Below are 56,567 nucleotides of genomic sequence, written 5' to 3'. Positions count from 1 at the left end.
CGCCGCCGCCCCGTGCCGCGCAGGCCCGCGCCGGCTTGAAGGCGCGCGCCAACCAGTCCGATTACGCGGTGCTGCGCGCCGATGCCGATGGCGTCGTGACGGGCGTGGATGCCGAAGTCGGGCAGGTCGTGAGTGCCGGGCAGCCGGTGGTGCGTGTGGCCCGTACGGCCAGCAAGGAAATTGCCTTCCAGATTCCCGAGACGCGTATCGATGAGGTGCGCGCCCTTCAGCAGGCCCAGGTCGAGCTCTGGGCGGGCGGGCCGGTGCTGCAGGGGCGCGTGCGCGAGATCGCCGCCAGTGCGGATCCGGCCACCCGCGCCTTCCCCGCGCGGCTCGCGCTGGAGAATCCACCCCCCAGCCTGCGTTTTGGCATGACGGCCACAGTGCGCTTCACACGTGCCATGGCCGAGCCCGCAGTACGTGTGCCTTTGACGGCCTTGTTTCGTGACGGTCAGGCCACGGCGGTGTGGGTGTTGGGCGACGATGGCCATGTCAGACGCGTGCCGGTGCAGCTTCTGACCGTCACCGATACCGAGGCCGTGATCCGCGCCAGCCTGCCGCCTGGTGCCGAGATCGTCACGGCCGGCGTGCACGTGCTTCGCGAGGGCCAGCAGGTCAAGCGCCTGGCCGCACCGCAGCCGGCACCGCCTGCCAGTGCGGCCAGCGCCGCCATGCTGCCAGTGGGCGAGGGCGCAGCGCTCGCTGCCTCCCCACGCTGAGCGCGCCGCCGTGGCCACACACCGCTTCAATCTGTCGGCCTGGGCGCTCGCGCACCAGCCGCTCATCCGCTATCTCATCGTCGTCCTCTTGCTGGGCGGCGCCTGGGCCTATGCCAGTCTCGGCCAGGACGAGGATCCGCCCTTCACGTTCAAGGTCATGGTGGTGCGGGCGTGGTGGCCCGGCGCCACCGCGGAGCAGATGGCCGAGCAGGTGAGCGACCGCATCGAGCGCGCGTTGCAGCAGGTGCCCTATGCCGAGAAGGTCACCTCCTACACCAAGCCTGGCCAGAGTGTCACCATCCTCAACCTGGACGAGGCCGCGCCACCGCGCCTGGTCGAGGACAGTTGGTACAAGGCCCGCAAACACGTCAACGACATCGCAGGTACCTTGCCGCGTGGCGTCGTGGGGCCCATGTTCCTCGACGAGTTCGGCGACACCTATGGCGTGATCTTCGCCTTTCACGCCGATGGCTTCGGCTATGGCGAACTCAAGGACCAGGTCGAGGACGTGCGTCAGCAGTTGCTGCGGGTGGGCGACGTGGCCAAGGTGGATGTGTTCGGCGCGCAGGACGAGAAGGTCTACATCGAGCTCTCGGGCCTGCGCATGTCGCAGCTCGGGCTCACGGTGCAGGACGTGTCGGATCAGCTCAACGCACAGAATGCCTTGCAGAGCGCGGGCGCGCTCACCTTGCCGGACGAGGAGCTGCAGGTGCGTGTCACGGGCGCCATTGGTGGCGTGGACGAGCTCGCGGCCCTGCCGATCCGCGTGCCGCCGCGCACGCTGGCCGATGGCACCACCGTGGGCGGGGCCATCATCCGGCTGGGCGACGTGGCGCGGCTCTCGCGCGGCTTCGTCGATCCGCCCAGCAACAAGATGCGCTACGGCACGGTCGAGGGCGCGCGCGAAGTGATCGGCCTGGGCGTAGTGATGCGCAAGGGCGGCAACATCCGGGCGCTGGGCGAGAACCTCGCCCGTGCGCAGGAGCGCATCGTGGCCGGCCTGCCCGTGGGCATCGAGATGGTCAAGGTCGCGGATCAGCCGCTGGCGGTGGAGGCCTCGATCCACGAGTTCATCAAAGTGCTGGCCGAAGCCGTCGTGATCGTGCTGGTGGTGAGCTTCCTGAGCCTGGGGCTGCACACGCGGCCGTTGCGCGTAGACGTGCGCCCAGGTCTTGTCGTGGCGCTCACGATTCCGCTCGTGCTGGCCAGCACCTTCCTCTTCATGAAGATCTTTGGCATCAACCTGCACAAGATCTCGCTGGGGGCGCTCATCATTGCGCTCGGGCTTCTCGTGGACGACGCCATCATCGCGGTCGAGATGATGGTGCGCAAGATGGAGGAGGGGCACGATCGCATGGCGGCAGCCCTGGCCATGTACGAGACCACGGCTTTTCCCATGTTGACGGGGACGCTCATCACAGCCGTGGGCTTTCTGCCGATCGCGCTCGCCAAGTCGTCGGCGGGGGAGTACACGTTCTCGATCTTTGCCGTCACCGCGCTGGCGCTCGTGCTGTCGTGGTTTGCCGCCGTCATCTTCACGCCGTTCCTGGGCTACTGGCTGCTGCGCACCAAGCCGCACACGGCCGAGGGCAGCGCCTCGCATGAAGTGTTCGATACGCCGTTCTACCGCCGCCTGCGCGCGCTCATCGATGGCTGCCTCGCGCATCGGTGGCTGGTGATCGCGATCACCGGGCTCTGCCTGGTGGCGGGCATTGGCAGCTTTCGTTTCATCGAACAGCAGTTCTTCCCGGAATCGAATCGTCCGGAATTGATGGTCGAGCTCTGGCTGCCGGAGGGCAGCAGCTATCACGCGACAGAGGCGCAATCGCTGCGTCTGGAGTCCTGGCTCTCGGCGCAGCCAGAAGTGGCGAGCTACCTCAACTACGTCGGTATCGGCAGCCCGCGCTTCTATCTGCCGCTGGATCAGCAGTTCAATCGCAGCAACCTTGCCCAGTTCGTGGTCACGCCGCACAGCGTGGCGGACCGCAAGCGCCTGCAGGCCAAGCTCAACGCGCTCTTCGCCGAGAATTTCGCCGAGGTCCGCGGACGCGTCAGCGCCTTGAACAACGGGCCGCCCGTGGCGTATCCGGTGCAGTTCCGCGTCACCGGCGACAACCCGCGGGAGGTGCGGCGCATCGCCGATCAGGTGCGCGACGTGATGCTCGCCAATCCGAGCACGCGCGGCGTGAACGACAACTGGAACAATCAGGCCAAGTCGCTGCGGCTCACGCTCGATCAGGACAAAGCGCGGGCGCTGGGCGTGACGACCTCCAATCTGCAGCAGACGGCGCAGATGCTGCTGGCGGGGGTGCCTATCGCCACCTTGCGCGAGAACGACAAGCTCATCGACATCGTGCTGCGCCAGCCCGAGGACGAGCGCACGGCCATGACGCGGCTGGCCGAAGCGAGCATTCCGACGACGCTGGGCCGGCATGTGCCGCTCTCGCAGATCGCCACGGTGACGCTGGATTGGGAGCCGGCCATCCTGTGGCGGCACAATCGGCAGTACGCCGTCACCGTGCAATCCGAAGTGCGTGCGGGCATCCAGGGGCCCACGGTGAGCCGGCAGATCGAGCCTGAGCTCGCCAGTCTGCGTGCGTCGCTGCCTGCGGGCTACGCCATCGAAGTCGCGGGCGCGGCGGCCGAAAGCAGCAAGGCCCAGGATTCCATCGTGGCCAACATCCCGTTGATGCTCTTCATCGTCATGACGCTGCTCATGCTGCAACTGCACAGCTTCGCGCGCTCGGCCATGGTGTACCTGACGGGCCCGCTGGGCGTCATCGGCGCGGCGCTCGCGCTCCTGATCTCGGGCCAGCCCTTCGGTTTCGTGGCGCAATTGGGCGTGATCGCACTCCTGGGCATGATCATCCGCAACTCGGTGATCCTGATCGATCAGGCCGAGCGCTACCAGGCCGAGGGCATGGCTGCGTGGGATGCGATCGTGGAGGCCGCCGTGCGGCGCGCGCGCCCGATCATTCTGACAGCGGCGGCGGCCGTGCTGGCCATGATTCCGCTCACGCGCACGGGCTTCTGGGGGCCGATGGCCGTGTCCATCATGGGCGGGCTCGTCGTGGCCACCGTGCTCACGCTGCTCTTCCTGCCGGCCTTGTACGCCGCCTGGTTCCGCGTGCGGCGGCCCGACACCGCCGCGACGTGATCGCTCAGGCCTGCGCCCGGGGCCAATCCCGGGCGCGCAACGCCTTCTTGTCGATCTTGCCCAGGGCCGTCATGGGCAGTGCGTCCACCACGTGCACCGCCTTGGGCGTCGCCGTGACGCCCTTGGCTGCGCGCACGCGGGTTTGCAGTTCCTGCGCCTGCACGGTGTGACCGGGCCGCAGCACGACGATGGCGGTGACTGCCTCGCCCCAACGATCATCCGGCAAGCCCACGACCGCCGCGGCCGCCACGGCCGGGTGGGCCGCGAGGACGTCCTCGACTTCCTTCGGGTAGACGTTGAAGCCGCCGGTGATGATGAGGTCCTTCTTGCGGTCCACGATGTAGAAGAGCCCATCGGCATCCTGAGGCGCCACGTCGCCCGTGTGCAGCCAGCCATCGCGCAGCGCAGCGTCGGTCTCGGCGGGGCGGCGCCAATAGCCCGACATGACGAGCGGGCCGCGCACGCAGATCTCGCCCGCCTCACCCGGGGCCACCTCGCGGCCTGCGTCGTCGCGCAGGCTCACCTGGATGAGGGGGTAGGGGCGTCCCGCGGCGGCGAGCTGGGCGTCCGTCGCCTGCGCGTGGTCGTGACGGGATAGTGTCAGGACCGTATTAGGTGCTTCGGTCTGCCCGTAGCTCTGGATCAGCACGGGCCCGAACACATCGAGCGCCTGACGCACGCGGCTGGGGGCCATGGGGGCGGCGCTGTAGATGAGGGCCTGCAAGCGCGACCAATCCGTGCCCGCCGTGCGTGGATGATCCAGCAGCGCGTAGACCATGGTCGGCACGAGCCAGGTCACCGTGCACCGCCAGCGGATGAAGGTATCGATGAAACGCTCGGGCGAAAAGCCCTGCAGCGGCACCACGCAGCCTCCCTGGGCCAGTACGGGCAGGATCAGAGAGCCGCCGCCATGCGACATGGGTGCGGCGCACAGGTAGCGGATCTCGCGCGGCCAGTCCTTGCCGATGAGGTCCAGGACAGCATTGGTGGCGAGGGCCCGGTTCGACAGTTGCACGCCCTTGGGCCGGCCGGTGGTGCCGCCGGTGTAGGCGAGCCGGACGATCGATTCGGCATCGCCCGTGGGCACGAGCGGCTCAGGCGCGAAGCGGGCCGCGTGTTCGGCGACATCGACGAAACCGGCCGCGTGATCGTGCGCCGCCCAGTGCGTGACTTGCGGGCAGCGGGCGCGCAACGCGTCGCCCCGCTTGCGGTGGTAGGGATCCACGATGCACAGCGTCGTCTCGCTGTCCGTGAGCACAAAGGCGTGGTCGTCCAGGCTGCCCAGGGCATGCAGCGACACGGACCGCAGCCCGCGCAGGTACAGCGCTGCCACGATCACGTAGGTCTCGGGTCGATTGATCGCCAGCTGCGCCACGGTATCGCCCGGGCGCAGGCCGAGGCTGTCCAGCCATTGCGCGACGCGGCTGATGCGCTCGCCGAGCTCTGCGTACGTCCACGTGCCGAAGTCGCCTGCGAAGGCCGGTTTGTCGGCATGTTCCCGGATGGCGCGCACGAGCAGCCCGGCAGCCGTGCCGCCTGTGGTGAGGGCGCCGCTCATGGCGACACCGGGGCAGGGCTGTCTTGGGTCGAACGGCAGGGCATGGCGATGTCTCCTCAGGGATGGCTGCCGTCGCGTTTGCGGCAGACTCTGCGTCGCATTGTCAGCCATGCCGCGATCGCTGACCAGCCAGCTGGGCAAGGAGAGAAGCCTGCCCGCCACCGCGTGGTTATCGACCGGGCCAGCGGTGCGCATGCTGCGCTGCGGCGGTACACTGTCACTCCATGCCACGCCCTCTTCACGCTACCGTTTTCCCCTCGGCGCTCGCCCATAATGTGGCCACGGTGCGCCGCTGTCTTGCCCAGGCTGCCGAGCCCGGCGCCAGCCTGCCCCGGGTCTGGGCCGTGATCAAGGCCAACGCCTATGGTCACGGCATCGAACGCATGCTGCCCGGTGCGAGCTCAGCCGATGGCCTTGCCATGCTGGATCTGGAAGAAGCCGTCCGTTGCCGTGAGGCGGGATGGGCGGGCCCCGTGATGCTGCTCGAAGGCTTCTTCGAGCCCGCCGATCTGGCCGTGCTGGAACGCTATCGGCTTTGTGCCGTCGTGCATGACGCCTCGCAGCTGGACATGATCCGGTCGATCCGGCCGCGCCAGCCGCTCGACATCTACCTGAAGCTCAATACCGGCATGAATCGGCTGGGCTTCGCGCCTGGCCGCTACCGCGCGGCGTACGATGAGGCGCTCGCGCTACGCGCCCAGGGGCTTCTCGGCAGCATCGGCCACGCCACGCACTTCGCCTCGGGCGATTCGCCCGAACACGTCACGCACGTGGCCGGCATCTTCGACCGCGCCACGCTCGACATGCCGGGCGCCCGCAGTCTGTGCAATTCGGCGGCCATCTTTGGCTCCCCGGCGTTTGCCGCGCGCACGGATTGGGTACGCCCGGGCATCTGCCTGTATGGGGCCACCCCGTTCGACGACGGGGCGGTGAGCGCCCAGGCGCTGGGTCTGCGCCCGGCCATGGCGCTGCGCTCCACGCTCATTGCCGAACAACATGTGCAGGCGGGCGGCGGGGTGGGCTACGGCGCGCGCTTCGTCGCCGATCGCCGACGCGCGTGGGGATCGTGGCCTGCGGCTATGCCGATGGCTACCCTCGCCATGCGCCCACCGGCACACCCGTGGTCGTTCATGGCGTGCGCACGCGCCTCGTCGGCCGGGTGTCGATGGACATGCTGGCCGTCGATCTCCAACCCGTACCCGAGGCCCAGGTGGGCTCGCCCGTCACCCTGTGGGGGGCGGATGGCCTGTCGGTCGACGAGGTGGCTGCGGCCGCCGGCACGATCGGCTATGAACTCTTGACCGCCGTGACCGCACGCGTGCCGATGCGCGCTGCCCAGGAGTGAGCATGGCCACCAAAGCCAAGACCCGTTATGTCTGTGTCGACTGCGGCACGGCCAGCCCGAAGTGGCAGGGGCAGTGCCCCGGCTGCGGCGCCTGGAACACCCTCGAGGAAACCACGGTGCAGGCCGGGCCGGCCGCCACGCACCGGTTCGCTCCGCTGGCCGGGCGCACGCCCGTGCAGCGCCTGGCCGACATCGAGACCCGCGAGCAGCCCAGGCTCACCACGGGCGTCGCCGAATTCGATCGCGTGCTGGGCGGTGGTCTGGTGCCTGGTGCCGTCGTGCTGATCGGTGGCGATCCGGGTATCGGCAAATCCACGCTGCTGCTGCAGACGCTCGCGGCCATGTCGGTGAGCCATCGCGTGTTGTACGTCACGGGCGAGGAGTCGGGTGACCAAGTCGCGTTGCGCGCGCGCCGGCTCGAGCTTGAAACCGGCAACGTGCATCTGCTGGCCGAGATCCGGCTCGAGGCCATCCAGGCCGCCCTGAGCGAGACGCCCGAGGGCGAACGTCCCGTCGTCGCGGTGATCGATTCGATCCAGACGCTGTATTCCTCCGAGCTCACCTCCGCACCCGGCTCGGTGGCCCAGGTGCGCGAGTGCGCTGCCCAGCTCACGCGCCTGGCCAAGCAGACCGGCGTGGCCATCGTGATGATCGGCCACGTCACCAAGGAAGGCGCGCTGGCCGGTCCGCGCGTGCTCGAGCACATCGTGGATACGGTGCTGTACTTCGAAGGCGACACGCACTCGTCGTTCCGGCTGGTGCGCGCCTTCAAGAACCGTTTCGGGGCGGTCAACGAGCTGGGCGTCTTCGCCATGACCGACCGCGGCCTGCGCGGCGTGCCGAATCCGTCGGCGCTCTTCCTGTCCCAGCAGGAGAACCAGGTGCCAGGCTCGTGCGTGATGGCCACGCAGGAAGGCACACGACCGCTGCTCGTGGAGATCCAGGCGCTGGTCGACAGCACGCAGGGGTCCAATCCACGACGGCTCTCGGTGGGTCTGGAAGGCAATCGCCTGGCCATGCTGCTCGCGGTGCTGCACCGTCACGGCGGCATCGCCACGCACGACCAGGACGTCTTCGTGAATGCCGTGGGGGGCGTGCGCATCACCGAGCCCGCGGCGGATCTGCCCGTGCTGCTCGCCATCATGTCCTCGCTGCGCAATCGGGCCTTGCCCAAGGGCTTGATCGCCTTCGGCGAGATCGGACTCACCGGGGAGATCCGGCCCGCGCCACGCGGGCAGGAGCGCCTGCGCGAGGCCGCCAAGCTGGGCTTCGGCATCGCGCTGATCCCCAAGGCCAACGCGCCACGTCAGCCGATCGAGGGCCTGGAAGTCTGGGCTGTCGATCGCCTGGATGCGGCCCTGGACAAGCTGCGCGGCGTCTGACGGGCCGTCCTGAAGGAATACCAGCATGTCGTTCCCGCAGCTGATGGATCTCGCCCTCTGGCTGGCCTTGGGCGCAGGCCTGGGCGTGCTGGGCGGCTTCTTCGGCATCGGCGGTGGGCTCATCGCGATCCCGCTGTTGAGCTTTCTGGCCGGCATGTCGCAGCAGGTGGCCCAGGGCACGGCGCTCATCCTCGTGCTTCCCACCGTGCTCCTGGCCGCCTGGCGCTATCACCAGAAGAGCCGGATCGATTTCGCGCGCGTGGCCCTGATCGCCGTGTGTGCGATCGGCTTCACGTGGGTGGGGGCACAGGCAGCCCTGGGGCTGGATTCCACGTTGCTGCGCCGGGCCTTCGCCGCTTTCCTCGCGTTGACGGCGCTGCAGTATGTCTGGCAGGTCCGGCGTCGTGCCTTACCGCTGGCTGAGCGCACGCGTGTCTTCACGCAGCCGGCTGCCGCGCTGCTGGGCGTGGCAGGTGGCTTGTTGGGCGGGTTCTTCGGCGTGGGCGCGGGCATTCTGGTGGCGCCGGTGCTGACGGGAGTGTTCGGCGCCTCGCAGACCGTGGCGCAGGGGGTGGCGCTGGCCACGGTCGTGCCCACGGCGCTCGTGAGCCTCGTCAGCTACGGCGCCGCCGGTGCGATCGACTGGACGGTGGGTCTGCCCTTGGCCGCAGGTGCGCTGCTGATGGTGAGCCCCGGCGTGCGGCTGGCACACAGGCTCCCCGAGCGCCGTCTGAAGCTTGCCTTTGCGGCGCTGCTGGCCATCACCAGCGCAGGGCTCTGGCTGATCGCCTGAGCGTGAATGCAGACGCGGCAGCCGAAGCTGCCGCGCAGGGGCCCGAACGCTGACCGATCAGCGGATCGGCATGGCGTACATCAGGCCGCCGTTCTTCCACAGCGCGTTCAGGCCGCGCTCGATGCGCAGCGGGCTGCCCTTGCCGACGTTGCGCTCGAAGCTCTCGCCGTAATTGCCCACCTGCTTGATGATGTTGTAGGCCCAGGCGTCATCCAGACCCATGCTCTTGCCCGCACCGGCCGTCACGCCCAGCAGACGTTGAACGCTCGGGCTCGGGCTCTTGCGCATTTCCTCGACGTTCGCCTGCGTGATGCCCTGCTCCTCGGCTTCGATCATGGCGTAGAGCGAGTACTTGACGATGTTCAGCCACTGATCGTCGCCCTGGCGCACGAAGGGGCCCAGCGGCTCCTTGGAGATGATCTCGGGCAGGACGACGTACTTGTCCACGTCGCCCAGGCGCGAGGCGCGGATCGAGGCCAGGCCCGAGGCGTCCGTGCTGAAGACGTCGCAGCGGCCGGCCACGAAGGCGTTGACCACTTCGTCGAATTTCTCGATCACGACCGGCTTGTACGTGACCTGGTTCGCGCGCGCCCAGTCGGCCAGCGTGTTCTCGTTGGAGGTGCCCGTCTGCATGCAGATCGTCGCGCCGTCCAGTTGCTTCGCGCTTTTGACTTCCAGCGAGCGCGGTACGAGAAAGCCCTGGCCGTCATAGAAATTCACGCCCGCGCCCAGGAGGCCCAGCGCGGTCTCGCGTTGCTGCGTGATGGTGGTGTTGCGCGTGAGGACATCGATCTCGCCCGATTGCAGGGCCGTGAAGCGCTGCTGCGAATTGAGCGGCACGGTCTCGATCTTGGCGCCTTCGCCCAGCACGGCCGTCGCGATGGCCCGGCACAAGTCGATGTCCAGGCCGCGCCAGTTGCCCTGATCGTCCGGCGCCGAGAAGCCGGCGAAACCGTTCGTGGTGCCGCAGCGCAGGCTGCCGCGCTCGCGCACGGTCTCAAGCGTGGTCTTGGCTTGGACGGGCGCGGCAGCCGCGGCGGCCGTGACGAGCGCCAGGGCTGCGCCCAGACGCGTGAGGGTGGAGGAAGTGGCCATGAGAATTCCTGTGAAACGTAGAGGGGTGACCATGCTCGCGCGACAGGCCGCAGCCCGTGCGCCGGACAGCGCCGCCAAGCGCTGGTGTGGCAGTGTCCGCAGAGGGAGAACTATAGTCCACCGGGTTCGCGCGCAGAAAATTACATTTTTTCATAAGCGCGCGAGAAGGTGCGCGCGCCGCCGCCTACAATGCACAGCTTCGACAGTAGCGAAAAAGGATGCGGGTGGCCCAGGGGAACGCAGGCGCGATGCGCCGGATCGTCGGCGGGCTCATGCGCGGCGTGCGTCGCTGGCCATGGGCCAAGCGGCTCGCCGCGGGGCTGATGGCGCGCTTTCCAGGGCTGGGCTTGCGGGTCATGCGGCTCACCGCGCCCGCGCCGGCACGCCTCGCGCCTGCGGGTCCGGTAGACGTTGCCGCGCAAGCCGTCTATGTGGCGGGTGGCTTTGCCCCGCTGCTCGATGGTCAGCCCGCGCCGCATCCCGCGCCTACCCGGCAATGGCTGGTCGACGTCACGGGGCTCGTCGAGCGCGACGCCCACACCGGCATCCAGCGTGTCGTGCGCAATCTGCTGCGCGCCTTCGTGCTGCTGCGCGTGCCGGGGTGGCGCGTCGAGCCCATCTATGCCGATGCGCAAGGCTTTCGCTACGCACGCGCCTTCGCGCAGCGCGAGTGGGGCCTGCCCAACCTCGGCTTGCCCGATGCGCCGGTGCAGGCACAGGCCGGCGACGTCTTCTTCACGGCCGACGTGGCGCTGCTCTCCATCGCGCACATGCAGCCGCATCTGCAGGCCTGGCGTGCCCGCGGCATTCCCCTGCATTTTGTCGTGCACGATCTCATCCCCTTGCTGCAGCCCGAGTATTGCCTGGGCAAGCCGGATCCACGCTTTGCGCGCTGGATGCAGATCGTGGCCGACACTGCCGACGGCCTGTGGTGTGTCTCGGCCGCGGTCGCCCAGCAGACGCGCGACTGGCTGGCCGCGCGCGGTGGGGCGCAACCGCCCGTGGGGTGGTTTCATTCGGGGGTGGAATTGCCGAGGGAGGCCGCCGCCCAGGCAGATGCCAGCGCGATCACCCTGTCGGCGCGCGGGCCTGATACCACTGTGTTCCTGATGGTGGGCACCATCGAAGCCCGCAAAGGCCACCCGCAGGCCCTGGATGCCTGCGAGCGCCTGTGGGCGGCCGGCGAGGACGTGGCGCTCATTGTCCTCGGTCGCGTGGCGCCAGGGCAGGGCGCCTTGGGCGAGCGGCTGCGCCGCCACGCACAGCGCGGCCAGCGACTGTGCCTGCTGGAAGGCGCCTCGGATGCCGTGCTCGTGCAGGCCTATGCCACGGCCGATGCGCTGCTGGCGGCCTCGTACGCGGAAGGGTTCGGCCTGCCCCTCATCGAGGCCGCACAACAAGGGATCCCGATCATCGCGCGCGATCTGCCGGTGTTTCGCGAAGTGGCCGGCGAGCATGCGTACTACGTCGATGCGGACGATGCCGATGGCATGGCCGATGCGTTGCGTATCTGGATCGCCTTGTCGAAGGTCGGCAGCGCACCCACGTCGCACGACATGCCGTATCTGAGCTGGTCGCAGAGCGCCGCACGGCTCGCCCAGCAGTTCCTGCCGGCCGGTGCCGGGGAAAGGAGCTGACATGCGCGTGCTGCACGTCTTCAAGACGTACTTCCCGGACACGCATGGCGGCGTCGAGCAGGTGATCTACCAGCTGGCCGAGGGCGGGGCCCGCCACGGCATCGAATCGCATGTGTTCTCGCTCAGCCCGCGCGGTGCGGGGCGGGAGGAGCGCTACGGCCATCACACCACGCACCGGGCGCGCCAGGACGTCTACGTGGCCTCGACAGGCTTCTCCCTGTCCGCCATCCGGGATTTTCGCGCGCTCGTGCCCACCATGGACGTGGTGCATTACCACTTCCCGTGGCCGTTCATGGATCTCCTGCACCTCGCGCGGGGCACGTCGCGCCCCTCGCTCGTCACCTACCACTCGGACATCGTCAAGCAGCGTGTGCTCTTGCAGGCCTATCGTCCGCTCATGCGCCATTTCCTGGGCAGCATGGACCGGATCGTGGCCTCCTCGCCCAACTACGCCACCTCCAGCCCGGAGCTCGTGCGGCTCGCGGACAAAGTGCGGGTGATTCCCTTCGGGCTGGATCGCGCCACGTATCCGCCGGCCGATCCCGAGCGCATCGCGCATTGGCGCGCCCGGCTGGGCCCGCGCTTCTTTCTCTTCGTGGGCGGCCTGCGCTACTACAAGGGGCTCGACTATCTGCTGAGCGCCGTGCGCGGCACGGGCATCGAGCTCGCCATCTGTGGCGGTGGTGCCGCGGCAGACAGCTTGCAAGGACAGGCCGAGGGTGAGGGCAACGTGCACTTTCTCGGCGCGCTGGACGACGCCGACAAGATGGCGCTGCTCACGCTGTGCGAGGCGTTCGTGCTGCCCTCGCATCTGCGCTCGGAGGCCTTCGGGGTGTCGCTGCTCGAAGCCGCCATGCTGGGCAAGCCGCTGGTGTGCTGCGAGATCGGCACGGGAACGACCTACATCAACCGTGACGGCGAAACCGGGCTCGTGGTGCCCCCTGCAGACGTGCCGGCGCTGCGTGCCGCCTTGTTGCGGCTCTGGCACGATCCGGCGTTGGCCGCGCGGTTGGGCGCGGGTGCCCGCGCACGCTTTGACGCCGTTTTCCAGGGGGATGCGATGGTGGATGCCTACGCCGAGCTCTACCGTGAGTTGGCCCGCCGCTGAGGTTTGGGCGAGGGCCGGTGCGTGCGGGCGCACGCACCCGGTGCGCACACTACTGGGCCTTGATCCAGTACTATCGCGGTTGGCCGCTGACGGCCAGCCTCATGTTTAACCCCTCGCGAGACCGCGCCCGATTCCGTTTTGACTCATCCCGGCTTCTCCGCACTCCTCCTCATCCACGGCGACGAACATCCCGCGTACGTCGAGGAATGTCTGCAGGCGCTTGTCGCGCAAAGTTGGCAACCGGCGCGGGTCGTCGTGGTGTCGATGGGCCTGCCCCCGCCCGAGCTCGAAGCCGTGTTCTCGCAGGGGGATCCCACGTTGCCGCTCACCCGGCTCGCGGTCGATCCGCATGTCAGCGAGGGTGCGGCGCTCGCGGCAGGGTTCGACGCGTGTGAAGACGAATTCGTCGCCCACGTGGATCCCCACAGCGTAAGCCAGCCCTGGCGCTTCGAACGCCAAGTCGGCTTTCTGCAGCAGAATCTCCAGTTCCACATCTGCGGCTCGGCGCTCTGGGAAGTCGAGCCCGACACGCTGCAGACGATCACGCGGCGAGCCGTGCCAGAGACGGACGCGGCCGTGGCGGCCATGCTGCCGTATCGCAATCCGTTCAATCACCAGACGGTAGTGCTGCGCCGCGATGCGGCGCTCGCCTGCGGCGGCTACGGCGGCCTGCCATATGCCGAGGATTACTTTCTCTGGTTGCGCATGCTCGCGGGTGACGGCAAGGGCTGGAATCTGCAGGACGAACTCGTGTTGAGCCGTCGTGGCACCGGCCTGCTGCACCGGGCGCACGGCAGTCAGCACGTGCCAACCGAATACCGCCTGTACCGCGCCAAGCGCAGGCTCCATCTTCACCATGCCGTCGGCGCTGCCGCGGTCTTCGTCGTCCGTCTGGTCTCGCAGCTGCCGCCTGCGAGCTGGTTCGCGCGCGCGGGCCGCCGGCGTCGGCGCTCCCGACAGTGACCATCGCCATGCTCGACAACCTGAATCCGCCCCAGCTGGCGGCCGTCACGCTCGACCCGACCCGCCATGCCCTGGTGCTGGCAGGCGCCGGCAGCGGCAAGACCCGCGTGCTCACCACCCGGATGGCGTGGCTGATCCGCAATGGCATGACGAGCCCGCACAGCCTCCTGGCCGTCACCTTCACGAACAAGGCCGCGCGGAAATGATGACCCGCATGTCGGCCATGCTGCCCATCAATACGCGCGGCATGTGGATCGGCACCTTCCACGGGCTGTGCAACCGCATGCTGCGCGCCCACCACCGCGACGCCCACCTGCCGGCCACCTTCCAGATCCTGGACGTGGCCGACCAGCTCGCGTCGATCAAGCGTCTGCTCAAGGCCGCTGGCATCGATGATGAGAAGTACCCCCCCAAGCAGGTGCAGAACTTCATCAACGGCGCCAAGGAAGAGGGCCTGCGCGCGAACGACGTCGAAGCCCATGACGGCTTTCAGCGGCGCCTGGCCGAGATCTACGCTCTCTATCAAGATCAGTGCGATCGTGAAGGCGTGGTTGACTTCGCCGAGCTGCTGCTGCGCTCCTACGAGCTCCTGCAGCGCCACGCCCCCGTGCGCGAGCATTATCAGCGTCGCTTTCGCCATATCCTCGTCGACGAATTCCAGGACACCAACCGGCTGCAGTACCGCTGGCTCCGTCTGCTCGCAGGCGGTGGCGCGGCGGTGCTGGCCGTGGGCGACGACGACCAGTCCATCTATGCCTTTCGCGGAGCCAACGTCGGCAACATGGCGGACTTCGAGCGCGATTTTTCGCACCCGGAAGTGATCCGCCTGGAACAGAACTACCGCTCGCACGGCCACATCCTGGATGCGGCCAACGCGCTCATCGAGAACAACGAAGGGCGCATGGGCAAGAACCTCTGGACGGATCAGGGGCATGGCGAGCCGGTGCGGGTGGTCGAATCGCTGTCCGACGCGGCCGAGGCCCAATGGGTGGTGGGCGAGATCCAGGCGCTCATCGCCGATGGCAAGTCGCGCCACGAGATCGCGCTGCTCTATCGCAGCAACGCGCAGTCGCGCGTGCTCGAGCACACGCTCTTCTCAGCCAAGATTCCCTACAAGGTCTACGGCGGCCTGCGCTTTTTCGAGCGGCAGGAAGTCAAGCACGCGCTCGCGTATCTGCGGCTCATGGAGAATCCGCACGACGACACCGCGTTCAGCCGCGTGGTGAACTTCCCGGCGCGCGGCATCGGTGCGCGCACGCTGGAGAACTTGGCGGACGCGGCCCGCCAGGGCAACACCAGCCTGTACGGGGCCGTGGCCCGCGTGGCAGGCAAGGGTGGGGCCAATCTCGCGCAATTCGTTGGCATCATCGACCGCATGCGCTTTGGCACGCAGAATCTGCCCCTGCCCGAGATCGTGAGCGTCATGCTCGAAGACAGCGGGCTCACGGCGCATTACAAGCTCGAGAAGGAAGGCGCCGAGCGGCTGGAGAACCTGGACGAACTCGTCAACGCCGCCGCCGCGTTCAACGCGGACGAGCCGGTCGATCCGGAGTTGCAGGCCGACGTGCTCACGCCCCTCGCGGCGTTCCTGTCGCACGCGGCGCTGGAAGCGGGCGACAACCAGGCCAACGAAGGCCAGGACGCCGTGCAGCTCATGACGATCCATGCCTCCAAAGGTCTGGAGTTCGAGGCGGTGTTCGTCACGGGGCTGGAAGAGGGCCTCTTTCCGCACGAGAACAGCATCCTCGAGCAATCCGGCCTGGAAGAAGAGCGCCGGCTCATGTATGTGGCCATCACCCGCGCGCGCGAGCGGCTGTACCTGGGCTTCGCGCAGACGCGCATGCTGCACGGCCAGACCCGATATCCCCTGCGTTCGCGCTTCCTGGACGAGCTGCCCGCGCCTGCGCTGAAGTGGATCACGCCCAAGGTGAGCCGCGTGGACGAAGCCAGCTACGACCGGGCCTCGGCCTGGCGCGATTCGGCCTGGCCCGAGCGCACGCGCTCGGCGCCGGCCCGCCCAGCCGCCCATCAAGGCTATGCCGGCGGCAGCCAGGCCGGCATCGAAGTCGATGGGCAGGTCTTCAGCATCGGGCAAGCGGTGGAGCACGCGCGATTCGGCGAGGGTGTGATCCTGGCCCTGCAAGGCTCAGGCACCCAGGCGCAGGCGCAGATCCGCTTCGCCCAGGCGGGCACCAAGACCCTGGCGTTGGGCGTAGCCAAGCTCACGCCGCGATGATGCGATAGCCATGCAGGCAGAAGGCGGCTCGCAGAGCCGCCTTCTGCGTAGTCATGTCAACGAAGGCAGCACGGCAGGTTTGCCGTGCCCCATCACGACGTCTGGTCAGTTGGCCTGTGCCCCGGACTTCTTCACCAGATCGGCCCAGCGCGGGATCTCGCTCGCCATCAGTTCACGTAGCTCGTCGGGCGTGCTGCCCACGAGTTGCATGCCCATGGTCTGACCCAGCTGTTGCTGCACGTCGGGTTGCTTGACGATGTTGGCGATGGCCTGCGACAGGCGATCCAGTACCGGCTTGGGCGTGCCCTTGGGCGCATACACGGCCTGCCACGAGGCCATTTCGAAGTCCGGCACGCCCGCTTCCTGCAGCGTGGGCGCATCCGGTGCCAGCGCGATACGTTCGGCCGAAGTCACCGCCAGCACCTTGAGTCGGCCGGACTCGAGCAGCGGCAGCGCGGCGGTCATCTGATCGAACATGAACGTCACGGCACCTGAAGCCACGTCCAGCATGGCGGGCGGCGTGCCCTTGTACGGAATGTGCGAGAGCGGCATGTCGATGCGGTCGGCAAAGAGCTCGCCCGCCAAGTGCGTGGAGGTGCCTGCGCCTGACGAGGCAAAGGTGCGCTGCGCCGGGTTGTCCTTCAGGTAGGCGATCAGATCCTGCACTGAGTCCACCTTCAGATTGCCCGACACCAGCAGCACATTGGGCAGGTAGGCCACGAGCGAGACGGGCTCGAAATCCTTCACGGGATCGTAAGGCAGGTTGCTGTAGAGGCTCGCGTTGATGGCGTGGGTGCTGATCGTGCCGCCAAAGAGCGTGTAGCCATCGGGCGCGGCCTTGGCCACGTAGGTGGCGCCGATCGCGCCGGCCGCGCCCGGCTTGTTCTCGACGACCACGGACTGGCCGATCTCGGCGCCGATCTTCTGGGCGAGCAGGCGGCCGACGACGTCGGTCGAGCCACCCACCGTGAACGGCACGACGTAGGTGAGCGGCTTCTGCTTGGGCCACTCGGCGGCGTGTGCGGATGCGGCTGCGCCGGCCAGGCACAGGGCGACAGCAAAGGTGGGGACAAAGCGGGACAGACGGGGATGCATGGTGTCTCCTGATTGTTATGGTCTGTGCTGCAAAGGAGGGCGGCCTGAGCGGCCGCCCGAGGGGCTCAGCGCCCGCGTTCGCGCTGCCAGGCGGCGAAATCCGTGCGGGATTGTTCGTCCGTGGGCGGGTATAGGCCCAGGATGGAGCGCCCGGCCGACACCTGTTCCATCACGAAGTCCTCGAACGCCGTCATCTGCACGGCTTCGTCGGCGATGGCGTCTGCCAAGTGGGCCGGAATGACGACCACGGCTTCGGCGTCGCCCACGATCACGTCGCCCGGGAACACCGCCACGTCGCCGCAGCCGATCGGCACGTTGATGTCGATGGCCTGGTGCAGGGTGAGGTTGGTGGGCGCCGAGGGGCGCTGGTGATAGGCGGGGAAGGGCAACTGGGCGATGTCGGCCGAATCGCGAAAGCCGCCATCGGTGACGATGCCCGCAGCGCCACGCTGCATGAGGCGCGTGATGAGGATGCCGCCCGCAGAGGCCGCGCGGGCATCCTTGCGGCTGTCGATGACGAGCACCGCGCCTTCGGGGCAGGTCTCGATCGCGGCGCGCTGCGGGTGCGCGCGGTTCTCGAAGACCTGGATCGTGTTCAGATCTTCACGCGCCGGGATGTAGCGCAGCGTGAAGGCTTCGCCCACCATGGTGGGCAGGCCCGGCTGCAGGGGGTGGACGTCTTGCAGGCACTGATTGCGCAGGCCGCGCTTGAAGAGCGCGGTGCACAAGGTGGCTGTGCTCACCGTGGCAAGCTTGGCACGGGTGGCGGCAGACAGCGTCGGGGTATCGGACATGGGCGTCTCGCAGGGCATCAGTAGATGTCGGGCTCGCCCGTGGGCGCACCGAACGTGGTTTCCAGGAAATCCAGATCGCAGCCGTCGTTGGCCTGCAGGATGTGGCGGCCCACCATCCAGCCGTAACCGCGCGAGAAGCGCGGCGGCGGCGGCGTCCAGGCGGCACGGCGGCGCGCGAGTTCCTCGTCGTCCACTTCCAGGTGGATGCGGCGTGCGGGCACGTCCACGGTGATGAGATCGCCGGTGCGCACGAGCGCGAGCGGCCCGCCGACGTAGGCTTCGGGCGCGGCGTGCAGGATGCAGGCGCCGTAGCTCGTGCCGCTCATGCGCGCATCCGACAGACGCAGCATGTCGCGCACGCCTTGTCGCACGAGCTTGGTGGGGATGGGCAGCATGCCCCACTCGGGCATGCCAGGCCCGCCCAGCGGCCCCGCATTGCGCAGCACGAGGATGTGGTCGGCGGTGACGTCCAGGTCCTCGTCGTCCACGGCCGCCTTCATGCTGGCGTAGTCGTCGAACACCAGCGCGGGCCCCGTGTGTTGCAGATACTGCGGGGCGCAGGCGCTGGGCTTGATGACGCAGCCGTCCGGCGCGAGATTGCCACGCAGCACGGCTAGCGCCCCTTCGGCGTACAAGGGGTTGTCCAGCGGCCGGATGACGTCGTCGTCATGCACCTGCGCGCCGTCGAGTGTCTCGCCCAGCGTGCGTCCTGACACGGTCGCCGTGGTGAGGTCCAGGTGCGGCGCGAGGCGATTCATGAGCGCCGGCAGGCCGCCCGCGTAGTAGAAGTCCTCCATCAGGTACTTCTCGCCGCTCGGGCGGATGTTGGCGATGACGGGCGTGTGGCGGCTCGCCGCATCGAAGTCGTCGAGCGTGACCGGGCACCCCGCGCGGCGCGACATGGCCACCAGATGGATGATGGCATTGGTGGAACAGCCCACCGCCATCGCCACGCGGATCGCATTCTGGAACGAAGCCGGCGAGAGCACGCGCGCCGGCGTCAGGTCTTCCCAGACCATTTCCACGGCACGCCGGCCGCTGGCCGTCGCCATGCGGGGATGGTTGGCATCCGGTGCCGGAATCGAGGAGGCCCCGGGCAGCGTCATGCCGATCGCTTCGGCGAGCGCGGTCATGGTCGCTGCCGTGCCCATGGTCATGCACGTGCCATGGCTGCGCGCAATGCCGCCCTGCACGCCGAGCCATTGGGTCTCGGTCAGGTTCCCGGCGCGTCGCTCGTCCCAGAGTTTCCAGGCGTCCGAGCCCGAGCCCAGCACCTGGCCATTGAAGTTGCCCCGCAGCATCGGGCCTGCGGGCACGAAGATGCAGGGCAGGCCGGCGCTGATGGCACCCATGAGCAGCCCCGGCGTGGTCTTGTCGCAGCCGCCCAGCAGCACGGCGCCATCGATCGGGTGGCTGCGCAGCAGCTCCTCGGTCTCGATGGCGAGCAGGTTGCGATACAGCATGGTCGTGGGCTTGACGAGCGACTCGGACAGCGACATCGCCGGCAGCTCGACGGGAAAGCCGCCTGCCTGGAGCACGCCGCGCTTGACCTCCTCGGCGCGCTGGCGAAAGTGCGCGTGACAGGAGTTCAGGTCCGACCACGTGTTGATGATGGCGATGACGGGCTTGTCGACCCAGTCTTCCGGCCCGTAACCCATCTGCATCATGCGCGAGCGATGGCCGAACGAGCGCAGATCGTCATCGGCAAACCAGCGCCGGCTGCGCAATTCCTGGGGTGATCTTGGCATCCCTTGTCTCCTCGTGATGCGGCATTGAAACACTAATATATTAGTATGTCAAAACGGCAGATCGGTACAATCGCGCCCAGTTCACCGAGCTTGTCATGCGTATTCAAGACGTCATTCCCCCGCTGCGCCTGGACCGGGCGCGGCACGCCGCACCGCAAGTCTTCGACACCTTGCGCGAACTCATCGTCGGTCTCGCGCTGCCGCCAGGCACGGTGCTGCCGCGCAACGAACTGGCCGAGCGCTTCGGGCTCAGCCAGACCCCCATTCGCGATGCGCTGATGCGACTGGAAGAAGAGGGGCTGGTCGACGTCTTCCCGCAGCACGCCACCCTGGTGAGCCGGATCAGTCTGGCGTCGGCACGCCAGGCGCACTTCCTGCGCCGCTCACTGGAGCTGGAGGTGGTGTATCTGCTGGCCAGCGCGCCCGACGCAGACCTGCTCGCACGCTTGCAGGGCCACATCGATCAACAAGCCAGGGAGCTGGCACGCGAGGACTTTTCCGCCTTCGTCGCGGCGGATCGGGCGTTTCATCACGCGATGCACGTGGCGGCCGGGGTGGAATCGCTCTGGCAACTGCAGCAGCGCACGAGCGGCCACGTGGATCGGTTGCGCCGGTTGCACGTGCCGGAAGCCGGCAAGGCCCAGCGCATCCTGAAAGATCACCAGGCCGTGCTTGCGGCCATCGCCGCAGGGGACCCGGCCGCCGCGCAGGCGCGGCTGCGCGAGCATCTGTCTGGCACGCTTGCGCAGGCCGAGGAGATCAGCCTGCGCTATCCCGACTACGTCATTCAGGACTGACCGGGGCGGGCGCCTCGGGCGAGCGATCCTGGAACACCGTGGTGTAAGTGGAGTAGAAGCTGCAGTACAGCACGGCAGCGAAAGCGAAGTTCAACGGCATCTGTACGAAGCCCGCAAACTGCGGCGACAGGCCGATGACCTGTAAGCCCATCGAGATCACTTCCAGCACGAGTAGCGCGGCGGCCCACACGAGCCCGTAGAGGACGAAGGCGCCCTTGTTGCGCCAGCAGGCGATGCCCGAGAAGAACAAGGCTTTCTTCAGCCCCATGTCATGCCAGGCGATGAGGGCCGGCGCATGCCAGAAGAGGGCGGCAATGATCAGATAGAAGATGCCGAAGAGGATAAGCGGCGCCTGCATGGCCTGCGAGAGCGCGGCGAGGCCCGCCATGCCCGCATCGGGGTCGATGCCGCGCACGACCTCGGCAATCCCGCCCATGAAGGGCAGGAACGCCAGCACGCCCGCGCCGAACACGGCCGACACGTAGACGCCGCCCGCGAGCAACAGCATGCGCATCTTGCCCGAGCGGCGCACGTCGCCCACCACGCGCCAGGGCTGCACGGTCTGGCCCACCTCGATCAGCCGGCAGGATTGCAGGGTGACCACGGTGATCGTGGGCATGACGATGATGAAGAGCACAGGGCCGACCGGCACGAGCATGCTCGCCACCAGCACGAGCAGCCCGATCATCAGCGCCCACGAGAACATCGGCACGGGTTGGCGGCGAAAGAGCGCGTAGCCATCACGCACCCACTGCACACCCGCCAGGGGTGAGAGCGACAAAGCCTGCATGCCGCCTCCTCAGTATTGGCCGGCGAGCGTGATCCCGGGCGCCTCGCGGCGCAGGCGCAGGATGCGCTCGAAGTGCGTGGGATCGTGCGGCTTGAGCGTCTCGGCTTCACGCGGGCGATAGAAGTCGTACAGGCGCGAGATCCAGAAGCGCAGGGCCGCGGCGCGCAACATCATCGGCCAGGCGCGATGCTCGGCCTCGGTGTAGGCGCGTTCGGCACCGTAGGCCTCGAGCCAGGCCTGGGCAAGCTCAGGCACGAGCACGCCGGTCTCGCGCACGATGCACCAGTCGTTCACGGCCACGGCCACGTCGAAAAGCCACGCGTCACAGCCTGCAAAGTAGAAGTCGATGACGCCACCCATCACCGGATCTTCCGAGGTGCCGGCAAAGAGCACGTTGTCCCGGAAGAGATCACAGTGGGCGGGGCCCCGCTCCAGCTCGGCATAATCCGCGCTTTGTGCGAAGGCGATCTGCGCGGCGATCTCGTCCGTGAGCAGCGTGGCCTGGGCGTCCGTGAGGAACGGCATCACCTGCGGCGCCGTCTCCTGCCACCAGGCAAGGCCGCGCAGGTTGGGCTGCGCCATCGGGAAGTCGCGCGCCCCGAGGTGAGTGCGGGCCTGCGTGCGTGCAGCGATGCGGCAGTGCGCCGCGCCCGGCGCGGGCTCGTAGCCGCCTGCCAGACGCGAGACGATGGCCGTGGGCTTGCCGTGCAGTTCGGTGATGCGCCCGCCCGCGCGCAGCGATTGCGGCGAGGGCACCGCCACGCCCTTGGCGGCCAGGTGATGCATCAGCTCGATGTAGAACGGCAGCTGCGCCATCGAGAGTTTCTCGAACAGCGTGAGCACGTACTCGCCGCGCGTCGTGTTCAGGAAATAGTTGGTGTTCTCGATGCCCGCGGTGATGCCGCGCAGCGAGACGAACTCGCCCAGGTCATAGCGGGTGAGCAGCGCGCGTGCGTCGTCGAGGGAAACAGAAGTGAAAACGGCCATGGGGTCGGTAGGGTTACAGCGACACGAGTTGCGTGTCCTGAGCGTTCTGGGCAAAGCCGTCGTGCTGGTAGAAGTCGAAGATCGCGTCGACCACCTGCTGCGGATCGTCGATCACCTGCATCAGGTTGATGTCGTCCGGATTGATGAGGCGCGCGGTCTGCAGTTGCTCGCGGATCCAGTCGAGCAGGCCGCGCCAGTAGTCGCTGCCCACGAGGATGATCGGCATCTTGCGGCTCTTGCCGGTCTGGATGAGCGTCAAGGCCTCGAAGAGCTCGTCGAGCGTGCCGAAGCCGCCCGGCATCACCACATATGCCGACGTGAACTTCATGAACGCGACCTTGCGCGGAAAGAAGTGCCGGAAGTAGAGGCTGATGTTCTGGTACGGATTGCCGGATTGCTCGTGCGGGATCTCGATGTTCAGGCCGACGCTCGGGCTCGGGCCCGCATGCGCGCCCTTGTTGCAGGCTTCCATCAAGCCCGGGCCGCCACCGGAGATCACCGAGAAGCCGGCTTCGGACAGCAAGCGGCCAATGGTTTCGGTCTTTTCGTAATACGGCGTGCCCGGCTTGATGCGCGCGCTGCCGAAAAGGCTGACAGCCGGGCGCACCTGGGCGAGCTTTTCAGAGGCCTCGAAGAACTCTGACATAATCCCCAGCAAGTGCCACGACTCGCGGGCCTTCACGGCATTGGCCCGATCCTCGTCGACGATGTCTCTCAGGCCCGGCACGCGCAGCGTGTTCTTCGTATCGATGCGCTGCTGCCGCCCTGCGTCGCGCGGGGTATGCGCAGCCTGCGCTCCCGTTGCCGCGCCCGCGGGCTGGTCACCGCCCGAATCCGTTTGCTGAAGTGTTTCCATATGAAAAAGACCCTGTTGCTGGTGGATGGTTCCAGCTATCTGTACCGCGCCTATCACGCCATGCCTGACATGCGCAACGCGGCTGGAGAACCCACCGGTGCGCTGTACGGCGTCATCAACATGATGCGGCGGCTGGCGCAAGATCATAAGGCAGACTGGATGGCGTGCGTCTTCGATGCCCGCGGCGCCACGTTCAGAGATGAACTGTACCCTGAATACAAGGCCAACCGGGCCGCGATGCCCGACGATCTCGCCTTGCAGATCGAGCCCATCCACCGCGCGATTCGCGCCCTGGGCTGGCCCGTGCTCGTCGTGGACGGCGTCGAAGCCGACGACGTCATCGGCACGCTGTCCGTGCAGGCCACCGCGGCCGGCGCCCGTACCGTGGTGTCCACGGGCGACAAGGATCTTGCCCAGCTCGTGAACGACGACGTCACGCTCATCAACACCATGTCTGGCGACGTGATGGACGTGGCCGGCGTGAACGCCAAATTCGGCGTGCCGCCCGAGCGCATCATCGATTACCTCATGCTGGTGGGCGACACGGTCGACAACATCCCCGGCGTGGAGAAGGTGGGCCCCAAGACAGCCGCCAAGTGGCTGGGGCAGTACGGCAGCATCGAAGACGTCATCGCGCATGCCGACGAGATCAAGGGCGTGGCCGGCGCCAACCTGCGCGAAGCGATCCCGCGCTTCGGGCTTTCGCGCGAGCTCATCACCGTCAAGACCGACTGCGATCTGCGCGCCGACGTGCCGGATCTGTCGTCCCTCGCGCAAAAGCCGCAGGACAACGCCACCCTGACCGAGATCTACGAGCGCTTCGGCTTTCGCAGCTGGCTGCGCGATCTGTCCGGCGATCCGGACCGCATCCCCACGGGCGACGCGCGCGTGCGCGTGGCTGCGGCGGCGCGCGACGAGGCCGCCGGCCAGCCCGTGGCCCCGGCGGCGGCGTCCGACAGCTTCGATTACCGCACGATCTCCGATTGGGACGGCTTCGACGCCTGGATGGCCCGCGTCACCGAGGCGCCGCTCGTGGCGCTCGATACCGAGACCACGGGTGGGCTCGGGGCCATGCAGTGCCGTCTGGTCGGCATCTCCATGGCCGTGGCGCCGGGTGAGGCCGTGTACATCCCGCTCGCCCATCGCCACCCGGATCTGGACCCGGGGGCCCAGCTGCCGATGGACGAGGTGCTGGCCCGCCTGAAGCCTTGGCTCGAAGACGCGAATCGCGCCAAGCTCCTGCATCACGCCAAGTTCGACACGCATGCCTTCGCCAACAGTGGCATCGCGCTGCGCGGCGTGGCCCACGACACCATGCTCCAGGCCTACGTGCTCGAGTCCCACCGCGGCGTGTCGCTGCAGGATCTCGCGCAGCGTTGGCTGGGTCGCACGGGTGTCACCTACGAATCCCTGTGCGGCAAGGGCGCCAAGCAGATCGGCTTCGATGAGGTCGCCATCGATCAGGCCGGCCCGTATGCCTGCGAGGATGCGGACTTCACCCTGCAACTGCACCACGTGCTGCTGCCGCAGGTGGAAGCCGACGAAGGCCTGAAGGCCACCTATGCGCTGGAGATCGCCGTGTCGCCCGTGCTGGCGGTGATCGAGCGCAACGGCGTGGACATCGATCCGGCCGAGCTCGCGCGGCAGAGCCAGGCGCTCGGCCAGCAGATGCTGTCGCTGGAGCAACGCGCCTACGACATCGCGGGCCAGCCCTTCAACCTCAATTCGCCCAAGCAGCTGGGCGAGATCCTGTTCACGCGCCTGGGCATCCCGGTGGTGCGCAAGACAGCCAGCGGCGCGCCCTCCACGGACGAGGACGTGCTGACCAAGCTCGCGCAGGATTACCCGCTGCCGCAGGTGCTGCTCGAATACCGGGGCGTGGCCAAGCTCAAGTCCACCTACACGGACAAGCTGCCGCGCATGATCCACCCGGCCACCGGGCGCGTGCACACGTCGTATGCGCAGGCCGCCGTCATCACCGGCCGGCTGGCCTCCAGCGAGCCGAACCTGCAGAACATCCCCGTGCGCACGGCCGAAGGCCGGCGCGTGCGGGCGGCCTTCATCGCGGCGCCGGGCTCGCGCATCGTGTCGGCGGATTACTCGCAGATCGAGCTGCGCGTCATGGCCCACGTGGCCGATGACGCCAAGCTGCAGGCGGCGTTTGCCGAGGGCGACGACGTGCACCGGGCCACGGCGGCCGAGGTGTTCGGCGTGGCCCCGGAGGCTGTCACGAGCGACCAGCGCCGCGCGGCCAAGGCTATCAACTTCGGCCTCATGTACGGCATGAGCGCGTTCGGGCTGGCGGCCAACCTCGGCATCACGCGCGACGCCGCCCAGCTCTACATCGACCGCTACTTCGCACGCTATCCCGGCGTGGCGCAGTACATGGAAGAGACCCGGCAGCGCGCGCGGGACGATGGCTTCGTGTCCACCGTGTTCGGCCGACGCCTGTGGCTGCCGGAGATCCGGGGCGGCAGCGGTCCGCGCCGCGCCGCCGCCGAGCGTGCGGCCATCAACGCGCCCATGCAGGGCACGGCCGCCGATCTCATCAAGCTCGCCATGGTGGCCGTGCAGGATTGGCTGGAAGCCGAGCGCCTGGGGGCGCGCCAGGTCATGCAGGTCCACGATGAACTCGTGCTCGAAGTGCCCGAGGCCGAAGTCGAGTTGGTGCGCGAGCGGCTGCCGGCGCTGATGTGCGGCGTGGCGTCCCTGCGGGTGCCGCTCGTGGCCGAAACGGGCGTGGGCGCGAACTGGGGCGAGGCGCACTGAGGTTTCGCCAGGCGGACGGGCAGGCGGGGCGGCGTTGCCGCGAGCCCGCCACCACCCGTGCATAATGCATCTTTGCGTCGGCCCCGCCGCTGGGGGGTGCCGACGCCATCCCGGAGATCTGTGCATGGCCAATTCCCCCGCCGCTGGCGCCCCCGTTGCCACCACCATCCACACGAACGAGGACGGCCTGCGCGCCGGCTGGGTGAACGTGCCCGTGAGCGGCGCGGACCTGCCCGTGTACGTGGCCCAGCCGCTACAGGTGACGAGCCCGCCGCTCATCCTGGTGGTGCAGGAAATCTTCGGCGTGCACGACCACATCCAGGACGTGTGCCGCCGCCTGGCCCATGCGGGCTACATGGCGATCGCCCCGCAGTGCTACTTCCGCCAGGGCGACGCGAGCCAGTACCACGACATTCCCACGCTCTTTGCGGAGATCGTCAATCACGTGCCGGATGCGCAGGCCATGGCCGATCTGGACGCCACCGTGGCGTGGGCCGGCACGCAGGGTGCCGATCTGAAGCGCGTGGGCATCACGGGCTTCTGCTGGGGCGGACGCGTCACCTGGCTTTACAGCGCGCATAGCGACACGATCCGTGCCGGCGTGGCCTGGTATGGCCGCCTGCAAGGCGACGTCACGGCCGAGCGCCCGCGTCATCCGGTCGATGTGACCGGCGAGATGAAGGCGCCCGTGCTGGCGCTCTACGGCGGGCAGGACACCGGTATTCCCATGACGCAGGTGAGCGCCATGCAAAGCGCGCTGGCCACGGGCAGCCCGGCCGCGCAGGCGTCCGTGTTTCATGTGTACCCCGACGCGCCGCATGCCTTCCTGGCCGATTACCGCGAGAGCTACCGCGAGGCCGACGCCCGCGACGGCTGGTCGCGCATGCTGGCCTGGTTCAGCGATCACCTGCGCTAAGGCGCCGCGCGTCCTTGCCGACGCGCATCGGTTTCATCGGTCGATGCCCGCATCGACCCACCGCCACGATCCGGGCGTCGACCCGGACGGGCCATCCGCGAGGAGACGACAAGCATGTACGAGGAGTTCATCGGGACGCAGCCGGTTCGCCAATCCCATCAGTTCGACGTGGCGGCGCTGGATGCCTGGCTGACGGCAAACGTGGCGGATTACGCCGGCCCGCTGGAAGTGACGCAGTTCAAGGGCGGGCAATCGAACCCGACGTACCGCCTGGTCACGCCCGGCCGCCGCTACGTGATGCGCAGCAAGCCCGGGCCGGTGAGCAAGCTGTTGCCCTCGGCGCACGCCATCGAACGCGAATACCGCCTGATGGCCGCGTTGCACGACACCGACGTGCCCGTACCGCGCATGTATGCCTTGTGCGAGGACGAGTCCGTGATCGGGCGCGCCTTCTACATCATGGAGTGCATGGAAGGGCGCGTGCTGTGGGATCAATCCCTGCCCGGCATGACGCCTGCCGAGCGCGGTGCCATCTACGACGAGATGAACCGCGTGATCGCGGCCCTGCACCAGGTGGACTACGCCGGCGTGGGCCTGGGCGACTATGGCCGCCCGGGCAGCTACTTCGAGCGGCAAATCTCGCGCTGGAGCAAGCAATACCGGGCCTCCGAGACGCAGTCCATCCCCGAAATGGACAAGGTGATCGAATGGCTGCCGGGCAACATCCCGCCCGATGATGGCAGCACGAGCATCGTGCATGGCGACTACCGCCTGGACAACGTGATGTTCCATCCCACCGAGCCGCGCATCATCGCCGTGCTGGACTGGGAGCTCTCCACCATCGGCCATCCGCTTGCGGACTTCTGCTATCACCTCATGGCTTGGCACACGCCGGCGGACAAGTTCCGCGGCGTGGGAGGTCTGGATCTGCCCACACTCGGCATCCCGACGGCCGAGCAGTACGTGGCGCGCTACTGCGAGCGCACGGGCCGCGACGGCATTGCCAACCTGGATTTCTATCTGGCCTACAACATGTTCCGCATCGCGGGCATCCTGCAAGGGATCGCCAAGCGCGTGCAGGATGGTACGGCGTCGAGCGATCGCGCCGCGGCATCGGCGCAAGGGGCCAGGCCGATGGCGGAACTGGCGTGGGCGTATGCGCAGCGGGCGGGCGCGCGGGGGTGAGGGCAATAGGCCGGTCGTCTGAGCGCACGGCCGGCGTAGCGCCGGTCAGCGTGCACGAGGCGATTGCCTAGTTCGTGAGGGCCCAGGAATCGCAGCAGGCGACGCGGCCGCCTGCCGTCACCCCGGCGCCCGCAGCGTGCGCCACACCGACAGCAGCCCCGCGCCGACGATGCAGGCCATGCCGATGACGGCGATGCGATCCGGCGTGTCGCCCCACAGTAGAAAGCCCAGTATCGACGCAAAGATGATGATGCTGTACTGAAGCGCGGCCGAGAGCAGCGGGGCGCCGTGGCCAAAGGCGCGCGTCATGGCGAGCTGCCCGAGCAGGCCCGTGGTGCCCACGGCGATGAGCGCCGCCCAACCGCCCGGCGTCGGGTTATGCCATTCCGTGAGTGCCAGGGCGAGCGCACCCGTGAGGCACACCGCCATCGAGAAGTACAGCACGATGCGCCAGGTGGCTTCGCCCCGATGGCTCAACGAACGCACCTGCAGCTGGGCAGCCGCGCCGGACGCCCCGGCTGCCAGGCCCGCTAGCGCCGGCAGCCATTGGTCGTCACCGAGCGTGGGCCGCAACACGGCCAGCACCCCCAGGAAGCCCATGACCACGGCGATCAGCCGGATGCGATCACCGCGTGCGCCACCCCATCCCAGCATCCAGCCGGCGATGAAGAGGGGCGAGGTGTAGTTGAGCGTGACGGCGGTGGCGAGCGGCAGCAGCGACAGGGCCACGAAGCCCATCCACATCGAGGTCACGCCCGCGACGTTGCGCCAGATGTGGCCTTTCCAGGCCACCGGCCGGATCGACAGATTCGCCATGCGCGCCCAGATGAGCAGCATGACCACCGACGGAATGCCGCGCATGAGCACGATGAGCCCAAGGCTCGCGTTCATGTCGGACGCCAGTTTCACGCAGGTTCCCATCAACGAGAACATGAACGTGGCCACCAGCATCCAGAGCGCTTGCATCGCGACAGCATCGAAAAATCGGTATGCTCGACATCATAACGCGGCCGCAGGCATTCGGTTTTTTCACCCCGCCTGGCCGCGCCGATTTCGCCGCAAGGCGGCAATCCATTCGAGAGAGACAGCCATGCCAGACCATGTATTCGACGAGGCTATGCGCCTGACACGCCTGGAGGGCGGCGAGCAAGGCTCGACCTGGCAGGGCGGCACGCACCCCGCGTACTGGAACATGGTCGGGCCGTTCGGCGGCTACACCGCAGCGATTTTGATGCAGGCCTTGATGACGGACCCCGTCCGCCAGGGCACACCCGTGTCCCTGTCCGTCACGTACGCGGCGCCGATCCGCGAGGGCGCCTACACCGTGCAGACGCGATTGGTGAGCGCTACGCGCTCCACGCAGCACTGGTCCGTGCAGCTGGTGCAGGGCGAGACCGTGGCCGTCAACGCCATCGCGCTGCTCGCGCAACGCCGGCCTGTGTGGGGCACGCGAGACATCGCCATGCCGGACGTGCCGCCCGCGGCGTCACTGCCCCGGCTGGAGCTCGACCCCAAACGCCCGGCCTGGGTTCAGCGCTATGCCTTCTTCCCGCAGCGGGGCGGATTCGACGCCGTGGCGCGCGGCGAGCCCACCACGGACACCCGGACCGAACAATGGGTGCGCGACGAACCGCCGCGCCCGCTGGATTTCGCCGCGCTCGCCTCAATCTGCGATGTGTTCTTCCCACGCATCTTCCTGCACCGCGGCAGCTTCGTGCCGGCAGGCACCGTGGCCCTCACCATCCACTTCCATGCCGACGAAGCCGCACTGGCGGCCGTGGGCGAAACCCCCGTGCTGGCCGTGGCCAAGGGCGTCAACTACAGCGGCGGCTTCTTCGACCAGGAAGCGCACATCTGGGGCGCGGACGGCACGTTGCTGGCCGCGTCGCAGCAGATGGTCTGGTACAAGGAGTAGGGGTAGCGAGCGAGGCTCGCGAAAGCCGCAGCACCGGTGCGCGGCGTGTCAGCCGCGCCGCCAACGACGTCGCAGGCTGATGCCAAGGCCACAGCCTGCATAATCTCGGCGACCCTGGCCGCGCAGGGTCAAAGGGCTGCTGTCAGTTACGCCCCGAGTTCGCCGCGCACGATCGCCGCACCCGCGCTCAATGCCTGCAGCTTCCCCCGTGCCACGTGGCGGGGCAGGGGCGCCATGCCGCAGTTGGTGCACGGATACAGCTTGTCCCCATCCACGAACTTCAGCGCCTTGCGCAGCGTGTTGGCCACTTCCTCCGGCGTCTCCACCGCATGGTTGGCTACGTCGATCGCGCCCACCATCACCTTCTTGCCACGGATCAGCTCGATCAAGTCGATCGGCACATGCGAGTTGTGGCATTCCAGCGAGACGATGTCGATGTTGGAGGCCTGCAGCTTGGGGAAGGATTCCTCGTACTGGCGCCATTCGGAGCCCAGCGTCTGCTTCCAGTCGGTGTTGGCCTTGATGCCGTAGCCGTAGCAGATGTGCACGGCCGTCTCGCACTTCAGGCCCTCGATGGCACGCTCCAGCGTAGCCACGCCCCAGTCGTTCACTTCGTCGAAGAACACGTTGAAGGCCGGCTCATCGAACTGGATGATGTCTACGCCCGCGGCTTCCAGCTCGCGCGCTTCCTGATTGAGGATGGTGGCGAACTCCCAGGCGAGCTTCTCGCGGCTCTTGTAGTGCGCGTCATAGAGCGTGTCGATCATCGTCATCGGGCCGGGCAGCGCCCACTTGATCGGCTGCTTCGTCTGCGCACGCAGGAACTTGGCATCCTCCACGAACACCGGCTTCTGGCGGCTCACGGCGCTCACCACCGTGGGCACGCTCGCGTCATAGCGATCCCGGATGCGTACCGTCTCGCGCTTGTTGAAATCCACGCCATCCAGATGCTCGATGAATGTGGTGACAAAGTGCTGACGCGTCTGCTCGCCATCGCTCACGATGTCGATGCCCGCGTGCTGCTGCTCCTGCAGCGACAGGCGCAGCGCATCCTGCTTGCCTTCGCGCAGGGCGTCGTCCTGCAGCTTCCAGGGCGACCAGAGCTTTTCCGGCTCGGCGAGCCAGGAGGGTTTGGGCAGGGAGCCGGCGGTCGAGGTGGGCAATACGGTATGGACGGTCATGACGATCTTGGGTGAGGTGAATCAAATGGCGTGACGGGCAGCCCATTGCTCAAGCACGTGCTTGTAGGGCTTGATGAAGTGTTCTTCGGCGTACTTGCCTTGCTTGACCGCCAGCTGGCTGCGCTCCTCGCGGTCATACACGATCTGCGTGAGCGAGTAATCCTGATGCTTCAGGCTGGGCTGATAGACCTTGCCGGCGGCAGAGTTCGCGTTGTAGATCTCGGGCCGATAGATGCGCTGGAAGGCTTCCATGGTGGCGATGGTGCCCACCAGCTCCAGGTTCGTGTAATCGCCCAGCAGATCCCCGATGAAGTAGAACGCCAGCGGCGCGACGCTGTTGGGCGGCATGAAGTAGCGCACCCGCATGCCCATCTTCTCGAAGTACTGGTCCGTGGAAGAGAGCTCGCTCTGCTGATACTCCACGCCCAGGATCGGATGGTGATTGTCCGTGCGAAGGTAGGTCTTGCTGGTGGATGCGCTGATGCAGATCACCGGCAGCTTGCTGAACTGCTGCTGGTAGGCCGCCGACCGGATGAAGTGCTGGAACAGCCGGCCATGCAGCTCGCCGAAGTCCGCCGGCAGGCTGAAGGTGGCGGCGTCCTGATTGTGCGCCGGCAGCACCACGCTGAAGTCGTAGTCACGCACGTAGGACGAGAAGTTGTTCCCGACGATGCCGTCGATGCGCTCGCCTGTGTGCTGGTCGATGATCGTGGGCTTGAGCATCTCGATCAGCGGAAAAGCCGCGTCACTGGCACCCGCCGCCACCTGCATCTCCACCGAGATGATGTCGATCTCCACCGCATAGCGGTCACCCTTCGGGTTGTCCCAATGCGCGAGGCTGTTGAAGCGGTTGTCGATCATCCGCAGCGTCTTGCGCAGGTTCTCCTGGCGGCTCGCACCCCGGGCCAGATTGGCGAAGTTGGTCGTGATGCGCGTGCTGTCCGACGGGGCGTAGTTCTCGTCGAAGCGGATGCGCTGGATGCGGTAGGCGAAGTCTGGGGTCATGGCTGTCAGGGGTGGTGTCTTCGAGTTCTGGGAAAGTGGCTCAGATGCGTGTGGCAATGCAGTGGCTGGACCTCATGCCGCGAGCCTCGTCGTCGCGCGGACCGCTCGGCCATCGCGAGCCAACACCATGAATGGCAACGCCCGTTGCACCGCCAGGTCGGCGCGCGCGATCAGCGCCTCGTCCTGCACGCGGTAGTCCGCGAAGTCCTTGTCCGTCGCGTACACGCCGAGCGGCAGCGTCCAGGCCTGAAAGAAGCTGAAGAGCGGCCGCAGCTGATGATCGATCACCAGCGCATGACGCTCGCTGCCACCCGTCGCGGCCAGGAACACCGGCGTGTCGATCAACGCATCCTGGTGAATGAAATCGAAGAAGTGCTTGAAGAGCCCGGTATAGGCGCCGCGATACACCGGCGTCGTCACCACCAGCACGTCCGCCTGCTCCACCGCCACCAGCTCACGCTCGATCGCACCGGGCAGCTGAGTGCGCCACACAGCGCCCGCCAGCTGCGGCGCAAGCTCACCCAACTCGATCAGATGCGTCTCGCAGGGCACGGCGTCCGCGATCCGCGAGAGCAAATGCGCCGCCAGGGCCGCCGCTTTGGACGGACGTTGCATGCCGCCGGAAACGGCCACCACGCGAAGGGAAGGGGTCATGTCTGCTGCCATCAAGAGGTCTCGGACGACGCCAGATCCACACCGCCTCCGACACCGCCATCACTGGGACCGAATGCTAAAGACCGCAGTCCATGAAGTAAAATGGTCTTATCTCATTAATCCATGAGCGAGGCTCATTGATATGCTCGAGCGCATCCACCTCAGCATCGTTCAACAGGTCGAAAAGCAAGGCTCACTGACTGCTGCCGCCGGCGTACTGCACCTCACCCAGTCGGCCCTGAGCCACAGCATGAAGAAGCTCGAGCAGCAGCTTGGCACCGACATCTGGCTACGCGAAGGCCGCAGCCTGCGTCTGACGCAGGCCGGCCAATACCTCTTGGCCGTAGCCAACCGCGTGTTGCCGCAGCTCGACCTCGCCGAAGAGCGCCTGGGCCAGTTCGCCCAAGGCGAGCGCGGCGCGCTGCGCATCGGCATGGAATGCCACCCGTGCTATCAGTGGCTGCTCAAGGTTGTGTCGCCGTACTTGGCCGCCTGGCCGGATGTGGACGTGGACGTCAAACAGAAATTCCAGTTTGGTGGGATCGGGGCGCTGTTTGGCTTTGAGATCGACCTGCTGGTCACGCCCGACCCGCTGTACAAGCCGGGGCTCACGTTTGAGCCCGTGTTCGACTACGAGCAGGTGCTGGTAGTGGCGAAAGGGCATCCGCTGGCGTCAGAGGCCTACGTGAAGGCTCAACAGCTAACGAAGGAAGTGCTGATCAGCTACCCCGTGGACATTGAGCGCCTAGATATCTACAACCAGTTCCTGCTGCCGGCAGGCGTGACGCCAAGACGTCACAAGGCCATCGAAACCACCGACATCATGCTGCAGATGGTGGCTAGCGGGCGGGGCGTGGCGGCGTTGCCGCGTTGGTTGGTGGAGGAGTATGCGGCGAGGATGGACGTCGTGCCGGTGCGGCTGGGTGAGCGTGGGGTGGCCAAGCAGATTTTTCTGGGAGCGCGGGAGGCGGATACGAAGATTGATTATGTGCGGGCGTTTATTGAGTTGGCCCGGGGGTTTGACGCCGTGGGCTAGGTTTGGATGGCGAGTGGTGGTGTGGCTGGCGGCTCGGCGCCTGAACCGCGGCAGCTTCGTGTGGGCATCGTCGGCCAGCGAGACGGCGCTCGCGCTGCAGACCGATCAATGGCAGGCGCTGGTGCTTGGGCTACCCTGGCGCCACGTGGGAAGCGCGATCGCGGTCCTGTAGATCGGCGCAATCGGGGATGCCGGCAATACCGGCGCCCCCGGCGTTCTGGCACACTGCCAGGCATGAGCAGCACCGACTCCCTGAGCGATCTGGATGCGCAGCAATTGCGCACGCTGGCAGCAAGCCTGATGGGCGAGCTGGCCGCGCGTGACGCGCGATTGACGCAACTCGATGCCCGGATCGTTACCAAGGATCGCGAACTGCACGTCAAGCAAACCCACATCGATCAGCTCACGCAGGAGCTGGCGTTCTACAAGCGCTGGCGCTTTGGCCGGCGCAGCGAGCAGATGAGCGCCGAGCAGGCGAGCCTGTTCGAGGAGATGATGGACGCGGACATGGCGGCCATCGAGGTGGAGATCGAGGCGCTGCGCACACCGGCCGCACAACCGACCGTGCCGTCGCAGCCGCGTCGTCTGCGCCTGCCGCCCGAGTTGCCACGCGTGCAGATCCGCCATGAGCCTGCGAACACCGTCTGTGCATGCGGCTGCGCGCTCAAGCGCATCGGCGAGGACGTGAGCGAGAAGCTCGACTACACGCCCGGTACCTTCACTGTCGAAGAGCACATCCGGGGCAAGTGGGTGTGCCAACATTGCGAGACGATCCAGCAGGCGCCCGTACCGGCCCAGGTCATCGACAAGGGCATGCCCACGGCCGGCCTGCTCGCGCAGGTGCTGGTGGCCAAGTACGCCGATCACCTGCCGCTGTATCGGCAGGAAGGCATCTTTGCGCGGGCGGGCCTGGCGCTGCCGCGCTCGACGCTGGCCGATGCACTACGCGCAGAAATCCTCGAGCGCACCGTGCTGCATGCCGACGAGACGCCGGTACAGATGCTCAAGCCCGGCACGGGCAAGACCCACCGGGCCTATCTCTGGGCATACACGCCCACGACCTACGACACGCTGCGCGCGGTAGTCTACGACTTCACGCCCGGGCGCACCGGCGAACATGCCCGGCAGTTCCTCGCCGACTGGCGCGGCAAGCTCGTGACCGACGACTATGTTGGGTACAAAGCGAGCTTCGCAGCCGGCGTGACCGAGCTGGGCTGCATGGCGCACGCCCGACGCAAGTTCCACGAACTGCATGCCAATCACCAGAGCCAGATCGCCGGTCAGGCGCTGGAGATGATCGGTGCGTTGTACGCCATCGAGCGCGAGGCGGCCGAGCTGGACGCCGATGAACGCCGGCATCTGCGTCAGGAGCGCGCCAGGCCGGTGGCCGAGACCTTGCATCGGTGGTTGCTGGCGCAGCGTGAGCGCGTACCCGACGGCTCGGGCACGGCCCGCGCCATCGACTACAGCCTGAAACGCTGGCCCGCGCTCACGCGCTACCTCGACGATGGCAATGCACCGATCGACAACAACTGGGTCGAGAACCAGATCCGGCCGTGGGCGATGGGCCACTCGAACTGGCTGTTCGCGGGCTCGCTGCGCGCAGGCCAGCGCGCGGCTGCCATCATGAGTCTGATCCAGTCCGCGCGGCTCAACGGGCACGACCCGTACGCGTATCTGAAGGATGTGCTCACGCGGCTGCCGACACAGAGGAATCATCAGATCGGGGAACTGCTGCCGCATCGGTGGACGCCGGCGGGCTGAACATCGCCGTCAAGGTGTGATTGCCGGGCGTTTACCCTGGTGCCGTGGAAGCCGGTGATCGAGCAGCGGCTAGGTCAGCAACTTGCTGCCACTGTACGCGGCGGTGGCGTGTCATGGGAGATTGGACGACAGAAAGGCATGTCCATCATCTGACGAGCAACCTGCTTCCGACGAGCCGAAACTGCGCCCACCCACGATCTGCATTCTCCCGCAATGGCGGGAGGCCAACTTAAGCGATGCGAGGCAGCGTTAGATCAAATTTAGTCGCTGTATCGTTGGACGTTGCCTGCACATGTCCACCATGAGCTTCGGCAATTGATTTGACGATGGCCAGCCCTAGCCCTGCACCTGCGTTCTTTCGTTGGCGGGCAGGATCTACTCGGAAAAATCGATCGAATAACTTCGGCAGATCAGCCTCCGAAATTTGCTCGCCCGGATTTTCGACACTTATCGTTGTCCATCGCTCATCTTGCGCCAAAGCGACTGTAATACGCGACCCATAGGGAGTATGACGGATTGCGTTGGAAAGAAGATTGTTGAGTGCCCGCAGCAACATCTCACGATCCGCCCGTATTGGTTCGGCGGCACCCTTTGCGTAAAGTGTGATGCTGCGGTCTTCAGCTAATGCCTCGAAGTAGTCAAACAAACCTCGGATCAACTCAGCCAAGTCGATTTCGCCGAGACGGAGATTTCGAGGGTCATTTTCCGTTTGAGCTAGAAACAACATGTCGCCGATCATGCGACTCATGCGATCAAACTCCTCCAAGTTGGAGTAGAGGATTTCCCGATATTCCTCTGCACGGCGGGGTTGCCCGAGCGCCACATGGGACTGCGTAATCAGGTTGGTAACGGGTGTACGCAACTCGTGCGCAATGTCGGCGGAAAAGTGCGACAGGCGGACAAACCCTTCCTCGATTCTGGCCAACATGTCGTTGAAGGCGACCACAAGTTCAGCCAGTTCTATAGGTACGTCCAGAGGATCAAGTCTCACATCCAGCTTTGAAGAACGGATCGTGCGAATCTCCTCGTTGACCTTGCGGATTGGAAGGTGGCCCCATTGCACGGCCAGCCAAGCCACACCGAGCGCAATGCAGAGAACAAGGCAGGTCGCCCACCAGAGCATGCGCTTGAACTCTGCCAAGAAATCGAGATGAAAGCCGATGTCCATGGCGGCGACGATGCGGTAGCCAGGTGCCGCCGAATCGTCGGCAGGCAGTTGTAACGCCACACCTCGATAAGACCTCTGATTCTCTTGCCACACCGTCAAATCGTCGGCGGTGATGCGGTTGACCAATTTTTTGCCGCTGGCAAGTTTCGACAGGTCAGGACCCGGCGTGGCATAGATGGTATTGCCCGACCGATCATAGACGCCATAGGTCATCCCATGATGTCCTGCCACTGCATTGGCTAAATGCTGCCGCAACTCATCTTTGTCCATGTCATTAGCGATCTGTCGCAACGGCTCTGCCAAGGCCGTGACCACTGCGTCAAGTTCATGGGCGTCCTGTTGGGCAAAGTGGTGCTCCAAGGATCTAACGACAACCCAGTTGAACGCTAGAAATACCAAGGTCGTGGCAATGCCAACCAGGGCCGTGACCCTCAATGCAAGCGACGCGGGACGGCTTCGCCGTGGCTTATGGCGCGAGGTCATCATCAGGCGCATCGAGCGTGTATCCCATGCCACGTACAGTGTGGATGAGCTTTGGATTGAAGGCATCGTCGATCTTTGCGCGCAGACGACGGATGGCCACATCAATGACGTTGCTGTCGCTGTCGAAATTCATGTCCCATACCTGAGACGCAATCAACGAACGCGGCAGAACTTCACCCTTTCGGCGTGCCAGCAGTTCGAGCAACGCGAACTCCTTGCTGGTGAGATTGATGCGCTGACCAGCGCGCGTTGCACGTCGGCGCGGCAAGTCCAGCACCAAATCGGCAACTTGGATGCGATCAGGCTGGCTCGGAGCGCTTCCGCGTCGCAGCAGCGTCCGCACCCGCGCCAGCAATTCCGAGAACGCGAACGGCTTGACGAGATAGTCGTCTGCCCCCAGTTCCAACCCCTTGACGCGGTCATCCACGCTGCCACGTGCGGTCAGAAATAGCACAGGGACCTGTTTGCCAGCATCTCGCAGCGAACGCACGATGCGCCAGCCATCGACATCCGGCAGCATGACATCCAAGACCACCAAATCGTAGGTCTCGCTCATGGCCAAGTGGTGTCCGTCCAATCCGTTGCGCGCCAGATCCACGACGAACCCCGCCTCCATGAGACCTTGGCGGACGTAATCCGCCGTCTTGTTCTCGTCTTCAACGACCAACAGCTTCATCGCATGCCCCATGAAATCGCTGCGGCGTAAGGAATTTTGCCGCCCACGATGCCCCATTCATTTGCTTCTTAGGGGCAATGTAATAGTCGCTTCCTGCCACGAAGATGACGCGACCATTACATGAATGTAATCCAAGGGTCATTCATCCGAAAGTGGTCACTCCATAGCATGACCTCCATGCGTCGAACCGTGCCGCCCAAGACCAAAGGCGGCTCTAAAGACGACTTTCAAGTTATCTATGGAGGATTTCAGGCCATGCCGCCTCGTTCGCCCTTTGTAATCGCGCCCCCACTGGGCCTGTCTCGTCGGCGTTTTGTTCAGGGGCTGGCCGCTGGCGGCGTCCTGGCCGGGTTGTCCACCCCGGCGCTCAGGGCATTTGCCCAGCAAGGCTCCGCGACGCGCGGTGCCGCTCCTGTTCTGAAGGGCACCGAGTTCGACTTGGTGATCGCCGAATCGCCCGTGAACTTCACTGGCAAGCCGGGCGTGGCCACGACCATCAACGGCTCGCTGCCGGCGCCGACCTTGCGTTGGCGAGAGGGCGACACCGTCACAATCCGTGTGACCAACAAGCTGCGTGAAGCCACATCCATCCACTGGCACGGGATCATCCTGCCGTATCAGATGGATGGCGTACCGGGCATCAGCTTCAATGGCATCGCTCCCGGCGAGACCTTCACGTACCGCTTCAAGGTTCAGCAGAGCGGCTCCTACTGGTACCACTCGCACTCCGGCTTCCAGGAACTCACGGGCATGTACGGGGCGATCATCATCGACCCCGCTGGCGCCGAGACCATCCGCGCCGACCGTGACCACGTGCTGCTGTTCTCGGATTGGACCGACGAAGACCCGATGCGGGTGTTCACCAAGCTCAAGTCCCAAAGCGACTACTACAACTACAACCAACCTACCGTCTTCGACTTCTTCCGGGACGCCTCGCGCGACGGCATGGCCGCTGCGATCGACAAGCGCAAGATGTGGAACGAGATGCGGATGAATCCGACGGATCTCGCCGATCTGTCTGCCGCCACGCTGACCTATCTGGCCAACGGCGTCACCCCCGCCGGCAATTGGACGGCGCTGTTCCGACCGGGTGAGCGCGTGCGGCTGCGCATGGTCAACGGTGCGGGCAACACCTTCTACGACGTACGCATTCCGGGACTGAAACTCACGGTGGTGCACGTCGATGGTGTTGACGTGGAGCCGGTGACGGTCGATGAGTTCCGATTCGGTCCTGGCGAAACCGTCGATGTGATCGTCCAGCCACGGGATGACGCTTACACGATCTTCGCCCAGGCGATGGACCGGACAGGCTACGCGCGTGCCACGCTGGCCGTGCGTGAAGGTCTTCAAGCGCCCGTACCTGCCCTCGATCCGGTCGAATGGCTGACCATGAACGACATGATGGGCGGCATGATGGGGGGCATGGACCACGGCGGGTCCGGCCAGGCCATGGAGATGACCGGGATGACGGGCATGACGGGCATGACGGGCATGACCGGGATGACCGGCATGGGCTCGGGTTCGATGTCCGGGATGGATCATGGGGCGATGGCTGGCATGAACCACGGCGCCATGAACCACGGTGGCATGGCGATGGATCACAGCCAGCACGCCGCGGCTGCGGGGGGACTGGCCGTGCCCAGCACCACTGCTCGCCACGCTCGCACCGAGTACGGTGCCAGCACGGACATGCGCGTTGACATGGCGCGCACCAACCTCGATGACCCCGGCATCGGACTGCGCAACAACGGTCGGCGCGTGTTGACTCTCGCGGATCTGCATACCCCGTCGGGGCCGCTGGACAAGAGAGGCCCTGGTCGGGAGGTCGAACTGCACCTCACGGGCAACATGGAACGCTACGCATGGTCCCTGGACGGACTGGAGTTCGGAAAGTCCACGCCGGTGCATTTCAAACACGGCGAACGGCTGCGGGTCATTCTGCACAACGACACCATGATGACCCATCCCATGCACCTGCACGGCATGTGGAGCGAGCTGGAAAGCCCCGACGGTCGCTTCCTTGCGCGCCGCCACACCCTGCCGGTGCAACCGGCACAACGCATCAGTTTCCTGGTGACAGCCGACGCGCTCGGCCGCTGGGCTTGGCACTGCCACCTGATGTTCCACATGGATGCCGGCATGTTCCGCGAAGTCGTGGTGTCTTGAACCCAGCGCACAAGGAAGACCAAGAATGTCCAAAGCACTCCCCACTCGCGCACTGGCCACGACGCTTCTGGCCCTGGTAAGCGTCGCCGCCCAGGCACAAGCACAGAACGACAATGCAGCGCACGGCCATGCCGACGCTCAAACGGCCGCGCCATCCACTCAGACCGTGACTCCAGCCGCCGACCCGCACGCAGGTCACACGGCGCCGGCGAGCGGCTCCACCGCAACCCCGGCCATGGATCACGGCAACATGCAGATGCAGGGCGGGTCGGCGCCTCCTGACGCCCGCGATCCACACGGCTACTCCAATGGCCTGACATTGGGATCGGGCGACTACGCCGTACCCGGTGTGCCGCGGCTGATGCTGGCCGACGAACACACGTTCTTCTCGTTGCGCGGCGAAACCCTGGAGCGCCGCTTCACGCGCAAAGGGGAAGATTCCACGGCCTACGACCTCCAGGCGTGGTATGGGACGACCTACAACAAGGCCGTCGTGAAGGCCGAAGGCGACATCGCCAAGGGAAAGCTCGAAGAATCGCGTACCGAGCTTCTCTGGGGGCACGCCGTCGCACCGTACTGGGACACCCAGCTCGGCGTTCGAGTGGATAACGGAGAAGGCCCGAGCCGTCAATGGTTGGCTTTCGGCATCCAGGGCCTTGCCCCCTACTGGTTCGAGCTGGAGGCGACGGGCTACGTGGGAAGTGGCGGGCGTACTGCGCTGCGTGTCGAAGGAAGCTACGAACTGCTGCTGACCCAGCGACTGATTCTGGAGCCTCGTGCCGAATTGCAGTTCTATGGCAAGGACGACCCGGAACGAGGTATCGGCAAGGGCCTGGCCGAAGCGTCTGCTGGCTTGCGCCTGCGCTATGAATTCAGTCGCCAGTTCGCCCCTTACATCGGCGTGGAACGGGCGGGCAGCTTCGGACGCACAGCGGACTATGTGCGCGCCGAAGGCGGCCGCACGCAGCAGACGCGCTGGGTGGCTGGCGTGCGATTCTGGTTCTAGGACTTTCCGGGTTTGAGCAACTGATGAGAGGCAATCCATGAACATGCACAACGACAGAAACCAGGGCAAGATGCCGAGACGGCAAGCATTGATCGCTGGCTTGTTGGTGATGGCACTCGCAGGGCCAAGCCTGGCGCAGAGCCGACCGATCGCCAAGGTGTGGAAGGACCCGAGCTGCGGATGCTGCAAGGACTGGGTCTCACACCTGCAAGGCGCAGGCTTCGATGTGCAGGTTATTGACACCGGGAACACGGCAGCGCGCACGCGGCTGGGCATCCCGCAGAAGTACGGTTCGTGCCACACGGCGCAGATCGGCGGCTATGCCATCGAGGGTCATGTGCCTGCCTCGGACATTCAACGCTTGCTGCGCGAAGCCCCACAGGCCATCGGCCTCGCGGCGCCGGGCATGCCGGTCGGTTCGCCCGGCATGGATGGTCCGGCCTATGGTGGACGCAAGGACGCCTACGACGTGCTACTGATCGGGAAAAACGGTAGTAGCACGGTCTATCAGTCGCATCGCTGACCATCCATCAACCCTTCTCCGTGGAGATATGCCATGCAGCATCAGCACACACAGACCCCCAGCGATCGTCCCCGGGTCTGGCGATCGCGCTACGGCGTGGCGTTCCTCATCATCGCCGCTGTCGCCGCGTATTTCCTGCTCAAGGAGCACACGGCACATGTTGCCGGCTATCTCCCCTTCCTGCTGCTGGCGGCTTGTCCGCTGATGCACCTGTTCATGCACCGTGGTCACGGCCACGGCGAACACGATCATGCCGCACGTCAGGGTGAGGAAGGTGCCGCAGCCTCCAAGGAGCAGAAGCAATGAGTCGAGGCACTCGCACCGTGCGAGAACGCGACGCCGCGCTTGTCTCCTTGCGCGTCTGCGGCCTGCTGCGATCACCAGACACCAACGGTTAACGGCGAAGGGGCACTTGTCACTATGAATTCACCCAGCAAGTCTTCAGGACATGAGCACGCAGGCATGGCGGCGGGTGCCACAACGTCCGGCCCGCACACGCACCACCATCACGCCAGCCATGCTGGCAGTGGCGACGCGGGCGGGTCCTCAAGCCACTCGCAGCCCGATGCCGCGACGCGCGATCCGGTGTGTGGCATGACGGTCACGGCAGCGTCGGAGCACCGCTCCACGCACCTGGGGAACACGTACTTGTTTTGCAGCACCGGATGCAAGGGCAAATTCGACGCCGATCCGGCGCGATATGCGGGCGGAGGCGCGAGCACAGCCACAGGCAGCGGCCATGCCCCGCATCACCACGCCAGCACGGTGGTGCCACCGGCCCAGGCGTCAACGCCAGCCGCACCCGGAACGATCTACACCTGCCCGATGCACCCGGAGATCCGCCAGGATCATCCGGGAACCTGCCCCAAGTGCGGGATGACGCTGGAGCCTCTGCTGCCCGACCTCGACGACGACAACCCGGAGTTGCGTGACTTCTCACGTCGCTTCTGGTGGACCCTGCCGTTGACGCTCGTGGTCCTGGCGCTGGCGATGCTGGGTGAGCGGCTGCACCTGATGGACATGGCCACGCAGAGCTGGGTCGAGCTGGTGCTGTCGTTTCCGATCGTGCTGTGGGCCGGCTGGCCCTTCTTCTCCCGCGGCTGGCTGTCCGTGGTCAACCGCAGCCCGAACATGTGGACGCTGATCGGCCTGGGAACTGGTGCGGCATTCATCTATAGCGTCGTGGCGACCGTTGCGCCGGAAGTGTTTCCAGCATCCTTCATGTCCATGGGACGGGTCGGCGTGTATTTCGAGGCCGCCGCCGTCATCATCTCGCTGACACTGCTCGGCCAGGTGCTGGAACTCAAGGCCCGCTCCCAGACTTCGGCGGCCATCAAGTCGCTGCTGGGGCTGGCGCCCAAGACCGCGCGGCGCATCAATGCGGACGGCAGCGAGGAAGACGTGCCGCTCAGCCATGTGCACGTCGGCGACCTGCTGCGCATCCGACCCGGCGAGAAGGTGCCGGTGGATGGCATCGTGCACGAGGGCAGCAGCTCGATTGACGAATCCATGCTGACCGGCGAGCCGCTGCCCGTCAGCAAGCGCGTGGGCGACAAGGTCATTGGGGCCACACTCAACACCAGTGGCGCGCTGGTCATGCGTTCGGAGCGGATCGGCTCGGACACCGTTCTGTCGCAGATCGTGCAGATGGTCGCCCAGGCGCAGCGTTCCAAGGCGCCGATGCAACGCATGGCCGATGTCGTTGCCGGCTACTTCGTGATGGCCGTCGTCGCCATTGCGGTCACGACGCTCTTTGTCTGGGGATTCTTCGGGCCGCAGCCCACCTGGGTCTATGGACTCATCAATGCGGTGGCCGTCCTGATCATCGCCTGCCCGTGCGCGCTGGGTCTGGCCACGCCGATGTCGATCATGGTCGCAACGGGCCGTGGCGCCACGCAGGGGGTGCTGTTCCGCGACGCCGCAGCGATCGAGAATCTTCGCAAGGTCGATACCCTCGTCATCGACAAGACGGGAACCCTGACCGAAGGTCGGCCTGCTTTCGACCAGGTCGTCGCAGCACCCGGTTTCACGAACGACGAGGTGCTGCGTCTTGCAGCCAGCCTGGACCAGGGCAGTGAACACCCCCTGGCCGACGCCATCGTGCAGGCCGCGCGTGCCCAGGGCCTCCAACTCGTGAAGCCTCAGACCTTTGAATCGGGAACGGGCATCGGTGTGCGCGGGAAAGTTGAGCACCGGCAACTGGCGTTGGGCAATACGGTGCTGATGGAGCAGTCTGGCGTGTCGGTTGAGCCGCTCGTACCCCAGGCAGAAGCCCTGCGCGGCGAAGGGGCCAGCGTCATGTACCTGGCTGTGGACGGGCAGCTCGCGGGCTTGCTCGCCGTATCCGATCCGGTCAAGGGCAGTACCCCCGAGGCCCTGGCCGCGTTGAAGGCTGCGGGCCTGCGGGTCATCATGGCCACCGGGGACGGGCAGACCACCGCCAAAGCCGTCGGTGCACGCCTGGGCATCGACGAGGTGCATGGTGAAGTCAAGCCGGCGGACAAGCTCATGTTGATCGAGCGTTTGCAGAGAGAGGGCCGCATCGTCGCCATGGCCGGAGACGGTATCAACGACGCGCCGGCCTTGGCAAAGGCAGACGTGGGCATCGCCATGGGAACGGGAACCGACGTGGCGATGAACAGCGCGCAGGTCACGCTGGTCAAGGGCGACCTGCGTGGCATCGCTGTCGCTCGCACGCTCTCGGTGAGTACCGTGCGCAACATGAAGCAGAACCTCATGTTCGCCTTCCTCTACAACGCGCTGGGCATTCCCATCGCCGCCGGGGTTCTCTATCCCCTGACGGGCTGGCTGCTGTCGCCGCTGATCGCCGCATTGGCGATGAGCCTGAGTTCGGCGTCGGTCGTTGGCAACGCATTGCGCCTGAGAGCGAGCCGACTGTGACCGGATCTTCTGTCTGAACCTACAGGAGCCTGCTATCGCCCAGCGAACCGTCTTTTTCGTTCCAAGCCGTTGCGAAGGTGCAAGCCTTATCTCGGCATTTCGTTCTTAAACCATCCTCACACATCAAGGTAGGAATCTCCATGACCCGTTCACATTTCATCGCCAAGTTCGTCGCGCCGATCGCTGCTGGCCTGTTCGCCACCGCCGCATTCGCGCATCCTTCGCTGGTATCTTCGACGCCGGCCGATAAGTCGCAGGTTTCCGCGCCAGCCACCATCGAGCTGAAGTTCTCCGAAACGCTGGTGCCGCAGTTCTCCGCCGCGAGCCTTGTCATGACGGGCATGCCGGGTATGGCGAGCCATGGCCCGATGAAGATCAACGCCAGCGTCGCGGGTGCCGGCGACGGCAAGACCATGGTCATCACGCCGGCACAAGCGCTCCAGCCGGGCGACTATCGCGTCGAATGGCGTGCCGTCTCCTCGGACACGCATCCGATCACAGGTAACGTCACCTTCAAGGTGAAGTAAGCCCATGGCCGGGGATTGGTTGACCATCGTCCTGCGCTTGGCGCTTTATCTGGACCTGGCGGCGGCGTTTGGCGTCGCCATGTTCGGTCTCTATGCTTTGGGCAACGACGAGCGATCCTCGACGATCTCGCGCCGCTATCGCGTACTCATTGGCGCATCCGCTGCCATCGGCATTGCCCTGTCGATGTGGGGCATGACGGTCATGGCCAAGGCCATGTCCGGCGCCCAAAGCTACGCGGAATTGTCAACGCACGTTTTCGACATGCTCATTACGGGCACGCACATGGGCATCGCCTGGTGCATTCGCATCCTGGCGCTGTTGGTGTGCGTGCCCGTCGCAATGTTGAAATTGAACGCGACCGTGCGATTTGCAGTGATGGCGCTCTCCACCGGCGTGGCGCTGGCGACCCTTGCATGGGCGGGACATGGCGCCATGGATGACGGCGTGCGCGGATACATTCATCTCGCTTCGGACATCACGCACCTCTGGGCGGCCGGTGCCTGGGTAGGCGCATTGATCGCGTTCTTGGTGCTTGCGGCCAACAAACCAAATACCGGGCAAGGCTCAGTAGAGATCCTGAGCCGAACATCCAATGGTTTCGCCCGGATAGGTACGGTGATCGTGGCGGCACTCGTCGTGACTGGAGCCCTGAATTACCTGTTGATCGCTGGGCCATCGCTTGATCCGCTCTTCTCAACGCTCTATGGCCGCCTGCTCGTAGGAAAACTCCTGTTGTTCGGAGGAATGCTCGCGCTGGCGGCAGCCAATCGGTTTCGACTGAGCCCAAGTCTGGAGGCGGCATTGAGAACAGGCAACCACGCACAAGCGGTCGTCAAGCTACGGCAGAGTCTGTTCACGGAGGCGATGTTAGCCGTTCTGGTTCTGGCGAGCGTTGCGTGGCTTGGCATCCTTTCTCCCAACGGCACCTAATCCTTGACTGGCTCTAAATGACAGCACATGAATTGAATGTAATGCACGGGTAAGCGATCTGTAGATCGCGCGCTTCTACATTTAACGACGCGGCGCAAGTTGTCGTCGTTTTCACAAAGGAGTCGATCATGAAATCGCAAATTGTCATTGCCGCCCTGTTGAGCGTCCTCTCCGTGCCTGCCTTCGCCGGTCATGCAGCAGCCCTGGCAGCCAAGGAGATGGTTCCGCTGGCTGACGGGGGAACGCTGTACGTCTTCAAGGATGGAAAGATGGCACAGGAAAGTCGCTTCGGGCGCGCCGTCTATCTCAATGTCGGGGCTTCGGTGCCGACGAAGGATGGGCGCAATATTGCCATCACCAGCAATGAAGTTGCTCGCCTCAGCTCGCTGCTTGAACAGGAGCACGGCGGGTAATTCACGCGATCTGCTGATGCCTCCCAATGGCGTCAGAAAGAAGTCCCAGCGCCTGTCCGATTCGGATAGGCGCATGGCCTTCGGTGCCTACCCCGGACAGAAGATTCAATGTGTAGGTTCAAATAACACTTAATAGGAGATTGGTTTGACTCCAAAGCCCAGTGGTGTGAAAAAGTCGGGCAGGTCAACCCAGCACCTCAACCGTAAGCGCCCGGCCATCCCATCTTGAGGCCACCAAGGCCAGCCGATAGTGTCCACCACTTTTAGGTGGACACCATGACGAAGACAGAATTGGCCCCGGTGCGCGCTCGCCGCTCCTATCCCAAGGCCAAGGCACAGGTTGTCGCTGAATGCGGTGAGCCGAACGCCTCGATCGACGCGGTGGCGCTGTCACACGGCCTGAACGCCAATCTCGTGCACAAATGGCTGCGGCTTGCGAGCGCGCAGCATGAGCCGAGCACTCCAGCCTTCGTTCCGGTCCTCGCTGGCCCCTCGTCGGCAGTCGGCCAGCGCATCGAGATCCGCGTGCAGCGAGGAGAAGTACAGGCCTCGCTGCACTGGCCCGTCAGCGCGGCCGATGCCTGCGCAGCGTGGCTGCGCGAGTGGCTGCAGTGATCCCCGTCGAGGCGATCTGGCTGGCCACCGAACCGCTGGACATGCGCGCTGGCGCCGACAAGGCCTTGGCCCGCGTGATCGCGGTGTTCGGCGCGGCGCAGCCACACCACGCCTACTGCTTTGCGAACCAACGCGCGACCCGCATGAAGGTACTGGTGCATGACGGCATCGGTGTGTGGCTGGCGGCTCGGCGCCTGAACCGCGGCAGCTTCGTGTGGGCATCGTCGGCCAGCGAGACGGCGCTCGCGCTGCAGACCGATCAATGGCAGGCGCTGGTGCTTGGGCTACCCTGGCGCCACGTGGGAAGCGCGATCGCGGTCCTGTAGATCGGCGCAATCGGGGATGCCGGCAATACCGGCGCCCCCGGCGTTCTGGCACACTGCCAGGCATGAGCAGCACCGACTCCCTGAGCGATCTGGATGCGCAGCAATTGCGCACGCTGGCAGCAAGCCTGATGGGCGAGCTGGCCGCGCGTGACGCGCGATTGACGCAACTCGATGCCCGGATCGTTACCAAGGATCGCGAACTGCACGTCAAGCAAACCCACATCGATCAGCTCACGCAGGAGCTGGCGTTCTACAAGCGCTGGCGCTTTGGCCGGCGCAGCGAGCAGATGAGCGCCGAGCAGGCGAGCCTGTTCGAGGAGATGATGGACGCGGACATGGCGGCCATCGAGGTGGAGATCGAGGCGCTGCGCACACCGGCCGCACAACCGACCGTGCCGTCGCAGCCGCGTCGTCTGCGCCTGCCGCCCGAGTTGCCACGCGTGCAGATCCGCCATGAGCCTGCGAACACCGTCTGTGCATGCGGCTGCGCGCTCAAGCGCATCGGCGAGGACGTGAGCGAGAAGCTCGACTACACGCCCGGTACCTTCACTGTCGAAGAGCACATCCGGGGCAAGTGGGTGTGCCAACATTGCGAGACGATCCAGCAGGCGCCCGTACCGGCCCAGGTCATCGACAAGGGCATGCCCACGGCCGGCCTGCTCGCGCAGGTGCTGGTGGCCAAGTACGCCGATCACCTGCCGCTGTATCGGCAGGAAGGCATCTTTGCGCGGGCGGGCCTGGCGCTGCCGCGCTCGACGCTGGCCGATGCACTACGCGCAGAAATCCTCGAGCGCACCGTGCTGCATGCCGACGAGACGCCGGTACAGATGCTCAAGCCCGGCACGGGCAAGACCCACCGGGCCTATCTCTGGGCATACACGCCCACGACCTACGACACGCTGCGCGCGGTAGTCTACGACTTCACGCCCGGGCGCACCGGCGAACATGCCCGGCAGTTCCTCGCCGACTGGCGCGGCAAGCTCGTGACCGACGACTATGTTGGGTACAAAGCGAGCTTCGCAGCCGGCGTGACCGAGCTGGGCTGCATGGCGCACGCCCGACGCAAGTTCCACGAACTGCATGCCAATCACCAGAGCCAGATCGCCGGTCAGGCGCTGGAGATGATCGGTGCGTTGTACGCCATCGAGCGCGAGGCGGCCGAGCTGGACGCCGATGAACGCCGGCATCTGCGTCAGGAGCGCGCCAGGCCGGTGGCCGAGACCTTGCATCGGTGGTTGCTGGCGCAGCGTGAGCGCGTACCCGACGGCTCGGGCACGGCCCGCGCCATCGACTACAGCCTGAAACGCTGGCCCGCGCTCACGCGCTACCTCGACGATGGCAATGCACCGATCGACAACAACTGGGTCGAGAACCAGATCCGGCCGTGGGCGATGGGCCACTCGAACTGGCTGTTCGCGGGCTCGCTGCGCGCAGGCCAGCGCGCGGCTGCCATCATGAGCCTGATCCAGTCCGCGCGGCTCAACGGGCACGATCCGTATGCCTATCTGAAGGACGTGCTCACGCGGCTGCCGACGCAGAAGAACCATCAGGTCGGGGAGCTGCTGCCGCATCGGTGGACGCCGGCGGGCTGAACATCGCCGTCAAGGTGTGATTGCCGGGCGTTTACGATCACAAGACAGCAATGTTGCAATGACAAAGGCGGCAGCGCAAGCACCAGATTTCTGAAAACAAAGGGCGGCCAAAAGGCCGCCCTTGTCAATTCAAGCCACCCGCAGGCTGCTTACCCCCTCACTCCTTCGCGTAAGTAAACTTCCCCCCGCGAATCACCCCCATTACCACCGCCCGCTCATCAAACCCCTGATGATCCTGCGCCGTGATATTCAGCACCCCATTCGGCACCGTCAGCTCCTTCGTCTCCTCCAGCGCATCCCGCAGCGCCGACCGGAACTCCGGCGTCCCCGGCTGCACCTTGCCATCGCGCATGGCGCGGCGCACGGCGTCATCCAGCAGCATGTAAGCCCCCCACGCATCGCCGGCGAACTGCGTCACGCTATCCCGGCCATGCTTGGCTTCATACTGCTCCACGAACTCCATCGCCACCTTCTGCGCCGGGTGCGACTCGGGCAGTTCACGCGCCACCACCACGGGGCCGGTGGGGAAATAGGTGCCTTCCACGTCCTTGCCGCCGATCTGCAGGAACTGCGGCGAGGCGATGCCGTGGGTCTGGAAGATGCGGCCTTGGTAGCCGCGCTCCACCAGGGTCTTTTGCGGCAGCACAGCGGGGGCGCCGGAGCCGGCCACGAGCACGGCGTCGGGGCGGGCGGCGATGAGCTTGAGCACCTGGCCGGTCACGCTGGTGTCGTTGCGCTGGAAGCGCTCGTCGGCCACGACGTCGATGCCGTTGGCCTTGGCGGCGGCGGAAAATTCATTCCACCAGCTGGTGCCGTAGGCGTCCGCGAAGCCTATGAAGCCCACCGTCTTCACGTTGTTCTTGGCCATGTAGCCGGCCAGGGCGCGGGCCATGAGCGAATCGTTCTGGGGCATCTTGAACGACCACTGGCGCTTGGGCGCGTCCTGCGGCTCGACGATGCTGGCCGAGGCGGCGAGGGCGAGCATGGGCGTCTGGGCTTGCGAAGCCACCTCCTGCACGGCCAGGGCGTTGGGTGTGAGGTTGGGGCCGACGATGACGTCGACCTTGAATTCGTTGAGCATCTTGTGCGCGTTGCGCAGGCCTGCGTCACGTCCGAGCCGTCGTCCAGCAGCACGTAGTTGACCTTCTGGTCGCCCAGGGTGCGCGGCCACATCATGACGGTGTCTTTGGTGGGGATGCCGATGGCTGCGCCGGGGCCGGTGGTGCCCAGGTTGATGCCGACGGTCAGGTCGGCGTGGGCGGTGGCGCACGCGGCGAGCGTGGCGGCGCCCAGCAGGGCTTTGAGCTTGCGCATGGGGTGTCTCCAAGGGAGCGAGAAGAAAACGTCGGAGAATGTTACCGCAGCCACAGGCAGGCGCCGCGCTCATTCGCGCCGGATTGTTATCATCCCGGGTTGTCCGTTTTCCGTTGACGTGAGACTGCCATGGTCACCGTTGTGAAGTGCCCCACCTGCCGCCGGGATGTGCCCTGGCGTGAGGACAGCACCTGGCGGCCGTTCTGCTCGGAGCGCTGCAAATCCGTCGACCTGGGTGCCTGGGCATCCGACCGCTTCGTGATTCCGGGGCCGCCGGTGGACGAAGACGAACCGGCCGGCGGGGGCAGGGCTTGAAGGCGCTCTCGGCGCCCGCATCTACCGGAAAAAGTACCTTGATGTTACGCAAGACGCGGTAAAATCAAGGGTTTCGTCTGTCATTCTTGTGGGAACCTCCCATGCCTATCTACGCGTACAAGTGCGAAGCGTGTGGTCACGCGCATGACGCGCTGCAGAAAATGTCTGCGGCGCCCCTGGTCGATTGCCCGGCCTGCGGCAAGCCTGCCCTCGTCAAACAGGTGACGGCTGCCGGCTTCCAGCTCAAGGGCTCGGGCTGGTACGTCACGGATTTCCGCAATAATGGCAACAGCAGCTCGGGCGCCTCGTCGTCCGGTGCCAGCGCCACGAGCGGCAGCAGCGCGTCCAGCAGCGAAGCCGCTGCCCCGGCGGCCACGCCGGCACCCGCGCCTGCCACCCCCACGCCCTCGGCCACGTGAGCCGCACGCGGGCAGCCCCGGCGGGCCGCCCGCTCCCTTCTTCGCCATCCTTCATCTCCAGGAAGCTTTCATGCGTACGTGCTATACCGGCCAGGTATGCCGAGACCACCTCGGTCAGACCGTCACCTTGTTCGGCTGGGTGCATCGTCGTCGCGATCACGGCGGCATCATCTTCATCGATTTGCGCGACCGTGAAGGCCTGGCGCAGATCGTCTGCGATCCGGACGAGCCCGTCTCCTTCGCCGTGGCCGAGCGCCTGCGCAATGAATTCTGCGTGCGGATCACTGGCGTGGTGCGCGAGCGCCCGCAGGGCACCGTGAACGCGGATCTGAAGTCTGGCGAAGTCGAGATCCTGGCGCGCGACATCGAGATCCTGAACGCGTCGGTCACGCCGCCGTTCCAGCTCGATGACGACAACCTGTCGGAAACGACGCGCCTCACGCACCGCGTGCTGGACCTGCGTCGCCCGCAAATGCAGCGCAACCTGATGCTGCGCTACCGCGTCGCGATCGAAGTGCGCAAGCACCTGGATTCGCTCGGGTTCATCGATATCGAAACCCCGATGCTCACCAAGAGCACGCCGGAAGGTGCGCGCGATTACCTCGTGCCTTCGCGTGTGAACGCCGGTCAGTTCTTCGCGCTGCCGCAGTCGCCCCAGCTCTTCAAGCAGCTCCTGATGGTGTCCGGCTTCGACCGCTACTACCAGATCACGAAGTGCTTCCGCGACGAAGACCTGCGTGCTGACCGCCAGCCGGAATTCACGCAGATCGATTGCGAGACCTCGTTCCTGTCGGAAACCGAGATCCGCGCGATCTTCGAGGACATGATCCGTGGCGTGTTCAGCAAGGTGCAGGGCGTCGAGCTGGCCGCGGAATTCCCCGAGATGACGTGGGCCGACGCCATGCGCCGCTACGGCTCGGACAAGCCGGATCTGCGCGTGTCTCTCGAGTTCACCGACATGACCGACGTCATGAAGGACGTCGAGTTCAAGGTGTTCGCCGGTGCGGCCAACAGCGAAGGCGGTCGGGTCGTGGCGCTGCGCGTGCCGGGTGGAGCCGCGCTCTCGCGCAGCGAGATCGACGCCTACACGCAGTTCGTCGGCATCTACGGTGCCCGTGGCCTGGCGTGGATCAAGGTCAACGAAGCCGGCAAGGGCCGCGAAGGCCTGCAGGCCCCGATCGTCAAGAACCTGCACGATGCGGCCATCGCCGCGCTGCTCGAGCGCACGGGCGCCCAGAGCGGCGACATCATCTTCTTCGGGGCGGACAAGGCCAAGGTCGTCAATGACGCCATCGGCGCGCTGCGCGTGAAGATCGGTCACAGCGAATTCGGCAAGGCCAACGGCCTCTTCACCCCGGGCTGGCGCCCGCTGTGGGTGGTGGATTTCCCGATGTTCGAATACGACGAGGAAGACCAGCGCTACACCGCGGCTCACCACCCGTTCACCAGCCCCAAGGACGGCCACGAGGATCTGCTCGAGACCAACCCGGGTGCCGCGTTGGCCAAGGCCTACGACATGGTGCTCAATGGCTGGGAGATCGGCGGCGGCTCGGTGCGTATCCACCGCGAGGAAGTCCAGAGCAAGGTGTTCCGCGCCCTGAAGATCGATGCCGAGGAAGCCCGCGCCAAGTTCGGCTTCCTGCTGGACGCGCTCCAGTACGGCGCGCCCCCGCACGGTGGCATCGCCTTCGGTCTGGATCGCATCGTCACCATGATGACGGGTGCCGATTCTATCCGTGACGTGATCGCCTTCCCGAAGACGCAGCGGGCGCAATGCTTGCTGACCCAGGCTCCGTCTTCGGTGGATGAGAAGCAGTTGCGCGAACTGCACATCCGCCTGCGCCAGCCGGACGTCAAGACGGCGTCCTGACGGCAGACCGCGATACGTTGCCGGCCTCGGCCGGCAGCGTATCGCGTCGACAGGAGCTTTCCCATGTCGCGCCTGCGCGTCGTCAGCTACAACATTCACAAGGGCCGTTCTGGCCTCATGAGCCGCGTCCGGCTCAACGAGCTTCGGCTCGGGCTGTATGGCCTGGGTGCCGATCTGGTCTTCCTGCAGGAAGTGCAGGGGCGCAATGAGCGTGCGGGTGTGCTCGATGCCCAGCACGAGTCCCTCGCGGCCGCCTTGCACCTGGACATGGTGTATGGATGCAATGCCGTGCGGCGCTACACCGATCACGGCAACGCGCTGCTCTCGCGGTTTCCCATCCTCAGCCACGAAAATCTCAACGTCTCGGATCACCGTCTGGAGCAACGCGGGCTGTTGCACGCCCAGGTGCGCATCGGCGATCACATGGTGCATTGCTTCGTGGTGCACCTGGGGCTTTTCGGGGCCAGCCGTGGCCGTCAGGCCGAAGCCTTGATCCGCCGGATCGACGAGGTGGTGCGCGATGGCGAGCCTGTGCTGATCGCGGGTGATTTCAACGACTGGAACGACGACTTGTCGGCCACGCTCGTGGAGCGGCTGGGTCTGCACGAAGTGTTCGGGTCGGCGCAGCTCACCAAGGGTGGCGGGCCGCCAAAGCTGCGCGAGACGGTACGTCTGCTGCGTCAGTCCTTTGTGAGGCTGCGTGATGGGGCAGGGCCGTCGCAGCCGCTGCCGGCCTTGTCGGCGGGCAGCCTGCCCGTGACGGCACGCCCGCCGCGCACCTTCCCGTCTGCCATGCCGATGTTCCGTCTGGATCGCATCTATCAGCGTGGGTTTGCCGTGCGCCGCGCTCGCGTACTGCGCGGTATGCCCTGGACGCGGATCTCGGATCACGCGCCGCTGATGGCGGAGCTCGAACTGCCGTAGCCGCGCCTGCGCGAGCGAGGCCCTGGCTACAAGCCTGCTATACTCGCGCCCGTCATTGGGGAGTAGCTGCGTCCCGCCCCGGGACGAGCCCGTGCCAACATACTTGCCCGCCAGGGCATGGTGCCGGCGTCCGCAGCATCCGAGCCTATCGGCCGGGTACCGGAATGCAAGACCTTTGACCGCAACGCCCACCGGCCGGGGGGTGCTTGCGGTCAATGTTGTCTGCCCGGCCTGGAGATTCCCACGTTGGAAGCCCTGCTCGTCTCCACCGGCGTCGTCGCGCTGGCGGAAATCGGCGACAAGACCCAGTTGCTCGCATTCATGCTGTCGGCGCGCTATCGCAAGCCGTGGCCCATCATCGCCGGTATTTTCATCGCCACGATCGTCAATCACGGGTTTGCCGGCGTGCTCGCCGAGTGGCTCACCACGCGCTTCGATCCCACTGTGCTGGCCTGGGTGCTGGCGGCCACCTTTCTCTTGATGGCGGGCTGGGTGCTGGTGCCCGACAAGCTCGATGACACTGAGGTGAAGGCGGGCCGCCTAGGCGTGTTCGGCGCCACGGTGGTGGCGTTCTTTCTTGCGGAAATGGGGGACAAGACCCAGTTCGCGACGGTGGCCATGGTGGCCCAGTATCAGGCGTTCGGCGCGGTGGTGGTGGGCAGCACGTTGGGGATGATGCTCGCCAACGTGCCGGCCGTGATCCTGGGGGATCGGTTGTCCGGCAGGCTCCCCGTGAAGACGGTGCGCGTGGTGGCGGCTGTGATCTTCCTGGGCCTGGCGGTGGCTGCGCTGATGGCGGCGCTGCGATGAAGCCGCGTCTACCTGTGTCCTGTTGACGCTTGCCGTGACGCTACGCGCGCGCGGGCGTCAAGCTGGGCGTGCGGCGCCTGGTGCCGCAAGGCTGCCGCCAAGCCCCTTCACGTGGCCGCTTACGCCAGGCTCTCCACCAGCCGATTCACGCAGCGCTCGGCGAGCGCCTCGTCATCGGCTTCCACCATCAGTCGCAGCTTGGGCTCCGTGCCGGAGGCCCGGATCAGGGCACGGCCGCGGTTGCCGAGCTCGTCCTGCACCTCGGAGAGCGCCGCCTGCAGGCCGGCGTGCGTGCGCCAGTCGATCTCGGGATCCAGCGGCACGTTCACCAGCTTTTGCGGGTAGAGCGTGAGATCGGCCAGAAGGTCCTGCAGCGACTTGCCCGCACGGCGCATGGCCGCCAGCACCTGCAGGGCCGCGATGATGCCGTCGCCCGTGGTGTGGTTGTCCAGGCAGATGAGGTGGCCGGAGCCTTCGCCGCCCAGCAGCCAGCCCCGTTCGAGCATGGCTTCGAGCACGTAGCGATCGCCCACGGCGGCGCGCGTGAAGGGGATGCCGAGCTCGCCCATGCGGCGCTCGAAGGCGAAGTTCGTCATGAGCGTGCCGACGACGCCAGCCACCGGGCCTTGGGTCTGACGCTCGCGCACGATGGCGTAGAGCAGTTCATCGCCGTTGTAGGTGCGTCCGCTGGCATCGGCCATGACCAGGCGGTCCGCGTCGCCATCCAGCGAGATGCCCAGATCCGCCTTGTGCTCGCGCACGGCCGCCGCGATGGCTTCGGGGTGCGTGGCGCCCACGCCGTCGTTGATGTTCATGCCATTGGGCTGGCAGCCCACGGCGATCACCGTGGCGCCCAGCTCGCGGAACACGTCCGGCGCGATGTGGTACGCCGCGCCGTGCGCAGCATCCACCACCACGCGCAGGCCATTCAGATCCAGGGCGTTTGGAAAGCTGCTCTTGCAGAACTCGATGTAGCGGCCGGCGGCATCCGTGAAGCGGCGCGCGCGGCCCAGACGGGCGGAGGGCTCGCAGCCCAGCGGTTCGTCGAGCACGGCTTCGATCCGCGCCTCGATCTCGTCGGGCAGCTTCATGCCGCGCTCGGAGAAGAACTTGATGCCGTTGTCTTCGTACGGGTTGTGCGAGGCGCTGATCACGATGCCGGCGGAGAGCCGAAGCGCGCGCGTGAGATAGGCAATCGCGGGCGTGGGCATCGGGCCCGCGAGCAACGAATCCACCCCTGCGGCCGCCAGGCCGGCTTCGAGGGCCGATTCCAGCATGTAGCCGGAGATGCGTGTGTCCTTGCCGATGAGCACCATCGGACGCCCATGCAGGGCGGGCTGCTGAGCCAGCACCCGGCCGGCGGCATAGCCCAGGCGCAGGGCGAACTCGGCATTGATGACGGGGCCACCGACGTGGCCGCGGACGCCGTCCGTGCCGAAATACTTGCGTGTTGTCATAGGATCAACCTTCTTGGGATGCGGAAACCTCGCGCCAGACGGCGAGGGCGTCGACGGTGGCGGCCACGTCGTGCACGCGCAGCAGCGTGGCGCCGTGGACGACGGCAGCCAGCGCGCCTGCGAGGCTGCCGGCCAGGCGTTCGTCGACGGATCGGCCGGTGACGGCGCCGATCATGGATTTGCGGGAAAGGCCGGCAAGCACCGGGTAGCCCAGGGCAGCCAGGGCATCGAGCCGGGCAAGCAGCCGGTAATTCTGGGCCACGGTCTTGCCAAAACCCAGGCCAGGGTCGAGCACAAGTCTTTCCGGGGCCACGCCGGCGGCGCGCAGCGCGTTGCAGCGCTGTGCCAGCCAGTCGCGCACCTCGGCGACCACATCGGCGTAATCGGGCGGCGCGACCTGCATGGTGCCGGGCTCGCCATGCATGTGCATGACGACGAGCGCGCAGTGGGGGTGTGCGGCCGCCGCGGCCTGGGCTTGCGGGTCGCGAAAGCCGTTGACGTCGTTGAGCATGTCGGCGCCGGCCGCGAGGGCGGCGCGCATGACGACAGGCTTGCGGGTGTCCACCGATAGCGGCACGCCGGCGTCCTGAAGTCCGCGAATGACGGGAACCACGCGCGCGATCTCCTCGTCATCCGGCACCGTGTC

General features: G+C 66.2%; 47 protein-coding genes, 4 pseudogenes and 1 riboswitch (1 of these 52 only partly in view). Of the genes and pseudogenes, 34 read left to right on the top strand and 17 right to left on the bottom strand.

The window, feature by feature from the left end:
- On the top strand, nt 1–719 hold a 719-nt coding region (locus IMZ29_RS05090), incomplete at its 5' end, for an efflux RND transporter periplasmic adaptor subunit (protein WP_216181363.1).
- A 10-nt stretch (nt 720–729) separates the two neighbouring features.
- Nucleotides 730–3,876 carry an efflux RND transporter permease subunit gene (locus tag IMZ29_RS05085; protein ID WP_216181361.1) on the top strand — a complete coding sequence of 1,049 codons (3,147 nt, stop codon included), beginning with the start codon at nt 730–732 and terminating at the stop codon, nt 3,874–3,876.
- Nucleotides 3,877–3,880: 4 nt separating this feature from the next.
- Here IMZ29_RS05085 and IMZ29_RS05080 read toward each other — a convergent pair whose 3' ends face one another.
- A complete protein-coding gene (locus tag IMZ29_RS05080) occupies nt 3,881–5,434 on the bottom strand; it encodes an AMP-binding protein (protein WP_216181356.1) in 1,554 nt (517 codons plus the stop codon).
- A 224-nt stretch (nt 5,435–5,658) separates the two neighbouring features.
- Between IMZ29_RS05080 and alr the strand changes: the two are divergent.
- The 3 genes and pseudogenes from alr to IMZ29_RS05065 all read left to right on the top strand — a co-directional run bounded on the left by alr (nt 5,659) and on the right by IMZ29_RS05065 (nt 8,954).
- A pseudogene (alr, locus tag IMZ29_RS05075) lies at nt 5,659–6,779 on the top strand (alanine racemase).
- Between the two features lie 2 nt (nt 6,780–6,781).
- Nucleotides 6,782–8,161 carry a DNA repair protein RadA gene (gene radA, locus IMZ29_RS05070; RefSeq protein WP_216181353.1) on the top strand — a complete coding sequence of 460 codons (1,380 nt, stop codon included), beginning with the start codon at nt 6,782–6,784 and terminating at the stop codon, nt 8,159–8,161.
- Nucleotides 8,162–8,186: 25 nt separating this feature from the next.
- Nucleotides 8,187–8,954, top strand: coding sequence for a sulfite exporter TauE/SafE family protein (locus tag IMZ29_RS05065; RefSeq protein ID WP_253206841.1), 768 nt, complete (start codon nt 8,187–8,189; stop codon nt 8,952–8,954).
- 57 nt (nt 8,955–9,011) lie between these two features.
- Here IMZ29_RS05065 and IMZ29_RS05060 read toward each other — a convergent pair whose 3' ends face one another.
- The gene (locus IMZ29_RS05060) at nt 9,012–10,049 is read right to left on the bottom strand and encodes an amino acid ABC transporter substrate-binding protein (protein WP_216181350.1); all 1,038 of its coding nucleotides are present in this window, start codon (nt 10,047–10,049) and stop codon (nt 9,012–9,014) included.
- A gap of 248 nt (nt 10,050–10,297) precedes the next feature.
- Between IMZ29_RS05060 and IMZ29_RS05055 the strand changes: the two genes are divergently transcribed.
- The 4 genes and pseudogenes from IMZ29_RS05055 to IMZ29_RS05040 all read left to right on the top strand — a co-directional run bounded on the left by IMZ29_RS05055 (nt 10,298) and on the right by IMZ29_RS05040 (nt 15,993).
- The gene (locus IMZ29_RS05055; protein ID WP_216181347.1) at nt 10,298–11,686 is read left to right on the top strand and encodes a glycosyltransferase family 4 protein; all 1,389 of its coding nucleotides are present in this window, start codon (nt 10,298–10,300) and stop codon (nt 11,684–11,686) included.
- 1 nt (nt 11,687) lies between these two features.
- Nucleotides 11,688–12,794, top strand: coding sequence for a glycosyltransferase (locus IMZ29_RS05050; RefSeq protein WP_216181344.1), 1,107 nt, complete (start codon nt 11,688–11,690; stop codon nt 12,792–12,794).
- 138 nt (nt 12,795–12,932) lie between these two features.
- Complete coding sequence (locus IMZ29_RS05045; protein WP_216181341.1) at nt 12,933–13,757, top strand: glycosyltransferase; 825 nt, start codon at nt 12,933–12,935, stop codon at nt 13,755–13,757.
- An 8-nt stretch (nt 13,758–13,765) separates the two neighbouring features.
- Nucleotides 13,766–15,993 (top strand): annotated as a pseudogene (locus IMZ29_RS05040) (UvrD-helicase domain-containing protein).
- Between the two features lie 105 nt (nt 15,994–16,098).
- On the opposite strand, the gene IMZ29_RS05035 reads toward IMZ29_RS05040, so the two are convergent.
- The 3 genes from IMZ29_RS05035 to araD form a co-directional block, all read right to left on the bottom strand.
- Entirely contained in the window at nt 16,099–17,088 is a 990-nt protein-coding gene (locus tag IMZ29_RS05035; RefSeq protein WP_216181337.1) for a Bug family tripartite tricarboxylate transporter substrate binding protein, read from the bottom strand.
- Between the two features lie 65 nt (nt 17,089–17,153).
- Nucleotides 17,154–17,882: a ribonuclease activity regulator RraA gene (locus IMZ29_RS05030; protein WP_371820113.1), complete on the bottom strand. Its 729-nt coding sequence runs from the start codon at nt 17,880–17,882 to the stop codon at nt 17,154–17,156.
- Between the two features lie 17 nt (nt 17,883–17,899).
- Nucleotides 17,900–19,630: an L-arabinonate dehydratase gene (gene araD, locus IMZ29_RS05025; protein WP_216181334.1), complete on the bottom strand. Its 1,731-nt coding sequence runs from the start codon at nt 19,628–19,630 to the stop codon at nt 17,900–17,902.
- Nucleotides 19,631–19,725: 95 nt separating this feature from the next.
- On the opposite strand from araD, the gene IMZ29_RS05020 reads away from it, so the two are divergent.
- Nucleotides 19,726–20,427 carry a GntR family transcriptional regulator gene (locus IMZ29_RS05020; RefSeq protein WP_216181331.1) on the top strand — a complete coding sequence of 234 codons (702 nt, stop codon included), beginning with the start codon at nt 19,726–19,728 and terminating at the stop codon, nt 20,425–20,427.
- Here IMZ29_RS05020 and IMZ29_RS05015 read toward each other — a convergent pair.
- From IMZ29_RS05015 to IMZ29_RS05005, 3 genes are read right to left on the bottom strand one after another with little or no spacing between them, the layout of a single operon-like run.
- Complete coding sequence (locus tag IMZ29_RS05015; RefSeq protein WP_216181328.1) at nt 20,414–21,217, bottom strand: BPSS1780 family membrane protein; 804 nt, start codon at nt 21,215–21,217, stop codon at nt 20,414–20,416. The genes IMZ29_RS05020 and IMZ29_RS05015 overlap by 14 nt on opposite strands.
- A 9-nt stretch (nt 21,218–21,226) precedes the next feature.
- Nucleotides 21,227–22,204, bottom strand: coding sequence for a homoserine kinase (locus IMZ29_RS05010; protein WP_216181325.1), 978 nt, complete (start codon nt 22,202–22,204; stop codon nt 21,227–21,229).
- Between the two features lie 13 nt (nt 22,205–22,217).
- Nucleotides 22,218–23,060: an LOG family protein gene (locus tag IMZ29_RS05005; protein ID WP_216181322.1), complete on the bottom strand. Its 843-nt coding sequence runs from the start codon at nt 23,058–23,060 to the stop codon at nt 22,218–22,220.
- On the opposite strand from IMZ29_RS05005, the gene polA reads away from it, so the two are divergent.
- The 3 genes from polA to IMZ29_RS04990 all read left to right on the top strand — a co-directional run bounded on the left by polA (nt 23,061) and on the right by IMZ29_RS04990 (nt 27,930).
- On the top strand, nt 23,061–25,829 hold the full coding sequence (gene polA / locus IMZ29_RS05000; RefSeq protein WP_216181319.1) for a DNA polymerase I: 2,769 nt from the start codon (nt 23,061–23,063) through the stop codon (nt 25,827–25,829).
- 124 nt (nt 25,830–25,953) lie between these two features.
- Nucleotides 25,954–26,745, top strand: a complete 792-nt coding sequence (locus tag IMZ29_RS04995) for a dienelactone hydrolase family protein (RefSeq protein ID WP_253206839.1) — start codon at nt 25,954–25,956, stop codon at nt 26,743–26,745.
- 114 nt (nt 26,746–26,859) lie between these two features.
- Nucleotides 26,860–27,930: a phosphotransferase family protein gene (locus IMZ29_RS04990; RefSeq protein ID WP_216181315.1), complete on the top strand. Its 1,071-nt coding sequence runs from the start codon at nt 26,860–26,862 to the stop codon at nt 27,928–27,930.
- Between the two features lie 117 nt (nt 27,931–28,047).
- On the opposite strand, the gene IMZ29_RS04985 is transcribed toward IMZ29_RS04990, so the two are convergent.
- Complete coding sequence (locus tag IMZ29_RS04985) at nt 28,048–28,896, bottom strand: DMT family transporter (protein ID WP_216181314.1); 849 nt, start codon at nt 28,894–28,896, stop codon at nt 28,048–28,050.
- 124 nt (nt 28,897–29,020) lie between these two features.
- On the opposite strand from IMZ29_RS04985, the gene IMZ29_RS04980 reads away from it, so the two are divergent.
- Nucleotides 29,021–29,845, top strand: coding sequence for an acyl-CoA thioesterase (locus IMZ29_RS04980; RefSeq protein WP_216181313.1), 825 nt, complete (start codon nt 29,021–29,023; stop codon nt 29,843–29,845).
- 146 nt (nt 29,846–29,991) lie between these two features.
- Here IMZ29_RS04980 and IMZ29_RS04975 read toward each other — a convergent pair whose 3' ends face one another.
- The 3 genes from IMZ29_RS04975 to msuE form a co-directional block, all read right to left on the bottom strand.
- A complete protein-coding gene (locus tag IMZ29_RS04975; protein WP_216181312.1) occupies nt 29,992–31,026 on the bottom strand; it encodes a methionine synthase in 1,035 nt (344 codons plus the stop codon).
- Nucleotides 31,027–31,047: 21 nt separating this feature from the next.
- Nucleotides 31,048–32,031: a DUF1852 domain-containing protein gene (locus tag IMZ29_RS04970; protein WP_216181310.1), complete on the bottom strand. Its 984-nt coding sequence runs from the start codon at nt 32,029–32,031 to the stop codon at nt 31,048–31,050.
- A gap of 72 nt (nt 32,032–32,103) precedes the next feature.
- On the bottom strand, nt 32,104–32,685 hold the full coding sequence (gene msuE / locus IMZ29_RS04965; protein WP_216181308.1) for an FMN reductase: 582 nt from the start codon (nt 32,683–32,685) through the stop codon (nt 32,104–32,106).
- A gap of 142 nt (nt 32,686–32,827) precedes the next feature.
- Between msuE and IMZ29_RS04960 the strand changes: the two genes are divergently transcribed.
- The 4 genes and pseudogenes from IMZ29_RS04960 to IMZ29_RS04945 form a co-directional block, all read left to right on the top strand.
- Nucleotides 32,828–33,721: a LysR family transcriptional regulator gene (locus IMZ29_RS04960; RefSeq protein WP_216181305.1), complete on the top strand. Its 894-nt coding sequence runs from the start codon at nt 32,828–32,830 to the stop codon at nt 33,719–33,721.
- A gap of 13 nt (nt 33,722–33,734) precedes the next feature.
- Entirely contained in the window at nt 33,735–33,893 is a 159-nt protein-coding gene (tnpB, locus tag IMZ29_RS04955; protein ID WP_216181302.1) for an IS66 family insertion sequence element accessory protein TnpB, read from the top strand.
- A gap of 62 nt (nt 33,894–33,955) precedes the next feature.
- On the top strand, nt 33,956–35,485 hold the full coding sequence (gene tnpC / locus IMZ29_RS04950; RefSeq protein ID WP_216181299.1) for an IS66 family transposase: 1,530 nt from the start codon (nt 33,956–33,958) through the stop codon (nt 35,483–35,485).
- Nucleotides 35,486–35,503: 18 nt separating this feature from the next.
- A pseudogene (locus tag IMZ29_RS04945) lies at nt 35,504–35,638 on the top strand (DUF3363 domain-containing protein); the annotation flags it as partial.
- A 76-nt stretch (nt 35,639–35,714) separates the two neighbouring features.
- Here the strand turns inward: IMZ29_RS04945 and IMZ29_RS04940 are convergent.
- Both IMZ29_RS04940 and IMZ29_RS04935 read right to left on the bottom strand, forming a co-directional pair.
- Entirely contained in the window at nt 35,715–37,136 is a 1,422-nt protein-coding gene (locus IMZ29_RS04940) for a heavy metal sensor histidine kinase (RefSeq protein ID WP_443083793.1), read from the bottom strand.
- Complete coding sequence (locus IMZ29_RS04935; protein ID WP_152967997.1) at nt 37,120–37,812, bottom strand: heavy metal response regulator transcription factor; 693 nt, start codon at nt 37,810–37,812, stop codon at nt 37,120–37,122. The genes IMZ29_RS04940 and IMZ29_RS04935 overlap by 17 nt, the downstream gene beginning before the upstream one ends.
- 255 nt (nt 37,813–38,067) lie before the next feature.
- On the opposite strand from IMZ29_RS04935, the gene IMZ29_RS04930 reads away from it, so the two are divergent.
- The 11 genes from IMZ29_RS04930 to tnpC (IMZ29_RS04880) all read left to right on the top strand — a co-directional run bounded on the left by IMZ29_RS04930 (nt 38,068) and on the right by tnpC (IMZ29_RS04880) (nt 48,812).
- A complete protein-coding gene (locus IMZ29_RS04930) occupies nt 38,068–39,978 on the top strand; it encodes a copper resistance system multicopper oxidase (protein ID WP_216181293.1) in 1,911 nt (636 codons plus the stop codon).
- A gap of 25 nt (nt 39,979–40,003) precedes the next feature.
- Nucleotides 40,004–40,984 carry a copper resistance protein B gene (locus IMZ29_RS04925; protein WP_216181290.1) on the top strand — a complete coding sequence of 327 codons (981 nt, stop codon included), beginning with the start codon at nt 40,004–40,006 and terminating at the stop codon, nt 40,982–40,984.
- A gap of 37 nt (nt 40,985–41,021) precedes the next feature.
- Nucleotides 41,022–41,507, top strand: a complete 486-nt coding sequence (locus tag IMZ29_RS04920; protein ID WP_216181287.1) for a DUF411 domain-containing protein — start codon at nt 41,022–41,024, stop codon at nt 41,505–41,507.
- 33 nt (nt 41,508–41,540) lie between these two features.
- On the top strand, nt 41,541–41,813 hold the full coding sequence (locus tag IMZ29_RS04915) for a DUF2933 domain-containing protein (RefSeq protein WP_216181284.1): 273 nt from the start codon (nt 41,541–41,543) through the stop codon (nt 41,811–41,813).
- 114 nt (nt 41,814–41,927) lie between these two features.
- Nucleotides 41,928–44,408 carry a heavy metal translocating P-type ATPase gene (locus IMZ29_RS04910; protein ID WP_216181282.1) on the top strand — a complete coding sequence of 827 codons (2,481 nt, stop codon included), beginning with the start codon at nt 41,928–41,930 and terminating at the stop codon, nt 44,406–44,408.
- A gap of 140 nt (nt 44,409–44,548) precedes the next feature.
- Nucleotides 44,549–44,935, top strand: a complete 387-nt coding sequence (gene copC / locus IMZ29_RS04905) for a copper homeostasis periplasmic binding protein CopC (RefSeq protein WP_216181279.1) — start codon at nt 44,549–44,551, stop codon at nt 44,933–44,935.
- Between the two features lie 4 nt (nt 44,936–44,939).
- Nucleotides 44,940–45,866 (top strand): copper homeostasis membrane protein CopD, encoded by a 927-nt coding sequence (copD, locus tag IMZ29_RS04900; RefSeq protein ID WP_216181270.1) that lies wholly within the window; start codon nt 44,940–44,942, stop codon nt 45,864–45,866.
- 128 nt (nt 45,867–45,994) lie between these two features.
- On the top strand, nt 45,995–46,279 hold the full coding sequence (locus IMZ29_RS04895; RefSeq protein ID WP_216181267.1) for a CopK family periplasmic copper-binding protein: 285 nt from the start codon (nt 45,995–45,997) through the stop codon (nt 46,277–46,279).
- Nucleotides 46,280–46,555: 276 nt separating this feature from the next.
- Nucleotides 46,556–46,894, top strand: a complete 339-nt coding sequence (locus IMZ29_RS04890; protein ID WP_216181265.1) for a transposase — start codon at nt 46,556–46,558, stop codon at nt 46,892–46,894.
- Nucleotides 46,882–47,220, top strand: a complete 339-nt coding sequence (tnpB, locus tag IMZ29_RS04885) for an IS66 family insertion sequence element accessory protein TnpB (RefSeq protein ID WP_216181263.1) — start codon at nt 46,882–46,884, stop codon at nt 47,218–47,220. Before IMZ29_RS04890 ends, tnpB (IMZ29_RS04885) begins: the two co-directional genes overlap by 13 nt.
- A gap of 62 nt (nt 47,221–47,282) precedes the next feature.
- Entirely contained in the window at nt 47,283–48,812 is a 1,530-nt protein-coding gene (tnpC, locus tag IMZ29_RS04880) for an IS66 family transposase (RefSeq protein WP_216181260.1), read from the top strand.
- Nucleotides 48,813–48,969: 157 nt separating this feature from the next.
- Here tnpC (IMZ29_RS04880) and IMZ29_RS04875 read toward each other — a convergent pair.
- Nucleotides 48,970–50,126, bottom strand: a pseudogene (locus IMZ29_RS04875) (ABC transporter substrate-binding protein).
- A gap of 129 nt (nt 50,127–50,255) precedes the next feature.
- On the opposite strand from IMZ29_RS04875, the gene IMZ29_RS04870 reads away from it, so the two are divergent.
- The 5 genes from IMZ29_RS04870 (at nt 50,256) to IMZ29_RS04850 (ending at nt 54,464) form a co-directional block, all read left to right on the top strand.
- Complete coding sequence (locus tag IMZ29_RS04870; protein ID WP_216181257.1) at nt 50,256–50,441, top strand: DNA gyrase inhibitor YacG; 186 nt, start codon at nt 50,256–50,258, stop codon at nt 50,439–50,441.
- A 101-nt stretch (nt 50,442–50,542) separates the two neighbouring features.
- Complete coding sequence (locus IMZ29_RS04865) at nt 50,543–50,860, top strand: FmdB family zinc ribbon protein (RefSeq protein ID WP_216181254.1); 318 nt, start codon at nt 50,543–50,545, stop codon at nt 50,858–50,860.
- Nucleotides 50,861–50,930: 70 nt separating this feature from the next.
- Complete coding sequence (aspS, locus tag IMZ29_RS04860; protein ID WP_216181250.1) at nt 50,931–52,730, top strand: aspartate--tRNA ligase; 1,800 nt, start codon at nt 50,931–50,933, stop codon at nt 52,728–52,730.
- Between the two features lie 63 nt (nt 52,731–52,793).
- Nucleotides 52,794–53,654, top strand: a complete 861-nt coding sequence (locus IMZ29_RS04855; RefSeq protein WP_216181247.1) for an endonuclease/exonuclease/phosphatase family protein — start codon at nt 52,794–52,796, stop codon at nt 53,652–53,654.
- 37 nt (nt 53,655–53,691) lie between these two features.
- Nucleotides 53,692–53,894: riboswitch (yybP-ykoY riboswitch) on the top strand.
- A gap of 6 nt (nt 53,895–53,900) precedes the next feature.
- Nucleotides 53,901–54,464 carry a TMEM165/GDT1 family protein gene (locus IMZ29_RS04850; protein ID WP_253206833.1) on the top strand — a complete coding sequence of 188 codons (564 nt, stop codon included), beginning with the start codon at nt 53,901–53,903 and terminating at the stop codon, nt 54,462–54,464.
- A 119-nt stretch (nt 54,465–54,583) separates the two neighbouring features.
- On the opposite strand, the gene glmM is transcribed toward IMZ29_RS04850, so the two are convergent.
- Together glmM and folP are read right to left on the bottom strand one after the other, a co-directional pair.
- On the bottom strand, nt 54,584–55,921 hold the full coding sequence (glmM, locus tag IMZ29_RS04845) for a phosphoglucosamine mutase (RefSeq protein WP_216181241.1): 1,338 nt from the start codon (nt 55,919–55,921) through the stop codon (nt 54,584–54,586).
- 4 nt (nt 55,922–55,925) lie between these two features.
- A protein-coding gene (gene folP / locus IMZ29_RS04840; protein ID WP_216181238.1) for a dihydropteroate synthase crosses the window boundary here: on the bottom strand, nt 55,926–56,567 show its 3' portion. The gene runs 195 nt beyond the window's last position; only the last 642 of its 837 coding nucleotides appear in the window; the start codon falls outside the window, past its right edge; its stop codon occupies nt 55,926–55,928.

The sequence above is a fragment of the Verticiella alkaliphila genome (assembly GCF_018904615.1).
GTDB classification, from domain to species: Bacteria; Pseudomonadota; Gammaproteobacteria; order Burkholderiales; family Burkholderiaceae_B; genus Verticiella; species Verticiella alkaliphila.
The sequence above is the reverse complement of the archived record's forward strand: the minus strand, read 5'-3'. Positions and strand labels throughout refer to the sequence as shown.

Bases quoted from the DNA above. Each gene is read 5' to 3' on its own strand.
- IMZ29_RS05080 (WP_216181356.1), bottom strand. From the start codon at position 5,434: ATGAGCGGCGCCCTCACCACAGGCGGCACGGCTGCCGGGCTGCTCGTG.
- radA (WP_216181353.1), top strand. From the start codon at position 6,782: ATGGCCACCAAAGCCAAGACCCGTTATGTCTGTGTCGACTGCGGCACG.
- IMZ29_RS05065 (WP_253206841.1), top strand. From the start codon at position 8,187: ATGTCGTTCCCGCAGCTGATGGATCTCGCCCTCTGGCTGGCCTTGGGC.
- IMZ29_RS05060 (WP_216181350.1), bottom strand. From the start codon at position 10,049: ATGGCCACTTCCTCCACCCTCACGCGTCTGGGCGCAGCCCTGGCGCTC.
- IMZ29_RS05055 (WP_216181347.1), top strand. From the start codon at position 10,298: ATGCGCCGGATCGTCGGCGGGCTCATGCGCGGCGTGCGTCGCTGGCCA.
- IMZ29_RS05050 (WP_216181344.1), top strand. From the start codon at position 11,688: ATGCGCGTGCTGCACGTCTTCAAGACGTACTTCCCGGACACGCATGGC.
- IMZ29_RS05035 (WP_216181337.1), bottom strand. From the start codon at position 17,088: ATGCATCCCCGTCTGTCCCGCTTTGTCCCCACCTTTGCTGTCGCCCTG.
- IMZ29_RS05030 (WP_371820113.1), bottom strand. From the start codon at position 17,882: ATGTCCGATACCCCGACGCTGTCTGCCGCCACCCGTGCCAAGCTTGCC.
- araD (WP_216181334.1), bottom strand. From the start codon at position 19,630: ATGCCAAGATCACCCCAGGAATTGCGCAGCCGGCGCTGGTTTGCCGAT.
- IMZ29_RS05020 (WP_216181331.1), top strand. From the start codon at position 19,726: ATGCGTATTCAAGACGTCATTCCCCCGCTGCGCCTGGACCGGGCGCGG.
- IMZ29_RS05015 (WP_216181328.1), bottom strand. From the start codon at position 21,217: ATGCAGGCTTTGTCGCTCTCACCCCTGGCGGGTGTGCAGTGGGTGCGT.
- IMZ29_RS05010 (WP_216181325.1), bottom strand. From the start codon at position 22,204: ATGGCCGTTTTCACTTCTGTTTCCCTCGACGACGCACGCGCGCTGCTC.
- IMZ29_RS05005 (WP_216181322.1), bottom strand. From the start codon at position 23,060: ATGGAAACACTTCAGCAAACGGATTCGGGCGGTGACCAGCCCGCGGGC.
- polA (WP_216181319.1), top strand. From the start codon at position 23,061: ATGAAAAAGACCCTGTTGCTGGTGGATGGTTCCAGCTATCTGTACCGC.
- IMZ29_RS04995 (WP_253206839.1), top strand. From the start codon at position 25,954: ATGGCCAATTCCCCCGCCGCTGGCGCCCCCGTTGCCACCACCATCCAC.
- IMZ29_RS04990 (WP_216181315.1), top strand. From the start codon at position 26,860: ATGTACGAGGAGTTCATCGGGACGCAGCCGGTTCGCCAATCCCATCAG.
- IMZ29_RS04985 (WP_216181314.1), bottom strand. From the start codon at position 28,896: ATGCAAGCGCTCTGGATGCTGGTGGCCACGTTCATGTTCTCGTTGATG.
- IMZ29_RS04980 (WP_216181313.1), top strand. From the start codon at position 29,021: ATGCCAGACCATGTATTCGACGAGGCTATGCGCCTGACACGCCTGGAG.
- IMZ29_RS04975 (WP_216181312.1), bottom strand. From the start codon at position 31,026: ATGACCGTCCATACCGTATTGCCCACCTCGACCGCCGGCTCCCTGCCC.
- IMZ29_RS04970 (WP_216181310.1), bottom strand. From the start codon at position 32,031: ATGACCCCAGACTTCGCCTACCGCATCCAGCGCATCCGCTTCGACGAG.
- msuE (WP_216181308.1), bottom strand. From the start codon at position 32,685: ATGACCCCTTCCCTTCGCGTGGTGGCCGTTTCCGGCGGCATGCAACGT.
- IMZ29_RS04960 (WP_216181305.1), top strand. From the start codon at position 32,828: ATGCTCGAGCGCATCCACCTCAGCATCGTTCAACAGGTCGAAAAGCAA.
- tnpC (WP_216181299.1), top strand. From the start codon at position 33,956: ATGAGCAGCACCGACTCCCTGAGCGATCTGGATGCGCAGCAATTGCGC.
- IMZ29_RS04940 (WP_443083793.1), bottom strand. From the start codon at position 37,136: ATGACCTCGCGCCATAAGCCACGGCGAAGCCGTCCCGCGTCGCTTGCA.
- IMZ29_RS04935 (WP_152967997.1), bottom strand. From the start codon at position 37,812: ATGAAGCTGTTGGTCGTTGAAGACGAGAACAAGACGGCGGATTACGTC.
- IMZ29_RS04930 (WP_216181293.1), top strand. From the start codon at position 38,068: ATGCCGCCTCGTTCGCCCTTTGTAATCGCGCCCCCACTGGGCCTGTCT.
- IMZ29_RS04925 (WP_216181290.1), top strand. From the start codon at position 40,004: ATGTCCAAAGCACTCCCCACTCGCGCACTGGCCACGACGCTTCTGGCC.
- IMZ29_RS04920 (WP_216181287.1), top strand. From the start codon at position 41,022: ATGAACATGCACAACGACAGAAACCAGGGCAAGATGCCGAGACGGCAA.
- IMZ29_RS04915 (WP_216181284.1), top strand. From the start codon at position 41,541: ATGCAGCATCAGCACACACAGACCCCCAGCGATCGTCCCCGGGTCTGG.
- IMZ29_RS04910 (WP_216181282.1), top strand. From the start codon at position 41,928: ATGAATTCACCCAGCAAGTCTTCAGGACATGAGCACGCAGGCATGGCG.
- copC (WP_216181279.1), top strand. From the start codon at position 44,549: ATGACCCGTTCACATTTCATCGCCAAGTTCGTCGCGCCGATCGCTGCT.
- copD (WP_216181270.1), top strand. From the start codon at position 44,940: ATGGCCGGGGATTGGTTGACCATCGTCCTGCGCTTGGCGCTTTATCTG.
- IMZ29_RS04895 (WP_216181267.1), top strand. From the start codon at position 45,995: ATGAAATCGCAAATTGTCATTGCCGCCCTGTTGAGCGTCCTCTCCGTG.
- IMZ29_RS04890 (WP_216181265.1), top strand. From the start codon at position 46,556: ATGACGAAGACAGAATTGGCCCCGGTGCGCGCTCGCCGCTCCTATCCC.
- tnpC (WP_216181260.1), top strand. From the start codon at position 47,283: ATGAGCAGCACCGACTCCCTGAGCGATCTGGATGCGCAGCAATTGCGC.
- IMZ29_RS04870 (WP_216181257.1), top strand. From the start codon at position 50,256: ATGGTCACCGTTGTGAAGTGCCCCACCTGCCGCCGGGATGTGCCCTGG.
- IMZ29_RS04865 (WP_216181254.1), top strand. From the start codon at position 50,543: ATGCCTATCTACGCGTACAAGTGCGAAGCGTGTGGTCACGCGCATGAC.
- aspS (WP_216181250.1), top strand. From the start codon at position 50,931: ATGCGTACGTGCTATACCGGCCAGGTATGCCGAGACCACCTCGGTCAG.
- IMZ29_RS04855 (WP_216181247.1), top strand. From the start codon at position 52,794: ATGTCGCGCCTGCGCGTCGTCAGCTACAACATTCACAAGGGCCGTTCT.
- glmM (WP_216181241.1), bottom strand. From the start codon at position 55,921: ATGACAACACGCAAGTATTTCGGCACGGACGGCGTCCGCGGCCACGTC.